Origin of the sequence: Corynebacterium jeikeium, assembly GCF_000738175.1 — a bacterium.
In the GTDB taxonomy this organism is placed as follows: domain Bacteria; phylum Actinomycetota; class Actinomycetes; order Mycobacteriales; family Mycobacteriaceae; genus Corynebacterium; species Corynebacterium jeikeium_C.
Map to the genome: position 1 here is coordinate 57672 of NZ_JFCH01000035.1, position 43005 is coordinate 100676.

Annotated in this window: 38 protein-coding genes (1 of these 38 cut by a window edge); 9 read left to right on the plus strand and 29 right to left on the minus strand. The window is 62.9% G+C overall.

Features of this window, described 5'->3' with window-relative positions:
• On the plus strand, positions 1–1157 hold the 3' portion of the coding sequence (gene betA, locus JQ46_RS06200) for a choline dehydrogenase (RefSeq protein WP_034986362.1). The gene continues 628 nt to the left of window position 1, outside the view; 1157 of the gene's 1785 nt are visible here — the last part of the coding sequence; the start codon falls outside the window, past its left edge; it ends in the stop codon at positions 1155–1157.
• A 3-nt stretch (positions 1158–1160) separates the two neighbouring features.
• Here betA and trmD read toward each other — a convergent pair whose 3' ends face one another.
• From trmD to JQ46_RS06315, 23 genes are all read right to left on the minus strand, one after another.
• Positions 1161–2009: a tRNA (guanosine(37)-N1)-methyltransferase TrmD gene (gene trmD, locus JQ46_RS06205; RefSeq protein WP_034986363.1), complete on the minus strand. Its 849-nt coding sequence runs from the start codon at positions 2007–2009 to the stop codon at positions 1161–1163.
• A 2-nt stretch (positions 2010–2011) separates the two neighbouring features.
• The gene (gene rimM / locus JQ46_RS06210) at positions 2012–2575 is read right to left on the minus strand and encodes a ribosome maturation factor RimM (protein WP_034986364.1); all 564 of its coding nucleotides are present in this window, start codon (positions 2573–2575) and stop codon (positions 2012–2014) included.
• A gap of 3 nt (positions 2576–2578) precedes the next feature.
• Complete coding sequence (gene gdhA, locus JQ46_RS06215; protein WP_034986365.1) at positions 2579–3922, minus strand: NADP-specific glutamate dehydrogenase; 1344 nt, start codon at positions 3920–3922, stop codon at positions 2579–2581.
• A gap of 247 nt (positions 3923–4169) precedes the next feature.
• Positions 4170–4703, minus strand: coding sequence for a 30S ribosomal protein S16 (gene rpsP / locus JQ46_RS06220; RefSeq protein ID WP_034986366.1), 534 nt, complete (start codon positions 4701–4703; stop codon positions 4170–4172).
• A 231-nt stretch (positions 4704–4934) separates the two neighbouring features.
• On the minus strand, positions 4935–6518 hold the full coding sequence (ffh, locus tag JQ46_RS06225) for a signal recognition particle protein (RefSeq protein WP_034986367.1): 1584 nt from the start codon (positions 6516–6518) through the stop codon (positions 4935–4937).
• Between the two features lie 115 nt (positions 6519–6633).
• Positions 6634–6972 carry a P-II family nitrogen regulator gene (locus tag JQ46_RS06230; protein WP_034986368.1) on the minus strand — a complete coding sequence of 113 codons (339 nt, stop codon included), beginning with the start codon at positions 6970–6972 and terminating at the stop codon, positions 6634–6636.
• Positions 6969–8375 carry an ammonium transporter gene (locus tag JQ46_RS06235; protein WP_034986369.1) on the minus strand — a complete coding sequence of 469 codons (1407 nt, stop codon included), beginning with the start codon at positions 8373–8375 and terminating at the stop codon, positions 6969–6971. The genes JQ46_RS06230 and JQ46_RS06235 overlap by 4 nt, the downstream gene beginning before the upstream one ends.
• A 204-nt stretch (positions 8376–8579) precedes the next feature.
• The gene (gene ftsY / locus JQ46_RS06240; protein ID WP_034986370.1) at positions 8580–10079 is read right to left on the minus strand and encodes a signal recognition particle-docking protein FtsY; all 1500 of its coding nucleotides are present in this window, start codon (positions 10077–10079) and stop codon (positions 8580–8582) included.
• 44 nt (positions 10080–10123) lie between these two features.
• Positions 10124–13741, minus strand: coding sequence for a hypothetical protein (locus JQ46_RS06245; RefSeq protein ID WP_237744749.1), 3618 nt, complete (start codon positions 13739–13741; stop codon positions 10124–10126).
• Positions 13742–13762: 21 nt separating this feature from the next.
• Entirely contained in the window at positions 13763–17251 is a 3489-nt protein-coding gene (gene smc, locus JQ46_RS06250; protein ID WP_034986371.1) for a chromosome segregation protein SMC, read from the minus strand.
• Between the two features lie 28 nt (positions 17252–17279).
• Positions 17280–17681, minus strand: a complete 402-nt coding sequence (locus tag JQ46_RS06255) for a GtrA family protein (protein WP_034986372.1) — start codon at positions 17679–17681, stop codon at positions 17280–17282.
• Between the two features lie 6 nt (positions 17682–17687).
• Positions 17688–19163, minus strand: coding sequence for an alanine/glycine:cation symporter family protein (locus tag JQ46_RS06260; RefSeq protein WP_034986373.1), 1476 nt, complete (start codon positions 19161–19163; stop codon positions 17688–17690).
• A gap of 115 nt (positions 19164–19278) precedes the next feature.
• The gene (mutM, locus tag JQ46_RS06265) at positions 19279–20145 is read right to left on the minus strand and encodes a bifunctional DNA-formamidopyrimidine glycosylase/DNA-(apurinic or apyrimidinic site) lyase (protein ID WP_034986374.1); all 867 of its coding nucleotides are present in this window, start codon (positions 20143–20145) and stop codon (positions 19279–19281) included.
• Positions 20138–20872, minus strand: coding sequence for a ribonuclease III (gene rnc / locus JQ46_RS06270; RefSeq protein WP_034986375.1), 735 nt, complete (start codon positions 20870–20872; stop codon positions 20138–20140). The genes mutM and rnc overlap by 8 nt, the downstream gene beginning before the upstream one ends.
• Positions 20873–20895: 23 nt before the next feature.
• Positions 20896–21438, minus strand: coding sequence for a YceD family protein (locus JQ46_RS06275; protein ID WP_034986376.1), 543 nt, complete (start codon positions 21436–21438; stop codon positions 20896–20898).
• A gap of 18 nt (positions 21439–21456) precedes the next feature.
• Positions 21457–22212, minus strand: coding sequence for a DivIVA domain-containing protein (locus JQ46_RS06280; RefSeq protein WP_034986377.1), 756 nt, complete (start codon positions 22210–22212; stop codon positions 21457–21459).
• Positions 22213–22271: 59 nt separating this feature from the next.
• Positions 22272–22757, minus strand: a complete 486-nt coding sequence (coaD, locus tag JQ46_RS06285) for a pantetheine-phosphate adenylyltransferase (RefSeq protein WP_034986378.1) — start codon at positions 22755–22757, stop codon at positions 22272–22274.
• 10 nt (positions 22758–22767) lie between these two features.
• Positions 22768–23337 (minus strand): RsmD family RNA methyltransferase, encoded by a 570-nt coding sequence (locus JQ46_RS06290; protein WP_034986379.1) that lies wholly within the window; start codon positions 23335–23337, stop codon positions 22768–22770.
• A 54-nt stretch (positions 23338–23391) separates the two neighbouring features.
• The gene (locus JQ46_RS06295) at positions 23392–23604 is read right to left on the minus strand and encodes an acetyl-CoA carboxylase biotin carboxyl carrier protein subunit (RefSeq protein WP_034986380.1); all 213 of its coding nucleotides are present in this window, start codon (positions 23602–23604) and stop codon (positions 23392–23394) included.
• 40 nt (positions 23605–23644) lie between these two features.
• Positions 23645–25810: an ATP-dependent DNA helicase RecG gene (locus JQ46_RS06300; protein ID WP_034986381.1), complete on the minus strand. Its 2166-nt coding sequence runs from the start codon at positions 25808–25810 to the stop codon at positions 23645–23647.
• Between the two features lie 3 nt (positions 25811–25813).
• Positions 25814–27349, minus strand: a complete 1536-nt coding sequence (locus tag JQ46_RS06305; protein ID WP_034986383.1) for a DAK2 domain-containing protein — start codon at positions 27347–27349, stop codon at positions 25814–25816.
• A 77-nt stretch (positions 27350–27426) separates the two neighbouring features.
• On the minus strand, positions 27427–28095 hold the full coding sequence (locus JQ46_RS06310) for a uracil-DNA glycosylase (RefSeq protein ID WP_034986385.1): 669 nt from the start codon (positions 28093–28095) through the stop codon (positions 27427–27429).
• 9 nt (positions 28096–28104) lie between these two features.
• Entirely contained in the window at positions 28105–29091 is a 987-nt protein-coding gene (locus JQ46_RS06315; protein ID WP_005295377.1) for a thiamine-phosphate kinase, read from the minus strand.
• A 61-nt stretch (positions 29092–29152) separates the two neighbouring features.
• On the opposite strand from JQ46_RS06315, the gene JQ46_RS06320 reads away from it, so the two are divergent.
• Complete coding sequence (locus JQ46_RS06320; RefSeq protein WP_034986387.1) at positions 29153–30280, plus strand: DUF3515 domain-containing protein; 1128 nt, start codon at positions 29153–29155, stop codon at positions 30278–30280.
• A gap of 466 nt (positions 30281–30746) precedes the next feature.
• Here the strand turns inward: JQ46_RS06320 and JQ46_RS06325 are convergent, their stop codons facing one another.
• Both JQ46_RS06325 and JQ46_RS06330 read right to left on the minus strand, forming a co-directional pair.
• Positions 30747–31868: a D-alanine--D-alanine ligase family protein gene (locus tag JQ46_RS06325; protein WP_034986388.1), complete on the minus strand. Its 1122-nt coding sequence runs from the start codon at positions 31866–31868 to the stop codon at positions 30747–30749.
• A gap of 80 nt (positions 31869–31948) precedes the next feature.
• The gene (locus JQ46_RS06330; protein WP_034986390.1) at positions 31949–32947 is read right to left on the minus strand and encodes an NAD(P)H-dependent glycerol-3-phosphate dehydrogenase; all 999 of its coding nucleotides are present in this window, start codon (positions 32945–32947) and stop codon (positions 31949–31951) included.
• Positions 32948–33116: 169 nt separating this feature from the next.
• On the opposite strand from JQ46_RS06330, the gene JQ46_RS06335 reads away from it, so the two are divergent.
• The gene (locus JQ46_RS06335; RefSeq protein WP_051876270.1) at positions 33117–34100 is read left to right on the plus strand and encodes a bifunctional NUDIX hydrolase/histidine phosphatase family protein; all 984 of its coding nucleotides are present in this window, start codon (positions 33117–33119) and stop codon (positions 34098–34100) included.
• A gap of 3 nt (positions 34101–34103) precedes the next feature.
• On the opposite strand, the gene leuD is transcribed toward JQ46_RS06335, so the two are convergent.
• Both leuD and leuC read right to left on the minus strand, forming a co-directional pair.
• Positions 34104–34700, minus strand: a complete 597-nt coding sequence (gene leuD, locus JQ46_RS06340; RefSeq protein ID WP_034973007.1) for a 3-isopropylmalate dehydratase small subunit — start codon at positions 34698–34700, stop codon at positions 34104–34106.
• A 106-nt stretch (positions 34701–34806) separates the two neighbouring features.
• The gene (leuC, locus tag JQ46_RS06345; RefSeq protein WP_034986394.1) at positions 34807–36228 is read right to left on the minus strand and encodes a 3-isopropylmalate dehydratase large subunit; all 1422 of its coding nucleotides are present in this window, start codon (positions 36226–36228) and stop codon (positions 34807–34809) included.
• 58 nt (positions 36229–36286) lie between these two features.
• On the opposite strand from leuC, the gene JQ46_RS06350 reads away from it, so the two are divergent.
• Both JQ46_RS06350 and JQ46_RS06355 read left to right on the plus strand, forming a co-directional pair.
• Entirely contained in the window at positions 36287–37021 is a 735-nt protein-coding gene (locus JQ46_RS06350; RefSeq protein WP_034986395.1) for an IclR family transcriptional regulator, read from the plus strand.
• A gap of 54 nt (positions 37022–37075) precedes the next feature.
• Complete coding sequence (locus tag JQ46_RS06355) at positions 37076–37504, plus strand: carboxymuconolactone decarboxylase family protein (protein ID WP_034986396.1); 429 nt, start codon at positions 37076–37078, stop codon at positions 37502–37504.
• On the opposite strand, the gene JQ46_RS06360 is transcribed toward JQ46_RS06355, so the two are convergent.
• On the minus strand, positions 37501–38016 hold the full coding sequence (locus JQ46_RS06360) for a hypothetical protein (protein ID WP_237744750.1): 516 nt from the start codon (positions 38014–38016) through the stop codon (positions 37501–37503). The two genes, JQ46_RS06355 and JQ46_RS06360, sit on opposite strands and share 4 nt — an antisense overlap.
• Here JQ46_RS06360 and JQ46_RS06365 point away from each other — a divergent pair.
• The 4 genes from JQ46_RS06365 to JQ46_RS06375 all read left to right on the plus strand — a co-directional run bounded on the left by JQ46_RS06365 (position 37960) and on the right by JQ46_RS06375 (position 41567).
• Positions 37960–38580 carry a DUF1707 SHOCT-like domain-containing protein gene (locus JQ46_RS06365; protein WP_237744751.1) on the plus strand — a complete coding sequence of 207 codons (621 nt, stop codon included), beginning with the start codon at positions 37960–37962 and terminating at the stop codon, positions 38578–38580. The genes JQ46_RS06360 and JQ46_RS06365 overlap by 57 nt on opposite strands.
• Positions 38581–38633: 53 nt before the next feature.
• On the plus strand, positions 38634–39590 hold the full coding sequence (locus JQ46_RS06370; protein ID WP_237744752.1) for a restriction endonuclease: 957 nt from the start codon (positions 38634–38636) through the stop codon (positions 39588–39590).
• Between the two features lie 706 nt (positions 39591–40296).
• Positions 40297–40902 (plus strand): hypothetical protein, encoded by a 606-nt coding sequence (locus JQ46_RS11260; protein WP_155271108.1) that lies wholly within the window; start codon positions 40297–40299, stop codon positions 40900–40902.
• Positions 40903–41366: 464 nt separating this feature from the next.
• Positions 41367–41567: a hypothetical protein gene (locus JQ46_RS06375; protein WP_034986399.1), complete on the plus strand. Its 201-nt coding sequence runs from the start codon at positions 41367–41369 to the stop codon at positions 41565–41567.
• 165 nt (positions 41568–41732) lie between these two features.
• Here the strand turns inward: JQ46_RS06375 and JQ46_RS06380 are convergent.
• A protein-coding gene (locus JQ46_RS06380; protein WP_155271109.1) for an IS3-like element IS3501 family transposase occupies positions 41733–42955 on the minus strand; the annotation gives its coding sequence in 2 pieces (ribosomal slippage) (positions 41733–42679 and positions 42679–42955; 1224 coding nt in all).
• Between the last annotated feature and the right edge of the window lie 50 nt (positions 42956–43005).

The following is a 43005-nucleotide window of genomic DNA, read 5'->3' on the forward strand; positions in this document are numbered from 1 at the left end:
TCGACCGCAACATCTTGGGCGGCAAGCGCCTCTCCGCCGCTCGCGCCTACCTGCACCCGGTCATGAACCGCAAGAACCTGGACGTGCGCACTCGCGCCTACACCACGCAGGTCATCATCGAAAATGGCAAGGCGGTAGGCCTGGAGTACCAGTGGAAGGGCCAGACCCACCGTGTCTTCGCCGACAAGGTCATCCTCTGTGGCGGCGCCTTCAACACCCCACAGCTGCTGGAGCTGTCCGGCATCGGTGACCGCGAGGTCCTGGAAAAGGCTGGCGTCGAGGTCAAGAAGCACCTGCCCGGCGTGGGCAACAACCTGCAGGACCACCTCGAGGTCTACGTGCAGTACAACTGCACCCAGCCGGTGAGCTCCCAGCCGTACTACAAGATGATCAACCGCCCGTTCATCGGCCTGCAGTGGCTGCTGACCCGCCGCGGCCCGGTTGCTTCCTCCCACTTCGAGGCCGGCGGCTTCGCCCGCTCCAACGAGAACGAGGACTACCCGAACCTGATGTTCCACTTCCTGCCGATGGCGATCCGCTACGACGGTTCCCAGCCGGAGGGCGAGCACGGCTTCCAGTTCCACGTCGGCCCGATGTACTCCGACACCAAGGGCCACGTGCACATCAAGTCGAACGACCCGAAGGACAAGCCGGAGATCCTGTTCAACTACCTGGCCACCGAGCAGGACCGCCGCGAGTGGGTCGAGGCCGTGCGCACTTCCCGCAAGCTGCTGGATACCCCGGCGATGAAGGAATTCACCGACGGCGAGATCTCCCCCGGCGCTGCCGTGGAGACCGACGAGGAAATCCTGGAGTGGGTCCGCAACGACGCAGAGACCGCTCTGCACCCGTCTTGCACCGCCAAGATGGGCCCGGCGGACGACGAGATGGCCGTTGTCGACCCGGAGACCATGCAGGTCCACGGTGTTGAGGGTCTGTACATCGCCGATGCATCGGTCATGCCGATCATCACCAACGGCAACATCTACGCGCCGGTCATCATGCTGGCAGAGAAGGCCGCCGACCTGATCAAGGGCGACAAGCCCCTGGATCCGATCGACATCCCCTTCTACCACGCCAAGCAGGACATGCCGCTGTACGCAGAAGGCGACGAGCCCCGCGATCACGTCAACGCCATCCCGGGCGCTGACCACTAGTTGCTAGGGCTCCAGCCCGTCCAGATACGCCCGATCTGCCTTGGATAGCTCCACGCTATCCAGCAGGTCCGGGCGTATTTTTTTGGTCCGGGCGAGGGATTGTTCGCGCCGCCACTGCGCAATCTTCGCGTGGTTGCCGCTAAACAGCACGTCCGGCACGTCCAGCCCGCGCCACTGCCGGGGGCGGGTGTAGCTGGGGCCTTCCAGCAGGCCGTCCTGGAAGGAATCCTCCTGATGGCTGGCCTGGTTGCCCAGCACGCCGGGGATCAGCCGCACCATCGCCTCGGCCATAACCAGCACGGCGACCTCCCCGCCGATCAGCACATAGTCACCAATGCTGACTTCCTCCACGCGGTAGCGGTTCTGCGCATCATCCACCACACGCTGGTCGATCCCCTCGTAGCGGCCGCAGGCAAACACAACGTGCTCTTCGTTGCTCCACCGTTCTGCCATGTCTTGGGTGAACGGTTTTCCTGCGGGTGTAGGGACAATAAGCAGAGGTTTTGTGACGCCACCCGCCTCCTCCCCTAAAGGCTCAGCATCGCCATTAGTAGTGGCTGGGCGCAGGTTGCGCTTGTGCTCCGCGGAGCTTTCCAGGTCGCTGACCGTGGCCGCCGGGCCGGTGCCAGCCGCGACGTCATCAAGAGCAGGCCCCCAGACCTCGGGCTTCATCACCATGCCGGGGCCTCCGCCGCACGGGGTGGAATCCACTGACTGGTGGACGTCGCTGGTCCAGGCGCGCAGGTTATGCACGCCAACGCTTAGGATCCCCTGTTCGATGGCTTTACCCAGGAGCGCGTGGCGCAGCGGCTCCAAATATTCGGGAAAGATCGTTACTACGTCTAGACGCAAAACTAGCTCAGCTCCAAAAGCCCCTCGGGCGGTGTGAGTACGAGGATATCCTCTTCCAGGTCTACAACCGGGACAATCTGGTGGCGGAAGGGTACGAGCACTTCCTTTCCAGCGGTCGGCAGCTGGGATTCGGCGTCAATAAGAATAACGAGCAACTGCCCGGCCGGAGTGTGCTCGACGGCAACAACCTCCCCGACAAGATCCCCGAGCTGGATCTCGTCGCCCTCCAGGTCCGTGCCAGGGGCGAGGAGGTAGGCGGTGAGACCTTCGAGTTCGTGGTCGTAGAAACCATCGTCGTCCTCATCGTGCACGGGGGCGGCGAAGAAGCGCACGCCGCGTAGGGACTCAGCGGCCGTACGGTCGACGACCTCCTCGAAGGTGACCAACAGGCGCCCCTGGTGCGGGCGGAAGGAACGGACGGTCAAGGACAGCTCCTTGCCCGCTTGCTTGCCCTTCAGAACCTCGCCGGCAGCGAAGCGCTGCTCGGGAGTATCGGTTGTGGGGTCGACCACAACCTCTCCCCGTACGCCATGGGGTTTGATCACCCTGCCGATCTGCAGTTCCATAGGCTAGATAACACCCTGTGCCAGCATCGCATCGGCCACCTTGCGGAAGCCGGCGATGTTGGCGCCGAGGACGTAATCGTCTTCGCGGTCGTATTCCCGGGCCGTCCTATCGCAACGCTTGAAGATTCCACGCATAATGTCGCGCAGGCGCTTGTCCGTGTAGTCAAAGGTCCAGGAATCGCGGGAGGCATTCTGCTGCATCTCCAGGGCAGAGGTAGCCACACCACCGGCGTTGGCAGCCTTACCCGGAGCGAAGAAGACCTTGCGCTTACGGAAAGTCTCGATAGCCTCCGGGGTGCAAGGCATATTCGCGCCCTCTGCGACGTAGCGGCAGCCATTGTCGGCGAGCATGATGGCCGACTCGCCGTCCAGCTCGTTCTGGGTGGCACACGGCAGAGCAACATCGGCCTCAACCTCCCAGATGTTGCCACCCTCGTGGTAAGTCACGCCGTCGGTCTCCTTGGCGTAGTCGGAAAGGCGTGCGCGGCGCACCTCCTTAACGTCCTTCAAAAGCTCGATGTCCACGCCCTCCGGGGTGCACACATAGCCAGAGGAATCAGACATAGCCACGACGGTAGCGCCAAGCTCTTGCGCCTTCTGGGCCGCGTAGATGGCGACGTTACCGGAGCCGGAGACGATGACCTTGGCACCGTCGAAGCGATCGTCGTGGGCGCCCATCATTTCCTGGGTGAAGTACACGGTGCCGTAGCCAGTGGCCTCGGTGCGCACCAGGGAGCCGCCCCACGTCAGCCCCTTACCGGTGAGCACGCCGGACTCGTGGCGGTTCGTCATGCGGCGGTACTGGCCGAACAGGTAACCAATCTCGCGACCACCCACGCCGATATCACCGGCGGGAACGTCGACCTCTTCGCCGATGTGGGTGTGCAGTTCCGTCATGAAGGACTGGCAGAAGGACATGATCTCGCGGTTCGACTTACCCTTCGGGTCGAAGTCGGAGCCGCCCTTTGCGCCGCCGATCGGCAGGCCGGTCAGGGAGTTCTTGAAGATCTGCTCGAAGCCCAGGAACTTGATGATGCCCAGGTTCACCGAAGGGTGAAAGCGCAGGCCACCCTTGTAGGGGCCGAGCACGGAGTTGAACTGCACACGGAAACCGCGGTTCACGCGCACCTCACCCTCGTCAGTGATCCACGGGACACGGAAGATGACCTGGCGCTCCGGCTCACACATGCGCTCGATGAGTGCATAATTTGCGTAGTGCTCGTCCTTCTTCAGGACGTACGTCAGGCTATCCAGCACTTCCGAAACAGCCTGGTGGAACTCTGGCTCCCCCGCGTTGCGCTGAATAATCTGCTGGTAGTAACCGCTGACGGTTTCTTCGACGTTCATTGAGGATGCCTTCTTTGCCTCTCGCGAAAACCCAATGGTCGGCATGCGGCCGACCTGTGATGACAGTCATTTAGTCTACTCCCCATGACTGACAACACATTCAAGTGGTGCGTGCCGGGGGCAATCGCCGCAACGGATAGCGTGAAAGACAACTTGAAATCCACCCTACAAATACAGAAACCCCAGGTGAGCAGTAACTACTCAACCTGGGGTTAGGAATCAGGTGACGGTTCGTACCGCCGCCCCCTTACTCTGCGGACTCGGCCTCAGCCTCTGCCTCGCCCTCGGAGTCAGCCTCAGCGGCCTCGGCCTTCTCGGCTTCCTCAGCTGCCTTAGCAGCAGCCTCTTCCTCAGCGGCAGCCTCAGCAGCGGCCTTAGCCTCTGCCTCTTCCTTGGCCTTGCGCTTCTTCTCGGTGATAGCCTCTGCGGTCGGGCCATCTGCAGCCTCAGCCAGAGCCTCGTTGAACAGATCCAGCTTGGACTTCTTCTCCTCGGCAACCTTCAGGGTGCCCTCGGCGCCCTCGATGCCCTTGAACTTCTGCCAGTCGCCGGTGATCTTCAGGAGAGCCAGAACCGGCTCGGTCGGCTGTGCGCCGACACCCAGCCAGTACTGTGCGCGCTCAGAGTCGATCTGGATCAAGGACGGCTCCTGGGTGGGCTGGTAGATGCCCAGGTTCTCGATGATCTTTCCGGAACGCTTGGTGCGAGCATCCTGAACGACGACGCGGTACTCCGGGGTACGGATCTTACCCAGGCGCTGCAGCTTAATCTTGACGGCCATGTGATGGCTCCTTTTCTTCTAGTTGGTCACTGGGCAGTTCAGACACTCTGCGAAAAATCTCTGCGGATAACCCGCTAAAAAAAATTTCTGGCCAGAGCCGGTTCAACCCTTCGTATTTTTGCTGCGCGTGACCACCGGCCGACCGTGGTCGGGGACGGTGTTACACAGACAACCTGCATAAGTGTAGTAGCCGGCACCCACGGGAACCAAATCCCCTGCTGGAGGTGCCCTCTACTTCTTCGGGAAGTTCATCTTCGACAGGTCAATGCCTTCGAAGCCCGGGGGAAGCTGCTCCTGCATCTTCTCCAGGTCCTTCATGCTGGGCATTCCGCCGCCCATACCCGGCATGCCCGGCATGCCCGGCATCCCCTGGCCGCCGCCCATGCCCTTACGCATGTTCTTGCGCTTCTTGGCGTTTTTGCCCTTCTTGCCCTTGCGGTGCACCTTTTGCTTCTTGGTTGCAGAGCGTCCGCCCATGCCGAACTGGCCGGCCATCTTGCCCATCATCTTCTTGGCCTCGAAGAAGCGCTCGACCAGCTTGTTCACGTCGGAGACGCTAACACCGGAGCCGTTTGCGATGCGCTTGCGGCGGGAGGCGTTCAGGATCTTCGGGTCCTGGCGCTCAGCCGGGGTCATACCGCGGATGATGGCCTGGATGCGGTCCAGTTCCTTTTCATCGACCATGTCGGCCATCTTCGACATCTGGGAGCCACCGGGCATCATCTTCAGGATGTTGCCCAAGGGACCCATCTTGCGGATCATCAGCATTTGCTCGAGGAAGTCCTCCAGCGTCAGGTCGCCGGAGGCCATGCGCATGGCAGAGTCTTCGGCCTTTTCGGCGTCCAGCACCTGCTCGGCCTGCTCGATCAGGGTGAGCACGTCACCCATGCCGAGGATGCGGTTAGCCATGCGGTCCGGGTGGAAGATGTCGAAGTCTTCCTGCTTCTCGCCGGTGGAGGCGAACAGAATCGGCTTGCCGGTGACCTCGCGAATCGACAGTGCGGCACCACCGCGGGCGTCACCATCCAGCTTCGTCAGGACGACACCCGTGAAGTCCACGCCATCGCGGAACGCCTCGGCCGTGGTAACGGCATCCTGGCCGATCATGGCGTCAATAACAAAGAGCACCTCGTCGGGCTCCACCGCATCGCGAATGTTGCGCGCCTGGCGCATGAGCTCCTCGTCGATGCCCAAGCGACCAGCGGTATCGATAATGACGATGTCGTGCTGGCTGCGGTAAGCCTCTTCGATACCGCGCTGCGCGACGTCGACGGGATCACCGTGGCTGGTGCCCATCTCGTGGTCGTGGGAATCCAGGCTGGTGCCCGGATCCGGAGCAAAGGTCTTTACACCGGCGCGTTCACCGACGATCTGCAGCTGCTGCACCGCACCCGGACGCTGCAGGTCACAGGCCACCAGCATGGGTGTGTGGCCCTTCTTAGCCAGGTGTAGGGCCAGCTTACCGGCCAGGGTGGTCTTACCGGCACCCTGCAAACCGGCCAACATGATGACTGTCGGCGGGTGCTTAGCCAGGTTCAGCCTACGGGTCTCGCCACCGAGGATCTCCTTGAGTTCCTCGTTGACGATCTTGATGACCTGCTGTGCCGGGTTCAGCGCCTCGGATACCTCTGCCCCAGCGGCGCGCTCCTTGATGCGCTTGATAAAGGCGCGCACCACCGGGAGGGATACGTCTGCCTCCAAGAGCGCAAGGCGGATCTCGCGCGCGGTGGCATTAATATCAGCCTCGGACAGCTTGCCCTTGCCACGAAGGCCCTTCATGGCAGATTGCAGGCGGTCTGACAAAGACTCAAACACTACTTAGTGCTCCCTTGTAGGTATCGGAGGTTGGCTTATAACTCCCCTAGCTTAGCCAGTGGCCTACACGACAGTCACATTTCACCGGTGTTTTAGAGCGTTTTAGAGCGCCGCTTTACAGCGCATCCTCTCCGCGCTCGCCGGTACGCACGCGGATCACCTCGTCCACCGGGGTGATCCAGATCTTGCCGTCGCCAATCTTTCCTGTGCAGGCGGCGCCGACAATCGCGTCGACGATGCTATCCACAGAGGCATCTGCCGCCACGATCTCTAGCTTTACCTTTGGCACGAAGTCCGCCGCGAACTCGGCGCCGCGGTACACCTCACTGTGGCCGCGCTGGCGGCCGAAGCCTTGAGTCTCGCTGACGGTCAAGCCGTGGATCTCGATGGCCTCGAGGGCCTGGCGAATGTCGGACAGTGTGAAGGGCTTGATTACTGCGGTAATGAGTTTCACGATTCTTCTCCCTTATTCTGTGCGCTGTTCTCGGGCTTGCTGTGGGCGCTGTTGTGGGGGTTCTCGACGCCGTACATGCTGCGGATATGTGAGCTCGACGTGACCTTAAGATCGTAGGCGGACTCGCGGTGCTCCACCAGGTCGATGCCCGTATCCTCACCCTCATCGTCGACCCTCCAGCCGATCGTGACCTTGATCACCAGGGCGATCAGGTAGGTAACCACGCCGGAGAGGATCATCGCCACCACTGCGATCACGATCTGCACCAGTAGCAGCTTGAGGCCATCTACCCCGCCGCCAGTGAACACACCGTTGTCCTTCGACAGCAGCGCCAGGCCCACCGTGCCCCACAGCCCTGCGGCCAGGTGCACACCCACGACGTCGAGGGAGTCGTCGTAGCCAAAACGGTACTTGAGGCCGATTGCCATGCAAGCGATGACGCCACCTATGAATCCAATGACGATGGAAGTTAGGGGCGTCAACGTCCCAGCCGCCGGGGTGATCGTAACCAGACCTGCCACGGCGCCAGACGCGGCACCCAGAGAGGTAGCGGCGCGGTCGCGAATAGTTTCACAGAGCATCCAGCCGAGCATCGCGGCCGCGGTAGCGACCGTAGTGTTGATCCAAGCCAGACCAGCCATTCCGTCGGCGGCAAAGGCGGAGCCGCCGTTGAAGCCGTACCAACCGAACCACAGCAGTGCGGCACCGAGCATCACCATCGGCAGGTTGTGCGGACGGCCCACTTTGGAGGGGAAGCCAGCGCGCTTGCCAACGAGCAGAGCCAGAACCAGCGCCGCCGTACCGGCGGAGATGTGCACCACGGTGCCACCTGCGAAGTCGATGGGCGTAATGTTGGCTTCCCCGTCGACGGAGCCGAACATCCAGGCGGCGATAGAGTTCTCACCGTCGCCAAGCAGGCCGCCGCCCCACACCATGTGAGCCAGCGGGAAGTACGCCAGGGTCACCCACGCACCGGCGAAGGCGAACCAGGCGGCGAACTTCACGCGCCCAGCCAGTGCGCCGGAGATGATGGCGGTGGAGATGATGGCGAAGGTCACCTGGAAGCCGATGTCGATGGCATTGGGGTATCCGTTGGCACCTTCGACCGGTTGGCCCGCGGCGTCAGTAATCTCGCCAGAAAAACCGAACGCGGTGAAGGGGTTGCCGAACAACCCTGCGATATCCGTGCCGGCGTAGGACATCGACCAGCCCCACAGCACGTAGAGAACGGGGACGATGGCCATCACGCCGAAGGACATCATCATCATGTTGAGCACTTGGCGGCGGCCAGTCATGCCGCCATAGAAGAGGGCAAGGCCTGGGGTCATGAGCAGCACCAGCGACGCGCTGATGAGCATCCAAGCCGAATTTCCGGAGGTCAGTACAAGTTGATCTGGGGTCATTTTTCACATCCATATCTGTGAGTCTCAGCACTTGTGCTGCAAAGAATAAAATGCTGAAAACTCGCATTCAGGAAAGAAAAAATTTTTTGAGACGCAGATCACTGAATTTTTGGCCGGTCAACGCGAATAACCCCGTACGCTGCACACATACGGGGTTATTTACGTAAATTTTTTAGTTTTTTGCTGTCCGAAGGGGCTTATTTTTTACCCCAGCAGTGCATCGACGAAGCTTTCGACCTCGAACGGGGCCAGGTCGTCCGCGCCTTCGCCGAGGCCCACCATCTTCACCGGCACACCGAGTTCTTCCTGTACCTGGAAGACGATGCCGCCCTTTGCGGTGCCGTCGAGCTTGGTAAGTACCACGCCGGAAATGTCCACGACCTCGCGGAACGTGCGTGCCTGCATGAGGCCGTTCTGGCCGACGGTCGCGTCCAGCACCAGTAGCACCTCGTCGACCTTCGCCTTCTTCTCCACCACGCGCTTGACCTTGCCCAGCTGATCCATCAGGCCCACGCTGGTGTGCAGGCGGCCAGCGGTATCGACCAGGACGACGTCCACGCCGGAGTCGATGCCCTTGGCCACTGCGTCGAACGCAACGGAGGCTGGGTCTGCTCCCTCTGCGCCGCGTACTGTTTCTGCCCCCACTCGACGCCCCCACGTCTCCAGCTGGTCAGCCGCAGCCGCACGGAACGTATCCGCCGCGCCGAGCAAAACCTTGTGGCCCATGCCGATGAGCACGCGGGACAGCTTACCGGTGGTGGTGGTCTTACCGGTTCCGTTGACGCCCACCACCATGATCACGGCCGGCTTGCCCTCGTAGGGCATGGCCTTGATGGAGCGGTCCATGTCCGGCTTGCAGGCATCGATCAGCGCCTCGCGGAGCATGCCACGGGCTTCTTCCTCGCTGGAAACGCCATTGACGGCGATGCGCTCGCGGAGGTCGTCAACGACCTTCATCGTGGTTGGGGTACCCAGGTCCGCCATCAGGAGGGTGTCTTCGATCTCCTCCCATGCGTCCTCGTCGAGGTCGCCGGCACTCAGGATGCCGAGCACGCCACGGCCAATGACATTCTGTGACTTGGACATGCGACCGCGCAGCTTGCCCAGGCGGCCCTGGACGGGCGCGATCTCCTCGCGCTGTTCTGCGGGGGCTGGCTCGGGTTCGGGAGTCGGCTCAGGCTCGGGTTCCGGCTCGGAGATCGGCTCTGGTACCGGTTCTGCTTTAGGCTCAGCGACAGGCTCCGGCTCCTCCACCGGCTCTGGCTTGGTCGTGGGCGCCGGGGTCGGAGCGGTCTTCGACGCCTCTGGTTCGGGTGTCGGCTCGGGCTCTGGGGTTGCTTCCGGCTCGGAGGTCGCTTCTGGTTCCGGGGTCGGCTCCGGTTCCGGCGTCGGTTCCGGGGCAGCCTTGGGCTCTGGGGTTGCCTCCGGGGTTTCCTTCGGCTTCTTCAGCTCCTGGTCGGGGCGCAACTCCGGCTGCTTCTCGGCGGTCGCGGCACCGGCTCCGGCGCCACCACCGGCGGTGAAGTTAAACCCGCCCTGGGCCTTGTAATCGCCACTGCTGGGCTTCTTCTGCTCGATCTCCTCCTTCTTCTCGAAGGAAACCTGCTTCGCCTTGTTTCGGCGCAAACCCAGAACAACAAGAATCGCCACGACAATGGCGAGAACCAAAAGTCCAATGAGGACCCACATCAAGACAGTATTCATAGCCTCCAGTGAATCAGAACTTCGCGGCTAATGCCGACTCACGGTTAGACAGTCGGCCCGAACACGCCGCGGACCATGGCGTCTGCCATGACGATGTCTCCGGTCACTAGGTCCGGCACCAACCGCGCCATGGCCGCCCATCCCGGGTAGGCGCTGAGCAGTTTGCCCAGGCTGGACATCTTCTTGTGCGCGTACATGCGGGTGGCCAGGGCGAACACCATGGAGATCACGGGCGCCAGCGCCCAACGGTTTTCCGGAGTATCGGTATCCACACCCTCCAGCCGGTCGAAGCGCACGCGCGCGGAGAGGTACAGCTGCCGGTTCGCGGCCTTCACCTTGCGCAGCAGCGTGACGGCGGTCTTCATCAGTTCCGGGTCGCCCAGCAGTTCGGAGAGTTCGGCGCGCTTATTGAAGGTCTCGAACACGGCGATGAGGCGGCTGTTTTCCTCGCTCAGCGCGCCCGGCACTACCCCGGCCTTGCCGAAGAACATGTCCAGCACGGCCTTCTGCTGTGCCGGATCCATGTGCGCGATCTGCACGGTGGTGCTGTCGATGCACGCGGTATCCAGGGACACGTCGCGGCCGGTATCGACGGTCTGCACGGCGGGTTGCCCGGCGACCTTCTTGAGCTCTTGCCGCAGGCGCTTGTCTTGTTCTTTTTCTTCTGACGCCCCTTCGGGGTCAACCAGCGACATGTCCCCCAGGATCTCGAGAGCTGCGATCCACGGGGTGTTCGAGCGCTCGGCTTCGGCTCCCACCAGGGTGGAGTGCACCAGCCCGGAGAGTATGAACTGCGCGGGGCGGTCGGCGGCGGGAACCAGGGACTGAGACATGGCGTGGACGGATTCGCGCGGGTTGTTCGTCAGCGCGGTGCGCAGGTTGTCCAGCACGTCGAAGCGTCCGCGCAGCCAGCCGGCCTGCACGTCCCAGAGGGTGGACAGCGTAGCGGTATCGCTGGGGAGCTCTTCGGATTCGCCCGCCAGGAAGGCGGCCAGCTGCACCCACGGGTCGGTGTCGGCGTCTTCCTTGTTGGCCCCGAAGTAGCCCTCGGCCTGTGCGACGGCGGCGTGTTGGCCGGCGGCGACGGGAGCCCGCAGGTAGTTGAAACGATCGCGGCCGAACAGCTGCACGCTCAAGGGGCCAGCGCCCACGAGTTCGGCGGGCAGTGTGCCCTGGGCTAGAGTGCCCAGATCTAGGCCACCTGCTTCACTGGGCGTAGCCTGCAGCTCTACGAAGTATGCGGGCTGCCAGGGCGCGGTGATGGGCCAGACCCACGCGCCGACGCCCGGCGCACCGAACTGCACCGGGGCTTCCTCGGATTCGTCCTCGCCGTGGATGAATAGGGCGTCCCCGTCGACGGAGGCGGTGTAGTCGAACCCGGGCACGATGCGGGCCAGGCGCACGCTCACTCGGCGATCCTCGACGAACTCCAGCTCAATGGCTCCAGAGGTCAACGTGGCCAGGGACCCGGCGGCGCTGGCGAGATCTACGAACCAGGTGACCTCGTCTATCGTTTCCAGCTTCAGGGTGCGCACGGGCGAGCCGTGGTGGTTGCGGATCACCACGCGGGCGTCATCCATCAGCGCCAAATTCTCCGCTTTGGATCCCATGCCCGGACGGAAGCCGGGGCGCACACGGAAGCGGGTCTGCGTGTCGATGGCACGGGCGGAGACTTCGATGGGGTCGGTGCGCCACATCGGATCCTCCCCCTGCATCGTCAGCTGGTAGCGAAGGCGGGAGGGCTTAACGATGACGGGCAGCGCGTCACCCGCCTCGGTCTGCACGACGGTGGTGCTAAAGCGGTCGGTGGGGCCCAGTTTCTGGGGCGGGATCTTCTCGAAGGGCTTCTCCCCCGGCAGCAGGCGGACCGTCACGGGGCTTAGTCCCCCGGCCATCGGCAGGCGCGTTTGGGTACTGGGCCCGCCGAATTCCATCTCCAGGGAAAGCCCCTCCACCAGGGCGTATTCGTGCCGGAAGGATTCATTGCGGGGGCCGCGCAGGCGCACCAGGTACTCGCCCACCCACGGGCTATCCCACGCCTCGGGGTCGAAGACGTCGAACACGCCGCCCTCGGCGGGAACCTCCAGCGGTTCCTCGTCGGAGACGGCCTCGCCGGTCTCGCCGGGCCCCGCATAGGCGGAGACGGATAGGTACCAAATCTCGTCCGCGCCGGAGATCGTAGGCGGGAACTCCACCTGCAGGCTCTGGGAGTGGATCACCTTGCCCGAGGTGGTCTCCACGCCACCCACCACGTCGTCAGGCTCCACGAACTGGGCGCGCTGGCGCGGGTCCACGGCACGCACTCCGGCCATGGACGGGCTGCGCTCGCCCGGCTTGGCGATGTGCAGGCTCAGGGATTCGCTTAAGTCCAGCAGGCGGATGACCCAGCCGTTCCAGCTCTTCATCGGCTGTTCTTCCAGCACCGGAATGTCCGCCCCGGTCACCGGGTCCACGGCAGAAGTCTCGGCGGGAACCACCACGTACACCTGCTCGTGGTGCAGGGAAACCCGGTCGGTCAGATCCGTGCCGCGGATGGTGAACACCAGCACCGGATCCTCGGTATCCACCAGCGGCAGCTGCCAGTGCTGGCCGTCGTTGGCGTTGCGCACACTGACCTTGCGCAGCGGCTGGCGCACGGGAATGTCCAGGATCTCGGTCACGGCCCTTCCTGCGTTGTCCGCGTGCATGGTGCGGAAGGCTGCGGGTTCGCCGTCGAAGTCCAGGCGCCAGCGCACCTCGGTGTGCACCTTCCCCTCGCTCTCCAGGGGCTGCGAGGGCAGGCGCAGAACCACGCGCTGGCGCAGCGTATCTAGCTGCAGGCGCGGCTGGTCTTCGCGGTGTGCCACGCCCACACTGTGACGCCGATCCTGCGTGCCCACCGGCCTCTCCCGCAGCTCTTCAATCACATCCTCCAGGATGAGTGCGGGCAGCTCCACGGCGGGAAGCGTGTACTCCCAGGAGTCCGGGTGCGCGGCGGCGTGGGAGACGATCTCCACGATCGGGGCGATCAGCTTCACCGCCGCCTCCGGCAGGGTGGCACACAGCGGACCTACCTGGCGCGGTTCATCGGCCAGCTCGGCCACGACGGCCCGCGCAATGTCAGCGGCCTCGGCTCCCTCCGCGCTGTTCGCCTGGTGGTTATCCACCAGCTCGATCAGCTCCGGCACCCAGTCCGAGGCAATTCCCACGTGGGCAAACAGGCGCCCGAGCTCCCCGTCCGGCCCGCCGGATACCGCATCCATGGGATCCAGCCCAGCGGCGGAGAGTAGTTCCCCAAAGCGCCCTTCGATCAGCTGGGTACGTGTGGGCGTCGGCTCCAAACCAAGGCCGTACCAGTACTCGGCTGGCAGTTCCGAGACCTCGTGGAACCGCGCGGCGCGGGAGAGCAACGTGGCGATCGTCAGCGCGGGACAGGCCTGCAGCAGGGCCTCCTCGGTGGAACCGGCGGCGACCTGGCGAGCGATGAAGGTGCCGAAGAATCGGCTGGTGCGCTCCAGCTCGTCGCCGTCGATGTCTAGCTCTACGAAAAGTTCCACGTCGGCCAGCTTCCCGGCCAGGGCCGCCTCGGTGGACGAGGCCCACGGCAGGAGCGAATCCTGCATGTCGGAGATCGGGCTGGTGGTAGGTGCTGCGCTGGCTGGGGTCTTCTCGCTAGAACTCACGCGACCATCCTACGTCACCGGTCAGGCGCTGTTCTCGGGAGCCATCCTCTGCGAAATCACCCTGGTCACGCCGTCGCCGCGCATCGTCACACCATACAGCACATTCGCTACATCCATGGTGGGCTTCTGGTGGGTAATAACGATCAGCTGGGAATCCTTCCGCAGCTCCTCGAACAGGGCGAGCAAGCGCCGCAGGTTCACGTCGTCCAGGGCGGCCTCGACTTCGTCCATCACGTAGAACGGGCTCGGGCGGGCCTTGAAGATAGCCACCAGCATCGCCAGCGCGGTCAGGGACTTCTCGCCACCGGACAGCAGCGATAGGCGCTTGACCTTCTTGCCCGGCGGGCGGGCCTCGACCTCAATGCCGGTGGTCAGCATGTCATCCGGGTCGGTAAGCACCAGCCGGCCCGCGCCACCCGGGAACAGGGTGCTGAACACCTCCGGGAAGGCGACCTCGACGTCCTGCCAGGCCTCGGTGAACAGCTGCAGGATCGTGGCATCCACGTCCGCGATCACCTCGTGCAAGTCATTGCGCGCCCGCTCCACGTCGTCCAGCTGCTGGGCCAGGAAGTTGTAGCGCTCCTCTAGCGCCTTGAACTCCTCCAGCGCCAACGGGTTCACCTTGCCCAGGGAGTTCAGTGCCTTCTCGGCCTTCTTCAGTTCGGCCTTGGTGGCGGCCGCGTCGAAGTCCTCCGGCAGCTCTTCGGCCAGCAGCTGCTCGGCGGTGAGCCCCAGTTGTTCCATCGCGCCGGCCACGGCCTGCTCGATCTTGACCTGTGCCTGGGTGCGTGCCAGCTCGGCGGAGTGTGCGTTGTCGTTCATGCGCCCCAGGTGCGCGGTCAGCGCGGAGACCTTGTCGCGCTGCTGTGCCATCGTGGATTGCCACTGCTTGTGCGCCTGCTCGGTGTGCGAGCGGTTGGCCTCGGCGGTGGCCAGCGCGTCGGCGATGCGTTCGGCGATGCGCTGGGCCTGTTCGCGCACGCAGGTGGCCATCTCGCGGGCGGCTGCCCGGCGGGCTTGTTGCTGTTGGTGGTGCTTGCGCGCGGCCTCCTCTGCGCGGGCCTGTCGGCGCAGGTTCTCTGCCCGGCCCCGGGTGGATTGCGCGCGCTCCTCGGCGGTACGCTGCGCCAGGCGGGCCTCCATCTCCATGGCCTTGACCTGCGAAAGGTGCAGAGCGGCGGCATCGCGCTCGGCCGAGGAAGGCTCGGTCGTGTGCTCTTCGTCGTCCACGCGCGCCACGCGATCGGCCAGCTCGTCGAGTTCCTCGGTGGTCTTAGCCAGACGCTGTTCGGCGGATTGATGTTCGGCGGTGCTGCGCTCCAGCTGGCGCTGCGCTGCCTCGCCCTGCTTCTGCAGTGCGCTCAGGCGCTTGGCCGCCGCATCACGCAGTGCCCGATGCTCCTGTTCCGCCGCCCGCGCCGCAGCCGCGGCGGTCCGCAGGTCGCTGGCCGCGTCAAGCGCACCGGATAGTGCGGCTTGCAGGTCGCCTAGTTCCTTCTTTTTCTTTGTGACGCCCTCTGTCTCCGCCGCAATCTTATCCGCCAACTCGACAGGGGTAGTCCCGCCGGAGCCACTGGCGACCCACCCAGCGCCGTAAACGGAGCCTTCCTTCGTCACCGCGCGCAGGCGCGGATCCGCGGCCACGACCTTCCGGGCTTCCGCGGCACTGCCCACGGCCACAACGTCCACCAGCAGAGCCGTCAGGGAGCGCAGCAGGTCTGCGGGTACGTCCATCAGGTCCAGCAGCCACTTGCCCGCGGAAACGTCCGTATCCAGGCGGAACGTCGCGCTCGTATCCCCCTCCGGGGCTCCCGGGTCCAGCAGCACCGCGCGGCCTTCGCGGGCATCGGTGAGGGCGGAGATGAGGGCGTCAGAAAGAGGGGCGACAATTCCCGAGCTCGCCGCATCGCCCAAAACGGCGGCCGCGGCGGCACCCCATCCGTCGTCAATGTGCAGCTGCTCGGCCAGGCGGCGGGTGGCGATGCCCTCCTTGTCGGCGGCGCGGACAACCACCGCAGCGCCGTCGGTGGGTGTCAGGCGGTCCTGCCAGGCGGCAATGGTTGCCTCGGCGGTGGCGATGTCGCGCTCCAGCTGCAGCTGCTCGGCGCGCAACTGCTCGGCGCGCTCCTCCGCACCGGCGGCCTCGCGGTCGGCCTGGGCGCGGGTTTCCTCCAGGTCGCCGCCGGAGGCTTCGGTCTCGCGCAGAGCCTCCTCCGCCTCGGTGATGTCCTCCATCAGGCCGTCGAGGGTTTCCTGCTGCTCGGCAGCATTTTCCTGCAGGCGCTCGACCTCCGCGGCGGCGTTATCGCGCTGGGTGGCGGCGGCCTCGTGCTGGGCAAGCAGGCGCACCACGCCCTCGCGCCGGTCGGCAATAGCTCGGACCTGGGCGAAATGTTCTTGTTCGGCGGCGCGGGCGGCCTCCTCGGCCTCGGCTACCTGCTCGGCGATCGTCTCCAGCTTCTCGGCGGCGATCTCCACGTTCTCTTCCAGCTCGGCCTGCTCCTCGGCGGCGCGCTCGGCGCGTTCCAGCAGCTCTTGCGGGTCGGGGCCCGACCATTCGGCGACCTGAGCCTGATCCGCACGGTCGGTGGCGATACGCAGGGTGGCGGAGTTCTTCTCCTGCACTGCGGACAGCCGGTACCAGAGGTTTTTCGCCGCCTCGGCTTCCTCCAGGGCTGTGCGTAGTTCTTCCTCGGTGACGGCCAGGGTCTCGCTGTGTTCCTCCAGCTCCGCCTGCAGTTCAGCGCGCTGTTCGGCCAGCATTTCACTGCGCCGCGTCGAGTCGTTGAGCTCCTCGGATAGCTGCTTGACCTTGTGCGCAGCCAGCTGCACGCGCGTGCTGCGGATGGTGGCCTGCACGGCGGAGGCCTTCTGCGCGGCCTCTGCCTGGCGCGCCAGCGGCCCGAGCTGTTTGCGCAGTTCGTCGGTCAGGTCGTGCAGGCGGTCGAGGTTGGCCTGCATGTTGACGAGCTTGCGTTGCGCCTTTTCTTTTCGACGCCGATGCTTCAGCACACCGGCGGCCTCCTCGATGAAGGCGCGGCGCTCCTCGGGGCGCGATTCCAGGATCTGCGATAGTCGGCCTTGCCCGACGATCACGTGCATTTCGCGGCCGATGCCGGAGTCACTCAGCAGCTCCTGGATATCCATCAGGCGAGCCTTGGCCCCGTTGATCTCGTATTCCGACGCGCCGTCGCGGAACATGCGGCGGGTGATGGAAACCTCGGAATATTCGATGGGCAGCTTGCCATCGGAGTTGTCGATAGTCAGAGTGACTTCCGCGCGCCCCAGCGGCTTGCGGTCCCCCGTTCCGGCGAAGATGACGTCTTCCATCTTCCCGCCACGCAGGGTCTTCGCACCCTGCTCCCCCATGACCCAGGCCAAGGCATCCACAACGTTGGATTTTCCGGAACCGTTGGGTCCTACAACGGCGCAGATGCCTGGCTCTAGTTTCAGGGTCGTCGCGGACGCGAAGGACTTGAATCCTTTGAGCGTCAACGACTTTAAGTGCATTGCCTGATGCTATCAAAGCGATCCGGCGCTAAGCAGCTTCCTGCGCCCTAAACACCCAAGTGTTTTGCAACACGAAGTTGAGAACTGTAGCGACGGCTTGGGAGACGAACCATGACCAGAACAGTATGTGTGGCAAGTCAGTTCCCCAGTTCCGCATCAAAGCATCGACGACAACCGCTGTTAAGAAACAAATGGTGTAAACCACCGCGGCGCGAGCCTTCTCAGCTCCCGAACGGTCCCCCTGGAACGTGAAGAAGCTGTTGAGGTAGTAGGCAACCGTGCTTCCCACAATGTAACTGCAAGCGCGCGCGACGAAGCCAATGACGCCGAGATTGAGCAGCAGCGTCCTCGTCCCGAAGTCAAAGCACGCCCCAACCACGCCGACAAGCGTGAAGATTACGAGTTTCCTGGTAAGCGCGCGCAGTTCCATCTGTTCTTAGGCGGTTGCGCCGTTGTGAAGCTCGCGGCGCTGGCACTCCGGGTCCGTACCATCCCAGCACTCGACGTTCTTCAACTCCGGCAGGTTGTCGCGGTGGAAGATCGGATCCATGCCCGCGGCCTTCTGCTGGGAGAAGTCCCGCAGCAGCTTGATGGCCACACCGCCCAGCGGGACGATGGCGCAGAGGTTGATAAGAACCATCGTCGCGGCGAAGGTGTCGGCCAGAGACCAGACCAGCGGGACGGTACCAATGGCGCCACCGAACACACAGAGCACGACGAGCACGCGGAAAATGTTCAGCTTGGTCTTGGACTTGGTGAAGTACTCCACGTTCGCCTGGGCAAGGTAGTAGTTGCCCAGCACGGAGGAGAACGCCAGGAAGAACAGGATGATCGTGATGAAGTGAGTGCCCCACTCGCCCACCTGAGCCGACAGCGCGCTCTGAGTCAGGTTGGCGGTCTGAACGCCCTCGCCATAGGCCGGGTTGGACAGCAGGATGATGAAGGCCGTGATGGTACAAACCACCAGGGTGTCAAAGTAAACGCCCAGGGTCTGCACCAGGCCCTGCTTGACCGGGTGCGATACTGCCGCGGTGGCGGCGGCGTTCGGTGCAGAGCCCTGGCCGGCCTCGTTGGAGAACAGGCCACGGCGCATGCCGTTCATGAACGCTGCGCCCAAGGTGGCACCGGCGATCTCCTTGATGCCCAGGGCGTGCTCCACGATGGTGCCGAACATCGCCGGAACCTCGCTGATGTTGATGGCCAGAACGATCACACCCAACACGATGTAGGCACTAGCCATGAGCGGGACGATCACCTGGGTGGCATTAGCGATGCGCTTCACGCCGCCGAAGATCACCAGCGCGGTCAGAGCTGCCACCAGCAGACCCGTAGCGATCTTCAGCCAGGTGGCATCGGCCGCAATATTGGGGTTAAGGGAGTGCAGGGAGGAACCCGCGGCCTCCGCGATGGAGTTGGTCTGCACGGCGTTATACACAAAGCCATAGGTGATGGTGATGGCGATGCCGAAGATCAGCGCAAGCGGCTTCGCGCCCAGCCCCTTGGTCATGTAGTAAGCCGGGCCACCGACATAGCCGTCCTTATCGCGGGTCTTCCAGAGCTGCGCCAGCGTGGCCTCCACGAAGGCAGTTGCGCCGCCGACGAGGGCGACGATCCACATCCAGAACACCGCGCCCGGGCCACCCAGGGTGATGGCGATAGCCACGCCCACCACGTTGCCTGTACCCACGCGGGACGCTGCCGAGATGCTGAATGCTTGGAACGCGGAGATGTTCTCTCCGCTCTTGCCGACCGCCGGTTCCTTCACCGAGCGGAACATGTCCGGCACCATGCGGATCTGCACTACCAGGGTGCGAATGCCGAAGTAGGCGCCGGCTGCGAGCAGGAAGACGGGGATGATCTTCCAAATATTTTCGTTCAGCGTATTCGCCACGAAATTTTCAGTTGTTTCCATGCGCAGAAATTTACCCGAAACTAGTGCCAGAAAATAAATGCGACATGTTCACCTTTCTTGGCCTATCGTTGCAGCTCAGGAAGCTTTAAGTTTTTGCTGTTCGCCCGTGGCACTCCTACTGCTGGCACGTTGCGCAATAGTGCGTCGACCGCCCGCCGACGACCACCCGCTTGATCGGCTCCCCGCACCCCTTACAGGGTTCACCGCCGCGCCCGTACACGTTCAGCGAGCGCGAAAAGTACCCCGACGCACCGTTAACGTTCACATACAGCGCATCGAAGCTGGTGCCGCCCTGTTCCAGCGCGCGCTCCATCACTTCCGCCGCCGACTGCAACACCCGGTGCAGGGTGGGCCTACTCAGCAGAGCCGCGCTGCGCCGCGGACGCACTCCGGCCAGGAACAGCGCCTCGTCGGCGTAGATGTTGCCAATACCGGAGACGACCTCCTGGTTCAGCAACACCGTCTTCACCGCCGCACGCTTGGACTTCATCCGCTCCACCGCAGCCTGCGCGTCGAAGGCAGGCTCTAGCGGATCGGCACTGATGTGGCTGACATTCTGGGGTAAAAAATTTTTTGGTGACGCCACCCCGGCCCCCACTGCCCACGGATCCGGCACGGCCTTTTCCAGCCGCCACTCGCCGAAGGTTCGCTGATCCACGAAGCACAGCTCACGCCCATCGGATAGCCCCGCCCGGATGCGCACGTGCGGGGATTGCACCTGGCCGGGCTCGGCCACGAGCATCTGGCCACTCATGCCCAGGTGCACTTGCAACAGGAAGTCCTCGCCGAAATCCAACCACAAAAATTTTCCGCGGCGTTTTACTGCGGTGACGGTGGCGTCACGAAGAAAAGAAACAAGAACTTCCGGGTCCCCGGAGCGGACGGCACGTGGGTGACAGACCTCGACGTCGGTAAAGCGGCGGCCGACCAGGTGTTCTTCGAGGCCGCGGCGGACGACCTCAACCTCGGGGAGCTCAGGCACGTTCGTTGAGCTTCTGCACGGCCTGTTTGGCGGCGGCGTGCTCGGCGACCTTCTTCGTGTGGCCCTCGCCGTGGGTCACCAGGTCCTCGATGGTGACGGTGGCATAGAAGGTCTTGTCGTGCTCCGGGCCTTCGCCGCGCACCTCATAGGTGGGCAGGGGCAGCTTCATGTCGGAGAGCTTCTCCAGCAGCACGGTCTTCCAGTCCATCGTCAGGCCGGTGGTGGGAGCCTCGGTGATCTTGTCGGCGAACAGACGCAGCACCGTGGCGCGGGCAACCTCGAAGCCGTGGTGCAGGTAGATCGCGCCGAGCATGGACTCCACGGAGTCAGCCAGGATGGAGTGCTTATCCTTGCCGCCGGTCAGCATCTCGCCGCGGCCGAGCAGGATGTACTCGCCCATGCCGAGGCGACGCGCGACATCTGCCAGGGCGTACATGTTCACCACTCCGGAGCGCATCTTCGAGATGTCGGATTCCGCGCGCTCCGGGAACTGGCGGTACAGCTGTTCCGCGACGGCCAGGCCCAGCACTGCGTCGCCCAGGAACTCCAGGCGTTCGTTGTTCGGCAGGTGGCCGTTTTCGTTGGCGAAGGAGCGGTGGGTCAGCGCCAGTCGCAGCAGATCGTCGGGCAGCTCCACGCCCCACGCCTCCAGTAATGGTGCGTGGTCGGACTTGCCATAGGCAGCGTTGAGGGCGGCCTCGCCGGTCAATCGGCGTTTACGAGCCATTGGGGTTCGGGTTGCCTTTCCTTTTAGAGGTTCTTGAACTTCTCCAGGCCAGCCCAGCGCGGATCCGGGCGGTCGTCTTCCTCGGCTTCCTCGCTGATGCCGTCCGGCGCCGGGGTGTCCTCGCGGCACTCGGCACCGAAGTCGGCGCACACGGGACTAAACGGTGCGTTTAGGCCGGCCTCGTCGATGACAAGCTGGGTGATGTCAATGGCGTTGTCCTGCACCAGCAGCGGCTCTTCCTCGTCTTCAGCATCGTCGCCCTCGGGGCTGTCATCGGTGATGAAGTCCGGAGTCAGACCGAAGACGTCGCTGATGGAGTACTCCAGGGTGGTGGACAGCTCCTGCAGGCAGCGGGAGCAGGTTCCCTTGGCCTCGCCGCTGACCTGCAGGTTGGCCATGATTGCCTCGCCCAAGTTCGCCAGGGTTCCATGAACTTCGACGGGTGCGCCCTCTGCCACGCCCAGCATGTTGCCGCCCCACGGTACGGGGGACGCCCCCTGGGCGTCGACCGGCTCGCTGAGTCCAGTTGGGATGTCGCCGACTGCAAGAACGAAGGGGTTACTCATACCCTTCTTTCTACCCGTCTATCGCTGCTGACGGTAACCGTGGGGGTCGGAATCGTTCTGGTAGCCGACAGTGCCGTTCTGGTATCCGGAGGCACCAGCGCCCTTGCGCAGGGCGGACCGGTCGCGGTTGACGGTGCGCAGCGTGGTAGTGAGGGTGTCCTCGAACTCGGCCAGGGTGGAATCGACGTAGCGGTCGCACTCGGTGCGCAGGCGGTCGGAGTCCGCGTGGGCGGATTCAATAATGCGGTTGGCCTCGGCCTCGGCGTTGCGGACGACCTCGGAGTCGGAGACCAGGCGGCGCTGCTCGGCCAGACCTTCGTCGACGGAGCGCTGGTAGCTGGCGTTACCGTCGCTGACCAGGCGCTCGGCTTCGTCGGCGGCGCGGGTAGTGACCGTCTCGTATTCACGGCGAGCGTCGCTGACCAGGCGGTCTGCCTGATCCTCGGCCTGGGCGACGGTGTTGGTTGCACGATCCTGTGCATCCTGGAGGATTTGGTTGGCGCGATCCTGCGCGTCCTGCACGATCGCGTCCGCCTCGGAGTTGGCGCTGGAGATGGTTGCGTCGGCCTGGTCCTGAGCGTCGGCGATAATATCGTCGCGGTGGTCGAGGACGTCCTGCGCATCGTCCATCTCGATCGGGATCGCGTTGCGCATTTCGTCGAGAATGTCGAGCACCTCGCGCCGCGGAACCATGCAGTTGGAGGTCATGGGCACGCCGTAGGCCTGCTCCACCATTTGCTGAAGGTCATCCATACCCTGGAATGTCTTGTACATGGCCTCCACTGTGCCATCACTTGACCTCAACTACAGGTTTAGACACGCCTTGACGGGCGCTAGCCGCGGAACTTCTCCTCCACCGCCGCGACGACCGGCTCCGGCAGCAACCCAGAAACGTCTCCGCCGTACTTCGCAACCTCCTTGCACAGGGTGGAGGACACGTACCCGTACTCCGGGGAGGTCAGCAGGAAGTACGTCTCCGCGCCCGACAGGCGCTGGTTCATCTGCGCCATCGGCAGCTCGTACTCGTAGTCCAAAGAGCTGCGCAGGCCCTTGACCATCGCCTGAATATTGTTCTCGTTCAGGTAGTCCACCAGCAGCTTGTCCCACGTATCGACCGTGATGTTCTTCGGCCCATTGGGGATGGCGGCGATGGACTTCTCGATCAGCTCGATGCGCTCCTCGGCGGTGAACAGGCCGTTCTTGTTTGGGTTATAGGTCACCAGAACCACGACCTCCTCCCAGTTGGCAGCGGCGCGGGTGAAAATATCCAAGTGACCCAGCGTGATGGGGTCGAAAGATCCGGGGCAAACTACTCGCATGGCACCTAACCTAACCCTCGCCCCGCCAAATCGCCATGTCGAAGCGGGCGATTCCGTAGGTGCGCTTCTTTAGCTTCTGCCCGGTCGGCTCGAAGCCTTCCGGCCACGCGGTTTCGGGTGAGGCACTATTGCGCTCGACCACCACGACGGCGTCACTAGTAAGAACAGGAATCAGCGCCTCCACCATCTCGGCGACAGCCTCATCGGTGAGCTCGTAGGGCGGGTCGGCCAGCACCATCGTGTAGTGGTTGCGCGGGGCTCCGGCCAGGAAGGATGACGCCTTCGCCTCCACCACCTGCACCTTCGCCTCGGGCACGACGCGCGCGTTGTCCTTGATGGTCTTCACCGCCGCGTCGCTGTTATCCACCAGGGTGACCTCCTTAGCCCCGCGGCTCGCGGCCTCCAGCCCGAGGGCACCGGAGCCGGCGAAGAGGTCCAGCACGACCTCGTCGACGAAGCCGAAGCGGACCTGCAGAGAGGAGAACAGCCCTTCGCGGGCACGATCCGAGGTGGGACGGGTGCCTTCGCTGGGCACCTTGATGCTGCAGCCGCGGGCGGTTCCGGAGATGATGCGTGTCATAGTGCTTTGCAGTCCTGCCTTAATTTTTGCTCGTGGTCGTTACTAGTGCCGGCCTTATTGAGCCTCGACCCGCAGAATCACGTCCCCGCCGTGCACATCCTCATAGTCCTGCGAGTTCGTCCTGCGCACCACTCCCGGCCCCGGCGCGAGCACGGGCGCTTCCAGCTTCAGCGATTCCACCGTGCACAGCGCGTCGCCGGTGTCTACGGTCTCTCCGTCGGCGACGAGGAAGTGCACAACTCCCGCGAATGGGGCACAGATTTCCATGTCCCAGAGTCTAGCAACTGGGTCGGCGAGTTCTTCTCCCCTAGCTCTTCTCGATGTAGTCCTGGTCGTCGATCTCGATGTCCACCACCAAAGAGCGCGCCAGCTGTTCGTCGTAGGCCACCAGCGCTTCTGCGTAGTCGCGCGCCGATTCGATGATCTCGCCGTCGGTGCTGAGGTCTAGTAATGACGCCCTTCGCGCCGACCGCCCCGACTGGTCCTGGCCCAGGATGTCTCCTTCGGTGCGCATCTTCAGGTCTTCCTCCGCCAGGCGGAATCCGTCGTTGCTTTGCGCCACCACCTGCAGGCGGTGGAAGGAGGGGCTATCCGGCGCGGCGGTGGTGTGCAGCAGACACAGTGAGTCCCGGCGCCCACGGCCGATGCGCCCGCGCAGTTGGTGGAGCTGGGAGAAGCCGAAGTTCTCTGCCTCCAGGATCATCATCATGGAGGCGTTGGGTACGTCCACGCCGACCTCGATGACGGTGGTGGCGACCAGCACGTCGATCTTCCCGGCGGCGAAGTCCTGCATCACCTGGTCCTTGTCGGCGGGGTCCATCTTGCCGTGCAGCATCGCCACTCGGCAGCCGGGCAGTTCCTCGGTGGCGATCCGCTCACACCATTCCTCCACACCGGAGCGCCCCTCGATGCGGGGCGCTACCACGTAGGCCTGGCCACCGGCCTTGATCTCCTCGCCCATGCGCTCCCAGGCGCGCCGCACCCAGCGGTATTTGTCGGCGGGTACCACCACTGTTTCGATCGCCCCGCGTCCGCCGGGCTTGCCAACCAGCGTGATGGGCGTCAGGTCTCCGAACATCGTCATGCCCACAGATCGCGGGATCGGGGTGGCGGTCATGACCATCATGTGTGGGGTGGCATCCACCGGCGCGGATTCCCGCAGCTTGTTGCGCTGCTGCACGCCGAAGCGGTGCTGCTCGTCGACGATGACCATGCCCAGACGGTAGAACTCCACCGAGTCCTGGATCACCGCGTGCGTGCCGACCACAATGTCGGTCTGGCCGGAGACCAGGTCCAGGAGCGTGCGCTGCTTCTCGGCCTGCTTCTGACTGCCGACCAGTACGGATACTCGCACGTCGGTGTTCTCCAGCATCTTCACCAGACTGCGGGCGTGCTGCACCGCCAGGATTTCCGTCGGCGCGATGAAAGCGCACTGATAGCCGGAGTCCACGGCCCAGAGCATGCTGATCAAGGCCACCATCGTCTTGCCGGAACCGACCTCACCGTGCAGCAGCAGGTTCGCCGGGGTGGTTCCGCCCAGGCGGGAGCCGATGTCCTCCAGCGCCATCTTCTGCCCCGCGCTGAGGTCGAAGGGCAGCCCTGCGATCAGCTTTTCCACGTTCTCGCCCGGCGCGAGCGCCATGCCGGTGCGCTTGGTGGCGTCATTGCGCCGTAGAGCCATGACCAGCTGCAGCTCGAGAGCCTCGTTGAACTTCAGCCTGCGCCGAGCGGGTTCGGGGCCGGCTTCGCTCGGCTGGTGGATGTGCCGTAGTGCGTCGGCGAAGCTAATCAGCGGGCGGCCCCTTCCATCCGTGGGCCAGGCGGGCGCGCCGGGGTTGCGGCGCGGGAGTGGCAGGAACTCACCGGGTTCGTCCATGACCCGCAGTACGTGGTCCATCACTCCCAGCATCTCCGCGGTGGAGGTGCCGGGGCGGCGCTTGTATCCGGCCATCCACGGCTTGGCCAGCAGCTCCTGGGCGGCGGTCTCAGAACCCATGACGTCCACGATTGTCTTCAGCGGCCCGAACATGCCGAACTCCGCATCCAGGGCGGGCAGGATGGATACATAGCTGGGGTTTTTCAGCTCCCACTGGCCGTTGAACTCGGAGAGCTTGCCGTGCAGCAGCATCATCGAGCCCCGCTTGATGCGCTTCCGGTGGTAGGCCACATTCCCGAACAACGCGGAGCGGAAAGTCCGCACGCCGTCGGTAAAGGTGAACGCCAAAAATTTTCTGGGCCCACGCCCGGAGTGGTTGTCTTTCTCCCCCACGCTGAGGATCTCCCCGGCACAGGTGTACTTCTCCCCGACTCGCAGCTCGTCCAGCCCTTGTGGCGAGCCGAGCCGAGCGTAGGTGACGGGGAAGTTCAGCACTGCATCGGCGATGGTTTTGATGCCGGGCTTATCGGCCAGCCGCTTCGCGCGGTCGTTGGAAATCGCAACCGATAGTGGGCGCGAGTCCTGCCACCCCAGCATGGGCTACTCCACCCCGATCTGCACCAGGCACGGGTCGTAATCGTTGCCTTGAAGTTCGATGTGGTGGTCGTCGATCTGCACGTCTGGGTATAACTCGGCGAAGGTTGCTTTCAGCCCATCGATGGCGGTCTGGTCAGTCGCGGGGTCACTCCACAGCAGGGTCACCAGCTCGCCACCGTCGGCCAGCATTGTGCTGAGGGTATCGACCATCGTGTCGGGCGGGCACGTGGCGAAGCGTTGCGCCTCTACCGCGTCGATCATCTCCTCGACATTGTCGTCCCAGTCCACGCTGGGATCGTTCACCGCCAGCGCCGCCAGCCCGCCGACCAGCGATTTCGTATCGATGATGTCGACCTCTCGCGTCCCGTCTAACCCCTGCAGCGCGGCGACGTCCTGCCCGTTGGTCAGCACGGCAACCGGCCCTTCGCCCAGCCTCTGCACTGCTTCACCCAGGGTTTTGTTGTTTGGTGACGCCACCGCCACCGCCCCCGCAGCCTCGAAAAGTCGCGCGACTCCGCCGGTGGGCGTGAGCGCCACGATGAACGGCCCTTTGTCTTCCGCCCGCGCCTGGTTGCTCGCGGGGGCTGGTGTGCTTGGCTTTCCGCTGTCGGCGGCTTCCCCGTCGGCGGGCAGAACCTCGATGCGCAGGTCGGTGACGGTTCCCAGGGCGAAGGCCTTCTCGATGACCTCGCCGGCGCGGTTGGTGTGCACGTGCGCGGTGCCTGCCTCCGGCCCTAAGGGGCCGACGATGACCGAGTTGCCGTGGGCCTCGAGGAGCTCCCGCAGGGCGGCCAGGTTCCCCTCGAAGAAGAACATCACCTCGACCTCTTGCTGGGTTCGCTCGTGGTCGGGCGTGGGGGCGTCATCAACGAGGCCCGCACCGTCCAGAACATCAACCAGGGCCTGCAGGATCACCACAAGACCCTGGCCGCCCGCGTCCACGACCCCCGCTTCGGCGAGGACGGGCAGCTGGTTGGGGGTGTTGGCCAGGGCTTCCTCGGCGGCGTGGAGGGCGCGGGTGGCGACGTCCGCGAGGTTCGGCTCGGCTTCGTGGGCGGCGGTGGCGGCGGCATCGAGAACACTGATGACGGTGCCCTCGACGGGCGTGGAGATTGCGGTGCGGACAAAGCCCACCGACTGCGAGAGAGTATCTGCCACGGCGGGGCCGTCGATGTGGCCTTGCGAGGCCGCCTCGGCGAGGGCGCGCATCACCTGGCTGAGCACCAGGCCGGAGTTTCCGCGGGCGCCACGGACAGCACCGGTGGCCAGGGCGATGGTGACCTCGGGGAGGCTGGCGCCTTCCTCCAGCGCGTCGACCGCAGAGACTGCGGTGGTCATGGTGTGCGCCATGTTGGAGCCGGTATCGGAATCCGGGATGGGGAAGACGTTCAGGGCGTTAATCGCCTGGCTCTGCTCGCGCAGCCGGCTGGCCGAGAGGCGAGCCCACTGGGCGACAACGCGCGCGTCGAGATGAGCGGGCGCCTGCTCCACCGGTTGCGCTTCAGCCACCGGCTGCGCCTCTGCCTTCCTGGATTTCACTCCCACTACCCTAGCGAACCAGCCGGACAGCAGGGCGGTTTGCGGGATCGTGGCGCGTTAGGGGTATGCGAGCCGGGCTAGAGCCGCCAGTCGACGCGCGCGCCGCCGGATGCCTCCAGGATCGCGTTTGCCCTGCTGAAAGGGTGTGAACCGAAGAAGCCACGGTAGGCCGACAGCGGCGAGGGATGCGGGGACATCACGCAGCGCTCCGCGCCGATGAGCGGTGCCAGCTGCTGGGCCTGCTTGCCCCACAGGATCGCGGCGAAGTGCGGGTTGGCGGCGACTTGGCGGACGGCAGCTTCGGTGATGGCCTCCCAGCCGCACCCACGATGGCTGCCCGCGTTCCCCGCCTGGACGGTGAGCACGCGGTTGAGCAGCAGCACCCCGCGACCGGCCCACGGAGAAAGATCCCCGTTGGTGGGAGCCGGTAGGCCGAGGTCATCTGCGTACTCGGTGTAGATATTCTTCAGCGACTTCGGCAGCGGTTCGCCTTGGGGAAGCTCCGCGGAGAACGCCAGCCCCACCGAGTGCCCGGGCGTGGGGTAAGGGTCCTGCCCAACGATTAGCACTTTCACCTGGGTGGGGTCGGCCTCGAAGGCGCGCAAAATTTTTTCTGGCGCGGGCAGGATCCGCGCCTGCTGTCCCTCAGCCAGTGCACCCTCCAGCACCGACTGCAGCCCCGGCAGATACCACGCCGGGTGGATCCGCTCGATCAGCTGGTGTGCTTGCTTACGTACGGAACTCATGCCTGCTCCTTACACCGACTGCCAGCCGGACGTAAACGGCGGGCGGCCGCCGTCGACCAGCACATAGTCCCCCTCACCGTCCCCCTCATCCGAGAGGCTGCGTACAGTCCCGATGCGGCGGTAGCCACTGGGCATGCGGGCGTCCGTAGTTCCCAAAAGAGTATGGTCCTCGCCGCCGGTGTAGATCCATTCCAGGGGGTTCTTACCCGTCATCTGCGCAGCATGGCGCAGCTTCTCGTCGGGCACCAGAGCCGCCCCGTCCAGGTCCAAGCACACCCCGGAGCGCTCCGCGATGGCACACAGGTCCACGATCAACCCGTCGGAGTTATCCGTCATGGCGCTCGCACCCGTAGCGCGGGCGACGGATCCACGGCCCGGCTCCAGGCGCGGGGCGCAGTGCCAATCCGCCAGCTCGTTGAGGATCGGATCGTTCGCCGGGATCGCCTTGCGCGAGCCATAGTGGCGCAGAATCGCCAGACCCGCCGCGCTATAGCCGATCGGCCCGCTGGCGATGACCCTCTGCCCCACGCCCGCGCCGTCCAGAGTCAGCGCCGCGGCGGGCCCGGAGATCTCACCCAAGGCGGTAATGGAAATGACCAAGTCTTTGCTGGTCACAACGTCCCCGCCGACTAACTCCGCCGCCCACGGGGAGGCTCCTTCGTCGATGCCGCGCGCAATATCCGCCACCGTCTGCAGCGGCAAATCCCCCGGCGTGGCGATCGCCATCAGGATCGCGGTGGGGCGTGCTCCCATCGCCTGAATGTCCGCGAAGTTCTGCGTCACTGCCTTCACCCCGACCTCCCACGGAGTCGAGTAGTCGAACGTGAAGTGCCGCCCCTGAACGAGGATGTCCGTCGAGCACACGTGCCGTGAATTGGTGCCTGTGGGCTCCAACACTGCGGCGTCATCGCCATTAAGAGAACTCGGTGCAGCCTGGCGGATCGCCGCGATGGTGGCGGCCTCCCCTGCCTCTGCCACGGTCAGTGAAGTGCGCATGCAGCCTTTCGGTCGAGTGATGCTTGGGGTACCGCGACAAGTCTAATTAAGATGGTGCGCTATGAGTGACGAATCCACTTCCCCCGTGTCCACCCCGCGGTACCTGCTGGTGCTGTCGACGGTGCTGGCCATTCTGCTGATTGTTGTGGTGATCGTGGCGGCGAAAATCACGATGGATAAGAAGGTTTACGCGCCGGTGGCAATGGGGCCGGTGGATGCGCCAGAGGCATCGTCGCAGGTGTGTGCCGATTTCGTGGCTGCGCTGCCGCGGGATTTGGATCGTTTCCGTTCTGTGGAGGTGCGCGACCCGGCGCCGGATGGAGCCGCGGCTTATCGTGACTCTTCGGGCGCGGAGCTGTCTGTGCGGTGCGGGGTGAATGTGCCGGATCAGTACACGGTGTTGTCGCCGGTGTTTACTTCTGGCGATGCGCGCTGGACCGCAGTTTCCGATGCTACACCGGGCTCTGACCTGCAGACTTGGTACGCGGTCGGGGGTTCTCCTGCGGTCGCGGTGACGGCTTCTTCCGACGTGGACAGCGCGCTCGAGGGGGTTGGTTCTACTCTTTCTTCTCTTTATGACGCCAACTCTCCAGCAAAGCCCGCCCCCTACCCGCTGTCGGAGGCTCCCGTGGCCGGCAGCTCCGGTGGTGCCGGCAAGACTGGCGGTTCCGGAAAGGCTGACGGTTCCGGTGAGGCTGACGGTTCCGGTGAGGCAGGCACATCCGGTGGTGCGACCGAGTCCCCGGTGTGCCGCAAGTTCCTGGAGTCGCTGCCGGATTCGCTGGGTGACTGGCGACTGATTCACATTTCTGCCGGCAGCTCCAAGCTGAAAAACGCTGATGCGCTGCCCGAAGGCGTGGACGAGTCGGTGTTCGACAAGGCACCGAGCGGCTCGGCGACCTACCTGGCTGACGGACACGAGCCGGTGGTGATTCGCTGTGGCCTCGAAATGCCCGAGGCCTATGAGCCGGGGGCCAACCTAACCCAGGTAGATGATGTTCCGTGGTTCTCCGATCCCTCGCTGTCGCGCGGGTCGACGATGGGCCACTGGTATGCCCTGGGCCGGGAGCAGATTGTGGGTCTGGCGATGCCGCAGTCCGCCGGTGAGGAGGTCATCACTTCCGTGACCAGCGCAATCTCCGATTCCCTCAAGAAGACTGAGAAGCAGCCCGCCACTGCCCAGCATTAGCGGCACTCCACAGCTGCCACAGGAGCCTCACGTGCATCATGCCAAAAGTGCCAAATGTCGGAAAAGTTGCAAAACGTCAGATCACCTCTCCCGACATCGTGAGCAAAAAGCTTCTGACCTGCATATTTACACTATTGCCAATGCGCCCCAGTAACAAATTGCAACTTTTCCGACACTTTCGCCCACCGCAACCCAAAAACCTGCACCTGTTCCGGCGCCCCTCTCACGCAGGCCGGTAATGGGCACTCCGCGTGACCAAATGTCGTTAGAACGAGAATGCGTCGCCACGACTGGAGCCATGCAGAATCGCGCAAGCCCCCGACCTGCACATTTAGGTTAAAGAAAACCGGTATCAATAACGGATTCCCGTTCTAGCGACATTTGCAGGCCACGGCAGAGCCAGCCAGCCAGCAGAGTCAGCGAGCCCAGAGTCAGCCAGCCCCAGTCAGCCAGCCAAGCAAGCCAGCTAAGCCAGGGCGCGGGCGATCAGCGCGCTGACCAGGTCACCAAAGCTCACACCGTCAGCGGCGAACATCTTCGGATACATCGAGATCGGCGTAAACCCAGGCATCGTGTTGATCTCGTTCAGCACGGGTCCGTTCTCCGTGGCAAAGAAGTCCACGCGCGCGATGCCGTCGCACCCCAGCGCGTTGAACGTGCGAATGGCCAGTTGGCGGATCTCCTTCAGAGTCTCCGCAGGTAGCGGCGCCGGGATGGTGGCGGAGACGGTCGAGTCGACATACTTGGCGTCAAAACCATAGAATCCTTCGGCACCGTCCTCAGTGCCATTCAGCATCGCCGGAACAGAAGACACGATCGAGCCATCCGCGTGCTGCAGCACGCCGCACTCGACCTCGGCGCCGTGGATCATGGCCTCCACGATCACCTTGTTGTCGTGAGAAAAGGCCAGGTCAACGGCGGCGTCGAACTCCTCCCAGCTGTCCACCTTGGAGATGCCGATGCTGGATCCGCCGCGCGCCGGCTTCACGAACACCGGCAACCCCAGCCGCTCCTTCTCCTCGGCAGTCAGCTCGCGGGGCTGGGACAGGATCAGCTCCTCGCCCACCGGGATGCCAGCCTCGCGCGCCAGCCGCTTGGTGAAGTCCTTGTCCATGCCCGCCGCCGAGGCCAGCACGCCGTTGCCGACGTACCGCACGCCAGCCAGATCCAGCACGCCCTGCACGGTGCCGTCCTCGCCGTTCATGCCGTGCAGCACCGGGAAAACAACGTCCACCTGCGCAAAGACTTCACCTACCTGCGGGCCGGTCGCGTAGCGCATCTCGCCCGCCGCACCAGAGCCCGCAGAGCCGGCCGTGCCCGCCCCGCCAAACGTCAGCTGCACGTGCACGCCCCCGTCTTCCACGCGCGGCATGTCCCGCCCGTCGGCGCGCAGCTGCGAGGTGTCGGTCGTCCCGGGCACCCATGCGCCGGCTTCGGTGATCCCCACGGGAACCACCTCGTAGATCTCCGGGTCCAGGTGGTCGATCACCGCACCTGCGCTGATGCAGGATACGGAGTGCTCAGTCGACTGGCCGCCGTACAGGACGGCGACGGTGGTGCGTGCGTGCTTCTTGGCTTCGTTACTCACGGCTTTTTACCTTAGCCGTTTTTAGGACGCCACATCCCCACCTCCCCGCCCCTTCAACCGAACTGCCAGTTTGCTTAGGTCTACTCGGCCTTCTTGCTGCGTCCAAGCAGTCCCATCATTACCTGCTGCACGTCGGCGCCTTCGTGGCAGACTCCCACGACTGCGTCGGTGATGGGCATTTCCACGCCGACTTTCTCCGCCAGCTCGTGCACGGATTGGCTGCTGACCACGCCCTCGGCAACTTGTCCCTTGGTGGACGCGGCGGCCTGCTCCAGGGTTTCTCCCTTGCCCAGGTGCTCCCCGAAGCGGCGGTTGCGCGACAGCGTAGATGTACAAGTAGCAACGAGGTCTCCCATGCCCGCCAGGCCGCTGAGGGTGCGTGCGTCGGCGCCAACTTTCAGTGCCAGGCGGGTCGTTTCCGCCAGCCCTCGAGTAATGACGGTGGCGGCGGTGTTGTCGCCGAAGCCCATGCCCGCGGCGATGCCCGCCGCCAGGGCGATGACGTTCTTGCAGGTGCCAGCGATTTCGCAGCCGATGACGTCCGTGTTGGTGTACGGGCGGAAGTACGGCGCGGCCACGGCCGCCTGGATCAGCTTCGCGCGGTCCATGTCGGTGCAGGCCACCACGGTCGCGGCGGGTTGGCCCTGGGCCACTTCGCGGGCCAGGTTCGGGCCGGTCAGCACGGCCACGCGCTCGCTGGGCACGTCCGCCACTTCGGAGATCAGCTGGCTCATCCGCAGGCCGCTGGAGTGTTCGATGCCCTTGGCCAGGCTCACCAGGGAGGCGTCCGGGCCGATGAGGTCCTTCCAGTTCTGCAGGTTTTCGCGCAGCGACTGCGACGGCACTCCCAGCACCACGATCTCTGCGCCGTTCAGTGCCTCGGCGGGGTCGGTTGTGCCGGTCATCGCGGCCGGTAGTTCGATGTCCCCCAGGTAGGCGCTGTTTCGGTGGTTGTCGCGCACGTCGTCGGCGACTTCGGCGCGGCGCGCCCAGAGGCGGACCTCGTTACCGGCGTCAGCAAAAACCTTGGCAACCGTCGTGCCCCAGGAGCCCGCGCCCATCACTGCTACTTGCACCATCTGCTTGTCGCCTTCCCGCTCGCACTGTTAGCTTGCCTGAGTTCTGCTTGCCTGAGTTCGGTATAACTTTTGGGTTCGTTATACGATTGTCGGCAATAGTCTATCGAAAGGGATCCCTTTAAAAGTGATCACTCACACAGGAACTGGCGATCTTTCTACGTCCCTGGCCATGTCGCGGCACGATCAGGGGCACGTGACCCGCATCGGATCCCGTCCCAGCGAGGAGTTCGCCCGCCCGACCTTCGCCGCGGGTGCGGTTATTTGGCGCTTTTCTTCGGACGCCGCCGCCTCCACCCCTAACTCCCCCGAGTCCACGGACGTGGAGATCGCGATCATCCACCGTCCCCGTTACGACGACTGGTCGCTGCCGAAGGGCAAGGTCGATCCGGGCGAGAATCTTCCCGGAACCGCCATGCGCGAGATCTGGGAAGAGACCGGCTTTAGCGTGCGCCTGGGCTGGGTTTTGGGCTATGTCCACTACCCGGTTGGTTCGCGCACGAAGGTGGTTTATTACTGGACTGCCCAGCACTTGTCTGGCGAGTTCGAGCCGAATGAGGAATCCGATGAGCTGCGCTGGGTTTCCCCGGAGGAGGCCAAGGAGCTGCTGAGCTACGAGGCCGACCTGAAGGTCGTGGATGCCGCCATGGGTCTGCTGAAGCTGGGTTGTGACCGCCGCGTGCTGTACGTTCGCCACGCGAAGGCACACGCCCGCGAAGGGTGGGCCGGCGACGATGACCTGCGCCCCTTAAGCAAGAAGGGCCGCCGCCAGGCGGAGCTGCTGGTCTCTGAGCTGTCGGGGTACCGCCCGGAGACGATTTCTTCGGCCGTGCCGGTACGTTGCGAGCACACGGCCGCGCCGATTGCTCAGGACTTAGGGTTGGAAGTTACTTTTGACGCCAACCTGGGCGATGCCGGGTGGGCTGCCGATTCGGATGCAGCGGTGGATGCGTTCCACGCCGCCACGGCCGCACCTGTCTCCATGGTTGTTGCCCAGGGCACGGTGATCCCGGGTGTGCTGGCCCGCGTTGCGGGCGAGCACGACGTGGAGATTGAGGATATGCGCGTGAAGAAGTCCAGCACCTGGGTGCTGCACTTCGCCGGGGACAAGCTACTGGGGCTGGATTACCTGGCCAGCCCGCTGTCCGTTAAGTAAGCGCTAGCTGGCGGGAATGGTGCGCGGCTTGAAGCTGGCGCGCTGGGATTCGAAGGCCTCGATGGCCTCTTCGTTGCGCAGGGTCAGGCCGATGTCGTCCAGCCCTTCCATCAGGCGCCAGCGGGTGTAGTCGTCTACGTCGAAGCCGAAGGTGTGGGTGCCCAAGGTGACGGTGCGGTCTTCCAGGTTCACGGTGATTTCCGCGCCCGGCTGCTGTTCCAGGAGCTTCCAGATCAGCTCGATGTCGCTTTGTTCCATCTGGGCGGCCAGCAGGCCGGCCTTGCCCGAGTTGCCGCGGAAGATGTCCGCGAAGCGGGAGGATAGAACCACGCGGAAGCCGTAATCCATCAGCGCCCAGACGGCGTGCTCGCGGGAGGAGCCGGTGCCGAAGTCCGGGCCGGCCACCAGCACGGAGGCGTTCTTGTAGGGCTCCTGGTTCAGGACGAACTCTGGGTCCTTGCGCCAGCCGGCGAACAGGCCGTCCTCGAAGCCGGTGCGGGTCACGCGCTTCAGGTAGACGGCGGGGATGATCTGGTCGGTGTCGACGTTAGAGCGGTTCAGCGGTGCCGCCACGCCAGTGTGGGTGTTGAACTTTTCCATGGTGTTCTCTTCTGCTTTCCGCTCCCCCACCTGCTGTTTAGGCCGCTGGCGGGGAGGCTCGAAAAAATTTTTGGGCGGGTCTTGTACGGGTATCTAGCGGTCTGTTTTACAGATCCGCCGGGCCTGCAAGGTGGCCCGTCACGGCGGTGGCGGCGGCAACTGGCGGGGAGACCAGGTGCGTGCGCCCGCCCTTGCCCTGGCGGCCTTCGAAGTTTCGGTTGGAGGTGGAGGCCGAACGCTCGCCCGGGGCAAGCTGGTCCGGGTTCATGCCTAGGCACATGGAACAACCTGCGGTACGCCACTCCGCCCCGGCGTCAATAAAGATCTTGTCTAGCCCCTCTTCTTCTGCTTGCATCTTCACGCGCGTGGAGGAAGGAACAACGATCATGCGCGTGCCGTCGGCAACAGAGCGGCCCTTGACGACCTCCGCGGCGGCGCGCAGGTCCTCGATGCGGGAGTTGGTGCAGGAGCCGAGGAAGACCGTGTCGATCTTGATGTCGCGCAGCGGGGTGCCGGGCTTCAGATCCATGTACTCCATGGCGCGCTCGGCGGCGAGGCGGTCGTTGTCGTTGGTGAAGTCCTCCAGCTGCGGGATTGCTTCCGCCAGTGGCAGCCCCTGGCCGGGGTTGGTGCCCCAGGTGACGAAGGGGGTCAGTGCGGAGCCGTCGATGTGGACGACGGTATCGAACTGCGCGTCGTCGTCGGTGCGCAGGGACTTCCAGTACTCCACGGCTGCGTCCCAGTCCTCGCCCTTCGGCGCGTGCGGGCGGCCTTCGAGGTAGTCGAAGGTGGTCTGGTCGGGGGCGATCATGCCCGCGCGGGCGCCGGCCTCGATGGACATGTTGCACATGGTCATGCGGGCTTCCATGGACAGCTTCTCGATGGCCTCGCCCCGGTATTCGATGATGTGCCCCTGACCGCCGCCGGTGCCGATCTTGGCGATGATGGCCAGGATCAGGTCCTTGGAGGTCACGCCCGGCTGCAGTTCGCCGGATACCTCGATCGCCATGGTCTTGAAGGGCTTCAGCGGCAGGGTCTGGGTGGCCAGTACGTGCTCGACCTCGCTGGTGCCGATGCCCATGGCGATGGAGCCGAAGGCGCCGTGGGTGGAGGTGTGCGAGTCGCCGCAAACGACCGTCATGCCAGGCTGGGTCAGGCCCAGCTGGGGGCCAACAGTGTGGACGATGCCCTGTTCGATGTCGCCCATGGAGTGCAGGCGAATGCCGAACTCTTGGGCGTTGTCGCGCAGGGTGGACACCTGCAGACGGCTGGTGGGCTCCTGGATTTCCTGCAGGTCGCCGGTCTTCACGCCGACAGTGGGGACGTTGTGGTCCTCGGTGGCGATGGTCAGGTCCGGGCGGCGAACCTTGCGACCGGCCTGGCGCAGGCCGTCGAATGCCTGGGGCGAGGTGACCTCGTGAACCAGGTGTAGGTCGATGTACAGCAGGTCGGGGCCGCCGTTTTCGCCGGCTGCAACGATGTGGTCGCGCCAGACTTTTTCCGCGAGGGTTAAGGGTTGGTTCGTCACGGTCTCTCCTCTGTGTCCGCTATACAGTTCCACTGGATGGAATGTATAGTATCAAATCATGGGACACAATACGGAAATTCCCGCAACTAGCGGTATTCAAGTTTTGGACCGGGCGATCTTCATCCTATCGGTCATCGCAGCAGAACCTCGCAACCTTTCCGATCTGTGCGCCATCACCGGCTTGCCACGCGCCACGGCGCACCGTATCGCCGTCGCGCTGGAGAAGCACCGGTTGATCGAGCGCGGGGTGGACGGAGCGTGGGTCACTGGACCCGCCCTGTCCGAGATGGCGCCGTCTACCTCTTCTCGTCTTGAGGACGCCGCAGAGTTCATCCTGCCTGACCTCATGGCAAAGACGGGCGAGTCCGTGCAGCTATACCGCCTCTCCGGGATGGAGCGCGTGTGCATCGCCAACGCCGAGCCCGCCACCGGCCTGCGGGATACGGTGCCGGTGGGCCATCGGATGACGTTGACCGCGGGCTCCGCGGCCAAGCTGCTGGTTGCCTATGCGCCAGAAGCGTTCCAGAACCAGGTGCTGCCGGATGCCGCGTACACGCGCGAGGACTTGGAGAAGATCGCCGCCGAGGGGATCGCGGAATCCTCCGCCGAGCGCGACCCTTCCCTAGCTTCGGCCTCCGTGCCGGTCTACGGGGCAGACGCGCAGAACCGCACCGTAATCGCCTGCCTATCCATTTCTGGCCCCGTGGCCCGCATGGGTGAGCACCCGGCAGAGAAGTTCGGCGCGGATTTGAAGGAATCCGCCCGCCAGCTGGAGAACCTGCTGCGGAAGTAGCGAAAAAATTTTTAGAGGCACAATACCGCACACCCCCTTAGGAGAATCACAACCATGACCAGCGAAAACCCCGCAAGCCAGAATCCGGCCACCGACGACAAGCGCTTTGAGGCGGGCATTCAGGTCCGCCGGGAAGTAATGGGCGACGCATTCGTGGATACCGCCCTCGAGCGCAACGCCGGTTCGGATGGTGAGGCGCTGCAGAAGCACGTCACCGAGACCGTCTGGGGTTCCGTATGGACCCGCGACGGGCTGGCTCGCCGCGACCGCAGCCTGCTGAACATCGGCATGCTGGTGGCGCTGCGTGCGACCGAGGAGCTGCGCGGGCACGTCCGCGGCGCGCTGGAGAATGGGCTGACGCGCACAGAGATCACGGAGGCGATCATCCACGCCTCCGGCTACTGCGGTGCACCCGCTGCCCTGTCGGCGATGAAGGTTGCCCAGGAGGTTCTGGTCGCAGAGCTCGGACCGCTGGAGAATTAGGTTCGCGGCAGTTCGCGCCACTCCACGGTCAGCGCGCTGGCGCGGGTGGCACGTTCGGCAAGAAACTCGTAGAGGTTCTGTGTGCCGTCCTCGATTCCGTCGGCCACGTCCTCACCGGCGGAGGTGATGTCCACCAGCGCCGGGCCGGACGTGTCGTCGGGGTTGACCAGCTCGGCGCCCCAGCCTCCTTCGCCCCGCCGGCCGCCCTCATCCGCAGAGAGGGTACGGAGCCAGGCTTCGGCTGAAGTGTGGGCGTCATCACCAAAAAGAGTGGCGCGAACAGTGGCGGGCGTGCCGTCATTGCCGGGCGGGGTGCCCCAGAGCCAGTCCAGGTTTACGCGATATGGAGAGAGAATGGCGGACTCCTTTAGTAGGGTAAAACCATGAGTGAATACAAGGACAAGCGCTGCACCGACCAGGAACGATCCGCCGCCGTAGACGCGCTGTCCAAGGCGATGGCCGATGGTCAGCTGACTATCGCAGAGTTCGACGAGAGGTCGGGCCAGGCGCATGCTGCAACCCAGCGTAGCGAGTTAGTGGACTTGCTCGATGATCTGGTGGATGAGCCTGCGGGGGTACTCTTTGGACCTGGCTCGAGCACTGCGGTTGCGCACCGCGCGCCGAGTGACGTGGAGTGGGCTGCTCACCAAGCTTCGGACGCCCAACGCCACCGTGAAATGGTACTTGCGCGGTCGCGGTCGCTGGTGACTGGCAGGGGTTCCGAGACAGGTTTCAGCCTGGCGATATTCGGCGGAGTAACGAAGGCGGCGTGGCAGGTACCGAAGGCTCACTGGAACTTCAATATCTTCGGAGGTTCGGACTTTGACCTGCGGGAATGCCGGTTCAGCGATCCGGTGACCACGCTGTGGCTGAATAGCTGCTTTGGTGGCGCGGATGTGCTGGTGCCGGAGGGCGTGCGCGTTGATATGGGTGGCCTTGGCATTTTCGGCGGCAACGAGCTGGTGGTGGAAAACGGTGCGATCCACCCGGGCAGCTTGCCGGAGGACGCTCCCCTGCTGTTGATCCGCGGGCTGTCGATTTTCGGCGGCGTGACCGTGAAGGTTGTGCGGGGTTAGGGGTAACGCACCATTAACCCCCTACCTGCATTTGCTCTTCGACAACGAAGATTATGAAGAATTTAGAGACCACGGAATCCACCAAACCGTTCACCGAAAGGGGCATGCCTACCCACCAACAACTTGTTGTACCAATTTTGAAGGCTATAGCGGGTCTGGGTGGTTCCGCCCGAGTGCAAGAGATTGTTGACGAAGTACTCGAGCTCCTTCCAAACTCAGAAGCTCTTCTAGAGATGAAATATCAAGGAGATACAAGACCACCGGTGTTAATTAACCGGATTGCGTGGGGCAGATCGACCGCGAAGCGAATTGGAGCCTTGGAACAGCCGGACCAGGGAGTATATCTGCTCACCGAAATTGGGGAGAAAATTCTCAAGCTTCCTGAAGACGAGCGATTCCCTATGGTCCAGGAACTTGACCGTGAGGCATCCCGAGTTTTGCGTGAGCAGAAGAAGCTCAAGCAGAAGACTAAGGTTTCTCAGCAAACGGAGGACGACCCTGACGAGGAGATCCTAACGGAATCCAGCGTGGAGGCTCAGGAACGTGATTGGAAGAGTCAGCTATTAGAACGGCTACATCAGCTTCCACCTGAAGGTTTCGAGAAATTTGTTATCTATTTGCTCCGCCGACAAGGCCTACAACTTCAGCACACAGGCAGTTCCGGAGACGAAGGGGTGGATGCGATCGGTACGGCACCTTTGAGTTCGGTTCTCTCGTCCCGAGTGGCCGTGCAGATCAAGCGCTACGCGCCCGAGGGCAAACCTATTGGGCGGGAAACCGTAGCACTCTTCCAGCGTGATGCGCAGACAAAGGGCGCTGAGCGAGCAATTATTGTGACGCTAAGCCGGTTCACAGAGCCAGCCCGCAAGGCTGCCACCTCCACCGTCCCAACAGTGGATTTGATTAGCGGTGACCGCCTTGCAGAGCTCATCCGTACTGATGGCGAATCCGGAGTGAAGCTGCGCCCGACGGTGGATCCGCGATGGTTCGATAAATTCGACTGTTCGTAAACGATACAAGGAATACTAACTCAGGTTACTTTTGCACGTTTTAGATATCTTCAAGTCCAATGACATTCAACCATTATCCCCTGAAATCCCCTGCACAGAGACAACATTCGAAAATTTCCTCACCAAATCATACTACGAGGCTCACATGGCTAAGTTTTCTAGGGGTTGAGCACTCCAGGAAGACCAAAAAGGTAGACAATCAAATTCTGGACAGAATAACTTACCTAAATAGTCAGCATAAGGGACATACCCACGCCATTACACCATGTGGCTCAGGCCTCTTAGCATGAGTTCGTTGACGTCATGATCTCTAATGTAATTCCATCATTGAGATACATTCAATCGGCAGTACCCCAAACAAGCAAAAGTACCGCCAGAGTCAGCTTCCCCTATCCCAACGGGCACCCAACTACGACAATAGCCTTCCAAATACACTTCACCCAGCTTCTATCATCGTTTACATCAGATTTTTGCCTTAGCGCCCCAAACCAGACCCCACACCCCACCCCACAAAGAACCACTAAAAGAATATGTAATCTGATTACATAAATAGACTCATAATAGATATACTCTAACAACTCTTGAACAGATCCATAAACGCAAGCAAGAGGATAAAACCACCTTGACAAAACTTTTCAATAAGATAAATCGAAAGCAAACCTCCTACAGAAAGAAGAATCATTCTCACGCACCAATACTGGTGAGGATGATTTCTTACTTGTTTGTTTTCTGCACCCTAGTTCTATCCACTAAGAACTTCCAGACACAAGACCAAAAAGAAAACGTCACCCCAAAGAGAATTTCTGATAAAGTAAAATACAACACAGAAAACTCGACACAAGGCCGTAACGCACGCTCCTATTCCAGGGTTAATTTAATTATTTCCGGTTTGGGATTTTCAACCGCTTTTTTATCTTTTCTCGCAATATTCACATCGGTAACCACCCCTCCGGAAAAGGCAGAATATATAGTAATTGGGACTCTTTGCCTACTGGGGGGAATAATATTTTCTTCTAGATTTTTCTGGACATGCTTAGCCTCTGCGGAAAACTATACGGTAACCAACGATTCAGATGATTACTCACTGGAGAGGACAACTTTCTTCGCATGGCTTTGCCTTGTAGTTACATCTTTCCTGCGATCATTTTTCGACATAACGCTCAGGGACCTAGGTCTAGATAATGTAGGAGGCTGGATTGTTGCACTGGCACTATGGACACCCATTGTTCACATTATTGGGCCAGGCTGGGGAAAACTGAAAGCAATAGACCCTAAAGGTAGACAAATTGTTTGGCCAGATTTTCGTATATAAGCGGTCGACGAATAGTGCTCCGAAGAGCGAACAAACAATCACGCCCCCCTTCTAGCGTTACTTAACGTACTACTATGACGTTGAGAGTTTTAACTTTTCAGAACGACTTGATGCCAATCGATTCAAGATGCCTTCGCTTCGACAAACTCGTCGTTGAAGGTAACTACCGATTGTTTGGCATACGTACACTTCAGTTCTCAGACATATTTCCCGACGCGTATCATGGGCGCGATTAGTGAATTATTCCCAGTCGAAACAGCGGGCACCTCACCACCGTCACTACAAACAACCGCGTAGAAACTGGGCAAAAACCAGCATCCCCATCTACCGCCCCCTTTCTCAACCGCTAAGAACTCAACGTTATCGCCACCCGCCTGCACGTCTGCACACACCAATGGATAGATACTATCCAACCTGAGACCACCACCCCATACGGCCCGGAGGAACACAACAGCCTCGACACCGTGCTCTCACGCTTTCCCAACCAACAGGAAGGCCTTGCATCAGAGGCACAGGAAAGCCTTGATTTCCTCGCCAGCCTTGGGCCAGACGCGGTGACTCCTACCGGCTACCAGACCGTGGATAACGCACACGACAACCAGATTGAGAACAAGGCATCAGAGATAGAGGAAGGGCGCGAAGACGGTCAGGACGCCGAACTCTAACCACACCCAAGAACACAGGTCTATTCCTTAGTTAGTGCTATCTCAGAAATCATCAGGGATAGCCTTTTCCAACTCACGCTCTAAATACTCTATGGCTTCTTTCTCGCTCATGCCCTGGCTCATTAACTCATCAATTGAAGCGTCCTGGGTTTGGTTCCGCTTCTTTTACGGCCCTGTGTTGATGGGCTCGGTGAGATAGTACCCGGTTTCTACTTCTTGTGGGGTGGCGTAGTCCAACGCCTCGTGAAGACGTTTGGTGTTCCACCAGTGCACCCACCGCAGGGTGGCTAGCTCGACTTCTCCTACTGATGTCCACGGGCCTTGAGGATGGATAAGTTCAGCCTTGTAGAGACCGTTAACAGTCTCGGCCAGCGCGTTGTCATAGGAATCTCCGACTGTGCCGACACTTGGCCGGATCTCGGCTTCGGCCAAAGCAGTGGAGTACTTCAGTGACACGTACTGACTTCCCCGGTCACTGTGGTGTATCAGCTGGTCGCCGTGGATTCGACCAGCAGTCGTTAATGCATGTTCCAGTGCCTCCATCGGCAGCGCATCAGTGCGCATCGTAGATCGGGTGGCAACACCGACTATTTTGCGGCTGTAGACGTCAATGACAAACGCGGTGTACGCGAATCCTGACAGGGTGCGAACATAGGTAATGTCGGCAACCCAAAGCCTGCCTGGTGCCTGCGCACGAAAGTTTCGGCGCACAAGATCCGGACGATGATCCGGCATTTTAGGGCTGATCGTGGTCACCGGGGTGCGTCCACGTCGTCGACCAGACACACCTGCAAGTTTCATCAGGCGTGCGGTCTTGTCGCGGCCGATATGAAAGCCCTCACGGTTCATGGCGTGCCACATCTTGCGGATGCCGTAGACCGAAAAGTTTTCCGCATGGACGCGCTGAATCTCTGGGATAAGCAGGCTATCGCTTAAGGCCCTCGCACTCGGGGCGCGGGTGGTGGCTTTACGGTAGCCGCGGGAGGTGATGAATCCACGGTCTGCTTGTCGAAGGACACGGCAGATGGCCTCGACCCCAAATTGCTCCTTGTACTCGTCGATGTAGGAGATCATCTGGTCGTGGGTCGGTCGAGTTCCGCCGCGAAAAAAGCCGAGGCAGTCTTGAGGATTCTGTTGGCTCGTTTCAGCTCGCGGTTTTCCCGGCGTAGCCGTTTGAGCTCTTCTTCCATGGTTTCGCCACCTGTTGGTGCCGTCTGCTCATGGGCGACGCTGTCACGGTACCAGGCGCGTAACGTGTGGTGGGACACGCCAAGAAGCTCCCCGACTTCCTCGTACGCGCGTTGCCGTGAGCAGGACTCCAGACGGACCATCTCTAGGGCTTGATGGACCGCCTTCTCCTTGAATTCGGCGGAATACTTTCTGGGCATAGTGCCAATCCTTCCTTAGCAGAGGTAGGAACTAAACCCAGGACGCTTCA

Excerpts from the sequence above, each read along its gene's own strand:
- JQ46_RS06315 (WP_005295377.1), bottom strand. The coding sequence starts at position 29,091 with ATGCGCACTTCACTGACCGTGGCAGAGGCAGGGGAGGCCGCCACCATC.
- JQ46_RS06310 (WP_034986385.1), bottom strand. The coding sequence starts at position 28,095 with ATGAGTTCCGTACGTAAGCAAGCACACCAGCTGATCGAGCGGATCCAC.
- JQ46_RS06370 (WP_237744752.1), top strand. The coding sequence starts at position 38,634 with ATGAAGAATTTAGAGACCACGGAATCCACCAAACCGTTCACCGAAAGG.
- smc (WP_034986371.1), bottom strand. The coding sequence starts at position 17,251 with ATGCACTTAAAGTCGTTGACGCTCAAAGGATTCAAGTCCTTCGCGTCC.
- JQ46_RS06335 (WP_051876270.1), top strand. The coding sequence starts at position 33,117 with ATGTCGCGGCACGATCAGGGGCACGTGACCCGCATCGGATCCCGTCCC.
- JQ46_RS06355 (WP_034986396.1), top strand. The coding sequence starts at position 37,076 with ATGACCAGCGAAAACCCCGCAAGCCAGAATCCGGCCACCGACGACAAG.
- JQ46_RS06330 (WP_034986390.1), bottom strand. The coding sequence starts at position 32,947 with ATGGTGCAAGTAGCAGTGATGGGCGCGGGCTCCTGGGGCACGACGGTT.
- JQ46_RS06275 (WP_034986376.1), bottom strand. The coding sequence starts at position 21,438 with ATGAGTAACCCCTTCGTTCTTGCAGTCGGCGACATCCCAACTGGACTC.
- ftsY (WP_034986370.1), bottom strand. The coding sequence starts at position 10,079 with ATGAATACTGTCTTGATGTGGGTCCTCATTGGACTTTTGGTTCTCGCC.
- JQ46_RS06280 (WP_034986377.1), bottom strand. The coding sequence starts at position 22,212 with ATGTACAAGACATTCCAGGGTATGGATGACCTTCAGCAAATGGTGGAG.
- JQ46_RS06320 (WP_034986387.1), top strand. The coding sequence starts at position 29,153 with ATGAGTGACGAATCCACTTCCCCCGTGTCCACCCCGCGGTACCTGCTG.
- JQ46_RS06295 (WP_034986380.1), bottom strand. The coding sequence starts at position 23,604 with ATGGAAATCTGTGCCCCATTCGCGGGAGTTGTGCACTTCCTCGTCGCC.
- JQ46_RS06255 (WP_034986372.1), bottom strand. The coding sequence starts at position 17,681 with ATGGAACTGCGCGCGCTTACCAGGAAACTCGTAATCTTCACGCTTGTC.
- JQ46_RS06290 (WP_034986379.1), bottom strand. The coding sequence starts at position 23,337 with ATGACACGCATCATCTCCGGAACCGCCCGCGGCTGCAGCATCAAGGTG.
- leuD (WP_034973007.1), bottom strand. The coding sequence starts at position 34,700 with ATGGAAAAGTTCAACACCCACACTGGCGTGGCGGCACCGCTGAACCGC.
- JQ46_RS06360 (WP_237744750.1), bottom strand. The coding sequence starts at position 38,016 with ATGCGCCTGGCCCGACCTCTCGTCGAACTCTGCGATAGTCAGCTGACC.
- JQ46_RS06300 (WP_034986381.1), bottom strand. The coding sequence starts at position 25,810 with ATGCTGGGGTGGCAGGACTCGCGCCCACTATCGGTTGCGATTTCCAAC.
- JQ46_RS06260 (WP_034986373.1), bottom strand. The coding sequence starts at position 19,163 with ATGGAAACAACTGAAAATTTCGTGGCGAATACGCTGAACGAAAATATT.
- JQ46_RS06350 (WP_034986395.1), top strand. The coding sequence starts at position 36,287 with ATGGGACACAATACGGAAATTCCCGCAACTAGCGGTATTCAAGTTTTG.
- rimM (WP_034986364.1), bottom strand. The coding sequence starts at position 2,575 with ATGGAACTGCAGATCGGCAGGGTGATCAAACCCCATGGCGTACGGGGA.
- gdhA (WP_034986365.1), bottom strand. The coding sequence starts at position 3,922 with ATGAACGTCGAAGAAACCGTCAGCGGTTACTACCAGCAGATTATTCAG.
- rpsP (WP_034986366.1), bottom strand. The coding sequence starts at position 4,703 with ATGGCCGTCAAGATTAAGCTGCAGCGCCTGGGTAAGATCCGTACCCCG.
- rnc (WP_034986375.1), bottom strand. The coding sequence starts at position 20,872 with ATGGCTCGTAAACGCCGATTGACCGGCGAGGCCGCCCTCAACGCTGCC.
- JQ46_RS06235 (WP_034986369.1), bottom strand. The coding sequence starts at position 8,375 with ATGACCCCAGATCAACTTGTACTGACCTCCGGAAATTCGGCTTGGATG.
- JQ46_RS06365 (WP_237744751.1), top strand. The coding sequence starts at position 37,960 with ATGGCCGATGGTCAGCTGACTATCGCAGAGTTCGACGAGAGGTCGGGC.
- JQ46_RS11260 (WP_155271108.1), top strand. The coding sequence starts at position 40,297 with ATGATTTCTTACTTGTTTGTTTTCTGCACCCTAGTTCTATCCACTAAG.
- coaD (WP_034986378.1), bottom strand. The coding sequence starts at position 22,757 with ATGCGAGTAGTTTGCCCCGGATCTTTCGACCCCATCACGCTGGGTCAC.